Raw genomic sequence first — 57671 nt, 5'->3', positions numbered from 1 at the left:
TGTTCTTCAACGAGAGGTCCTGCGTCTCGGACGCGACGCAGGACGAGGCCCGGCAGGCCATGCTCGACTTCATCAAGGTCTGCCAGGCGGTATGGCGGATCCATCGCGGGACGACGCTGGTGAGCGAGGTCCGGCTGGAGGACGTGGAGATCGCTCCTGGCTACTACCTCCAGCAGTGGCGCAACGAGCCCGCGAACCACGACGCCTGGCAGTTCATGCGGAAGACACTGCTGAGGAAGGCGCCTCTCTCAGGTGTGCTTCCCAAGCCGCCGGAGGACCAGGAGAGCGAGTACCGGCACGACGGCGAACCGGTCCTCGGCCTGGCCGCCGCCCACCTGATGAAGATGCTGGCCGTCAGCCTGCCCACGGGTCCCCGCTGGGCGGCCCCCTGGCTCAGGGTCGACTACGAGGTCCTCGACGACGACGGCCTCACCACGGACAGCGCGCATGTCCGTCACGCCTCCGAGGACGAACACGTCCGTGAGCACGAGGACTGGATACGCACCACCGCCGCCTCCGCCACCACCAGCGGCGCGCAGCTGTGGGAGGAACGCGACACCTTGTTTCCCTACCTCCAGTTCGTTCCGGGGGTGGAGCAGAACCTGCGGGAGCTGCCGGGCGTGGCCGTGGCGAACGTACGGGCCGAGCTCGTGCGGCTCAACACCGCGGCGGAGAACTGGAAGCCCGGAGAGTCGGAGCCCTCGTGGGCGGTCAAGGTCGTTCCCGAGAGCGACACCCGCATCAATATGGGGCTGTGCGACTTCACCGATCTCGACGGCGTGAAGCGGCTGTTCAGTCCCCATGTCCGGTACCAGCCGCACCAGGGCCGTATCCACTTCCGGCTGATCACGGAGGGGGGCAGGATCCGTGTGGGGTACGTCGGCCGCAAGCGCCTGACGGCCGGGGTACCGCGCAGCGCCCGGTAGCAGCGACTACGGCAGCCAGCGCGCCGCCTGTTCCCGGGTGATCCGGTCCGCGTCGACCCACCAGTGCCGGGCCTTCTTGTCCCACTGGGCCCGGAGCAGGCGCTTGGCCTCGTTCCTCTCCTCGTACGAGACCTTGAGGTACAGCCGGCCGTCCCGTACCAGCCCCGGGTACACCTTGTCTGCCGGCGCCTCGGCTCGCTGGGCAGGCGCCTCGGACACCGGAGCGGTCTCTCCGGTGGGGCGCCACGGTGCGCGCGCAGGGCGTTCCATGCGAGTGCGCTCCATCAGCCGCCGTACGCGGTCGCAGGAGGCGGGGTCGGTGTAGCGCATCATCAGGTCCGTCGGCCCGATGTTCGCGAGCAGGTTCTTCGAGCCGTGCCACAGGACCGCACCGTCCAGGATGAGGACCTTCTCGTGCATGCGGTCGCGGTACTCGACCCGACAGCCGACGGCCTCCAGCTGTCCGACGAGCTCCCGGCACCGCGCCACGCGGGAGGGTTCCTGCTGCTCCTCCGGCGGGCGGGTGAAGACCGTGACCTGGAGCCCGGCAGCCACCTTCGGCCCGAGCATCCGGGCCCACCGTCGGACCGGAGGCGCGTCCATGAACGCCGAATACAGCTCGATGCTGCGCTGCGCTCGCTCCACGTCCCACGCCACCGCCTCTAGGACCTCGCTGTGCTCGAAGAAGGCCGGGCGGGCCAGTTCCTCCGCCGACATGGCGGCCAACTGGTCCGCGTCGAGGATCGGGATCAGCTGGTCGGCGGAGATGGTCTGCGCGTGCGCCTCCAGATGGGCGACCATCGCCAGTGCCTCGCTGTGCGGGGCCAGGTGCTTGCGCAGGAAGGCGACGTCCGCCACGACGACCAGGTGGTCCTGGGCCCGGCTGAGAGCGACGTTGAGGAGGCGGCAGGTCTGCGAGGACAGCCCCGTTCCGCCGTAGAAGAAGCCGGGATCCTTGCCGGCGCCCGCCACCGTGTCGAGGAGCACGACGGGGCGCTGGCTGCCCTGGAACCGGTGGACGGTGTCGACCAGGCCGTCGTAGTCCTCCCCGAAACGGTGGGCCAGGCTGCTCTTGAGGGCCTTGACCTGCTCCCGGTACGGGGAGATGACGGCGAGCCGGTCGGTCGCCCGCTCCCCTTCGGGGACCTCCTGCCACTTGCGGCCGGGCAGGATTCCCTCGTACTGGAGCCCTCGGACCAGTTCGTGGATGACCGCGGCGTGGACGGCGTTCGACTTGTGGGGTGTGCGGCCGCCGCCGGGGATCCGGCGGCCGGACGTGTCGACCAGGATCACTGGGGAGTCGATGAGCGGGGCGAACGGCAGACGGCTGGTGTTTCCGCGCCCGGTCCTGAGCGGGGCGTCCGGATACGCCACCTCGTTGACGACCGCGCAGATCGGCTCCCGCATCCGGTACTGGGTGTCGAGCGCCACCAGGCGAGGGTCCTGGCGTACCCGGCCGGAAGGATCGACCAGGCCTGCGGCGTGGAAGGCGTCCCGCGCCGTCCACTCGCGGGAGTGGGCGCGCTCCTCCTCGCTGGCCTCCCGGTCGCCGTCGCCCTTGGTCACGGCGGGCAGCTGTCGGAAGTCGCCCGCCACGATCACCCTCTTGCGGGCGAGTCCGGCGGCGAACCAGGCAGAGGGCAGGTTGACCATCCCGGCCTCGTCGATCACCACGACATCGACCTCGTCGAGCAGCTTCCTCGACTGGACGGCCTTGGCCACGGTCGCTCCGAGCACTCGGCAATGGGAGCGAACCTCGTCCTGGATGCGCTTGCGTTTCCGCCCGAGTTCGTCAAGTCGCTCCTGGAGAGAGGCAGCGGACTCGACGACGTTCTGCCTGGGCGGGATCCCCACGACGGCAGCGCAGGCCGCGGGGAGGGCGCGTCGGGCTTCGGCCGCCTGCTTCTCGCCCGCCGTGTGGCGACGGGCCGCGCGCGCGACGTCCTCCCTGGCCCGCGTCGCCTCGTCCTCCTCGTGCGCCAGGGCGGACCGGAGGTCGCGCAGCTTCGCCACTCTGCGCTCCGCGAGGAATCCGGTCGGTGGCCCCACTTTCTCCATCTTCAGCCGCAGCTGCGCGGCCAGGGTGTCCGCGGCCGCCACCGTCCTCGCCGCTGCGGCGTGGTCGCGGCCGGCCTCAGCCATCTCCTCTGTGCTGGTGGCCAGGTCCGACTCCAGGTCCCGGACACGGTCGTGCAGGGCCAGCGCCGCCCTCGCGCCCTTGAGCTGGTCGGCCGCCGTGCTGATCTGCCGGTCGATGCTCTCCACGAGCAGGGCGGCGATCCGGGCCGGGTCGACCTGGTCTCCGTAGCGGCTGCGCAGCGACGGCAGGACGATACTCCCGGCCCGCTGGACGATCCCCTCGGCGAAGCCCTCCTCGTGCTCCAGCAGGGAGCACATCCGCTCAAGGGCCTGGTCCACCGCAACGTTCGTGGGGGCCAGGAAGAGGACCTTGAGTCCTTGGCGGAAACTGCCCTCGACGATGTGGCCGACGACATCCGTCTTCCCGGTGCCGGGCGGCCCCCACAGGAACAGCACCTCACTGGCGAGGGCCTGTGCGACGGCGTCGCGCTGACGCGGGTTCAGCTGGAGCCCCGCCCAGTTCGCCACCCACTGTCCCGGGTTCTCGGCACGGCCGGTGCGCGGGGTGCCCCGGCCGACCAGCCAGCCCGCGTGGTCCGCGTCGACGGGGCTGTCCTGGCTGCCGGCCGTCTCCAGGCGCTCGGCCAGCGCGGCCCAGTTCGCGGAGTCGTCCTTGCGGATCTGGATGTTCGCGGGCGCCGCCCCGAGATCGGCTTTCGTCACGAGCCGTACGGTCCCGTCAGGAGCACGCGAGGCCTCGGCCGGATCCCAGGCCTTCCGGGAACGTGACGGTCGGGCGAGGACGGGAACACCGTCCAGGCCGTCCTGCCAGGTGCGGCACTCGAAGAGATACTCGCGCGTCCCTCCTGATTGCGAGAGGAGCCGCCCCTTGGACAGGGCGACTTTCACAGCGCCGTCGGCGTCGCTCCGCCGTTCGGTGAGGATCTCGGCGCGCACCGCCGTCAGAAGCTCCTCGACGGGATAAGGACGCCCCGCACCGGTCATGTTCACCGCTCCCCCAACATCGCCCCACAGGTCCGGAGACTGTACGTGAGTCCGCCGCCGCCGAACGGTGCATTCGACGGCCACTGGCCAGTCACTGGCCGGAATCATTCGCGATCAGTCATTGCCCGGAGCGATGTCGGCGGCTCCGTATACCGTTGACGCAGCTCACCGACCTGGCACGAAGCGAAGGAGAACGTCGTGAGGCCCACGCTGGCCGCCGCGCAGCTGCGGGGCAGTCTCACCCAGTACCTCACGACGACGTACGCGCTCACCGACGAGGACACGCGGCGGGCGCTGGAGCGGTTCCTCGAGCATCCCGAGACCGGGATGTTCCGCGGTCCCTATCTGCGGATCAGGACTCCCTTCCACAAGGCCGATACCGGCTGGGAGAAGCACCTGGAGTGGAACCCGGGATTCACACCGTACCGGCATCAGGCGAAAGCGTACGAGCGGCTGAGCACGCTCCACGGGCCTGCCCTGCCGACGCTGGTCACGACGGGGACGGGTTCCGGGAAGACCGAGTCGTTCCTCGTCTCCGTCCTCGACCACTGCCGCCGTGAGAAGGCCCTCGGCCGACGCGGAGTCAAGGCCGTGCTGCTCTATCCGATGAACGCGCTCGCCACCGATCAGGCAAGCCGCATCGGCGACTATCTCGCGCAGCCGGACCTGGCCCAGGTGACGGCGGGGCTCTACATCGGCGACCGGCCGGACACGGACTTCCGCCGGGTGATGACGCGGCGCGAGGAGATGCGGCAGGCGCCGCCCGACCTGCTCATCACGAACTACAAGATGCTCGATCTGCTGCTCCAGCGGACCGAGGACCGCGCACTGTGGCAGGACTCCCGAATCCAGTACGTGGTGCTGGACGAGTTCCACACCTACGACGGGGCGCAGGGCACGGACGTCGCCATGCTGCTGCGCCGCCTGGCGACGACCACGGGCCAGAGCGAGCCCGGACGTCCGCTCGGTTCGATCTGCCCGGTGGCGACCTCGGCGACCCTCGGTGAGGCCGGTCCCGGGGCCGGCCCCGGCTCCATCCTGGAGGTGGCGGCGCAGGTCTTCGGGATGCCGTTCTCCCCGGACGCGCTGGTGGGCGAGGAACGGATGACGCCCGAGCAGTTCACCGGACCGGTGAACTACGGGCTGCCCGAACCGCCTTCGCCCGAGGAGGTCATCGCCTGCTCGGGCGGCCCCGATGTGGTGTCCCGTCCGGACAAGCTCGATCTCAACGCCCTGGCTGCACGGATGCTGGGACAGCAGGGCCTGTCCGCCTTCGAGATCGGACGGCTGCTCAAGCAGCACGACTTCACTCAGGGGGTGCTGTCCCTTCTCGACGGGGACCCGCTGAGCGAATGGGAACTCCGCGACCGCCTCGGCCGGTTCGGGTACACCTGGGGCCGGACCGCCCGGGAGAACCCCCGCCTCGCTCTCGCCGCGCTCGCGCGCTTCGTCGCCCTGCTGTCGGCCGCCCACGATCCGGAGTCGGACGAGCGCCGCCCTCGGCCCTTGCTTCACGTGGAGACCCACCTGTGGGTCCGGCCGGTCGGCCGGATCGTGCGTGGAGTCGGCCCCGGCAAGCCAGAGTTCCACTGGTACGAGGACGATCGCGCTCGGCGCTCCGTCCTGCCCGCGACGCCCCCTGATGGCGACGAGGAGCCCGAAGCCGGTCAGATCGGGCACGTGGCGCGCTCGCATCGCGCGCAGTCGGCGATCGGCGCGGACACCGCCGTACGGCAGGCGAGCATAAGGCTGCCCGCCGTGTACTGCCGCAACTGCGGCCGCTCCGGCTGGGCGGCCATCTCCCCGGAGGCTGATCCCCAGCAGCTGGTGATGGCCCACGACAAGATCTGGCGCGCCAGTGTGGGGCGGGAGAAGCGGCGGGTCCGCTATTTCATCGCCGCCACGGCCGCGGAACAGGAGGACACGCTGGCGGCGGTCACCCAGTCCCGGCCCGCGACGGGAGGCGGACAGTCGCCGACGCTGATCCTGGACGGTGCTCAGGGTACGTACCGGCTGCCGGTCGCCCAGGACGCCGGGAATCTACAGGACGCCAGTTTCGTCCTGGCGATCACCGAGAAGAAGACCGCCGACCGAGCCGCTGTCGATCAGCGCTGCCCCGCCTGCGACACCGACAACGCGATGCGCTTCCTCGGCACTCGGCCGGCCGCCCTGGCGGCCGCGACGGTGACCCAGCTGTTCACCGGTCAGGAAGTCGCGCTCGAAGCCGAGGAGCGCAAGACCCTCCTGTTCAACGACTCGACCCAGGACGCCGCCCACCGCGCGGGTTATGTGGCGAACCGGTCGTTCACGTTCTCGTTGCGCTCGCTCCTCGCCCGCAACCTGGACGAGTCCGGCAAGCCGTCGGCTCTCAACGACCTGATCGGGAACGTGCTCGACTCCGTCGAGGATCCGCAGGCCCTCGCGGCCGTCGTCCCGCCCGATCTGTACGACGAGCCGGGCGTGGACCGCCTGCTCTCCGGGCGGGGCACGGGCGACCTGCGGACCTGGAAGCTCATCGGAGAGCGGCTCGCCTTCGCCACCGTCATGGAGTTCGGGCTCCGTTCCCGGCAGGGCCGCACCCTGGAGCTGACACGGACGGCGGCCGCCGAGGTCGTCATCGAGGACCAGCACCGGATCACCATGCTCGCCCGCGACATACACATGGCCCTGCCCGGTCAGCTGCTCGGCACCGGGCTGCCGACGGCCGAGCGCTATCTGGCCTTCGTCCGCGGGCTGCTGGAGCGGGTCCGACTGCGCGGCGGGGTCCGGCACCGTTGGCTGGAGCCGTGGATGAAGGACTCCGGGGTGACCCGGTTCAAGATCTGGGGCGGCCGGCCCGACGGCATGCCGGCGTTCCCCGACAGTGTGGCCGCGCCGCGCTTCCTGCTCGACGGTGACAAGGGCAGGTCCGACTTCGACTCGACGACAGCCCGCGCCGGCTGGTACCAGGACTGGGCGCGCCGGTGCCTGGGCCTCGACGCCCCCGGGGCGGCCGAGTATCTCCGCAGGCTGCTGCCCATCCTCGTCGACGAGGGGCTCCTCGCGGTGCGGACGGCACAGGACCGGACGACGAAGGTCTACGGCCTGCAGCCCGGCCATGTCGAGGTGCGGCTGCTAGAGGACGACATCGTCAACAAGGCCTTCGTCACCTGTGAGGCGTGCGGCTGGCAGCAGGTGGTCCATCCCTCCCGGCGGACCCGCTGGTACGGCCATCCCTGTCCTCGGTACCGGTGCCGTGGGCAGATCACCGCGCCACAACCGGGTCAGGCCACGGTGCTGTCCTCCGGTTCCACCAGCTTCGGCGGCCCCCGGCCGCGCGACTACCGCGATGACTACTACCGGCACCTGTACCGGACGGGTGGCACCTTCCGGGTCGTCACGGCCGAACACACCGGCATGCTCACCCGGCCCCAGCGGGAGCGCGTGGAGCGGGCCTTCCGCGACGGCACCCACTACACCGACCCGAACGTGCTGTCCTGCACTCCGACTCTGGAACTCGGCATCGACATCGGAGACCTGTCCGCCGTCCTGCTGGGATCACTTCCAAAGGGTCCCGCCAACTACGTGCAGCGAGCGGGCCGCGCGGGCCGAAAGACGGGCAACGCCCTGGTGGTGGCCTTCGGCGGCCGCCGGGCCCGCGATCTGTACTACCTCGACGAGCCGCGGGAGATGATCGCCGGGGACATCGTGCCGCCCGGCTGCTACCTCTCCGCGGTGGAGATCCTGCGCCGCCAGTACACGGCACACCTTCTCGACCTCGCGGCCCGGGGCCGGCTCACGACGAGCGACGATGAGCCGCTGCAGCCCGCGCCGCGGCTGGTGTCGGCGCTGTTCGGCAGCACGGCCTGGTGCCAGGAGCTCGCGGACGCGGCCCTCGCCCATGGCGCCGTGCTCGTCGAATCGTTCCTGGGCCTCTTTCCCTCCCTCCCGGGCCGGCCGGACACCGGGGTCTCCGACCAGGCCGCCGGGGAGTTGCGTGCGTACGCGCGCGGTGGCATCGTGCGTGCACTCCAGGAGGCCGAGGAGGAATGGACCGGCCGCGGTGAGGAACTCCGGCGCCGTATCCACGCCATCGACGCGGCGATGGACCAGCTCGTGCGCAGCGATCCCGAGCAGGAACGCGAATGGCGCGAGTTGCGCGCCGAGCGCTACGCGACGGGCAACCTGCTGCGCGACCTGAACCAGACGAGTGCCCACGGGGCTCTCGTCGAGCTCGGTCTCCTGCCCAACTACACCCTCTCGGACACCACCACGCAGCTGGAGGCCACCCTCTACTGGACCGAGCAACCCGAGACCGAAGGGGCCAAGAAGAGCTACCACAGCGAGGTCCGGGACTACGAGCGCTCACGCCGGTCCGCGCTGTCCGAGCTTGCGCCCGGAAACAGCTTCTACGTCAACGGCTACAAGCACGTCGTCCGGGCCCTGGACATCGGTAGTCCGGAGCGTCGTGCCTGGTCGGTGTGGCGGCTGTGCCCCGCCTGCGGCTACGTCCGTACGGAGAACGCCCAGGCCGATGCCTCGCCCTGCCGCCGGTGCGGCGGCCGGGAGATCGCCGACGCCGGCTGTGTCCAGCGCATTCTCGAACCGAAGCGGGTCATGTCGCGCGACAAGCGGGACGACGCCCGGGTCCGCGACGACAAGGACGAGCGCGACAGCAAGAGGTACGCCGTCCTCACGACCGTGGACATCGACCCCGTGCACCTGGCCACGGGCTCCTGGCGCCACGACACCGCCGTCTTCGGCGTCGACTTCACCCGCCAGGCTGTGGTGCGCACGCTGAACCTGGGCCTCGACCGCCAAGACGGCAGCAGCACCGTGCCCCTCGCCGGGGCCGACATACGGATCAACCCGTTCTACGTCTGCACGAGCTGCGGCGGCGCCACCTCCGAGGGGCGTCCGGTCGTGGACCACCAGCAGGACGCGCTCACCGAATCCCTTGCCGCGGCGACCAGAGCCAGCGCTCACCACCAGCTGTGGTGCCCGCGCCGCAAGGTCCGTACGAGCACCCCGGAAGGCCAGGGGAAGGGGGAGGACGTCCCTCTGCTCCTGGCCCACGAGTTGACCACCGAGGCCGTCCGTATCCTGCTTCCCGCATCGGTCGCCCGAGTCAAGGAACGCCTCGCGTCCTTCACCGCCGCCCTGTTCGTGGGCATCGCCGCACGCTACGGCGGCGACCCGGACCACATCGACATCACCGCCGCCACCATGCCCGACGGCAACGACCCGGAATGGCCTCGTCGCTTCCTCGTCGTCTACGACCGTCTGCCGGGCGGCACCGGCTACCTGCACCGGCTCGCCACCTCCGACGGCTTCCGCGAAGTGCTGTTGAGGGCCCGCGAGGTGATCGACAGCTGCCCGTGCATCGAGAAGGGCCTCGACGGCTGCCACCGCTGTCTGCTGCGCCGCGTACCGGCCGGCGACTACGACAAGGTCAGCCGCAACGAAGTCCGGCAGATGTTCGACGAGCTGCTGGGAGCCGACGGCGGCGACTGGGCCACCTCACCGGTCGCGGCCACCCACCAGATCCCGCTGGAGCGGCAGGCCGAGAGCGATCTGGAGGTCATGTTCCTGGAGACCCTGGGCGAATGGGCGAAGCAGCCCTCGGCCAAGGCCAGCGCGGACGCCTACACGACCACGGCCGGAACGTACTCGCTGGACCTGCGACTGACCGGCGTCGACGGGGCCACCGTCAGCTGGCGGGTCTCCCAGCAGCGAGTCCTCGACGGCACCCGCCCCGACGTCCTTTTCGAACGTACGGACGCACCCGGTCCGCGGATCGCGCTCTACCTCGACGGATACGAGTTCCATGCCGGGCCGAAGCACAAGGACAGGCTGGCCGACGACGCCGTCAAGCGCACCCGGCTGCGCGCCGACGGAGTGCGGGTCTTCCAGCTCACCTACTACGACGTGAAGGACTGGCGGACCCGGGTCCGTGACACGGGCTACGCGAGCACGGGGCCTGAGCACCCGGTCTGGGTGCCGTACGGTGAGCAGGGTCAGAAGCGTGCTCGTGACTACTACGCGGGCGTGCACGGCGGTCTGCCGGGCGAGCTGTCCGCGAACCTCTGGGTGAATCCGGCGGACCTTCTGATCTCTCATCTGCGTGCCCCGGACGCTTCCTTGTGGCAGCAGCGCGCCGAGGCCGCCGTCGCGGGGCTGCTGGGCGCCGGGGCCCGCATCGCCGCACTGCATCCTCAAGCGGTCGGCGAACAACTCCTCACCGCGCTGCGGGGAGGCGTCCCTCAGGGGCCCAAGGGGCCGGTGCAGCTGCTCTCCGCGGTCGACGCGACAGGATGCGTGGTCACGGCTGCTGCGGACGGTCGGCACCGGCCGCCGGTGTGGACCGCGCTGGCCCTGCTCGACGACAGCGACCGGGCCCTCTCGGACGAGGCCGGGCACAAGCGACGCTGGCAGGGCTGGCTCTACTGGAGCAATGTGCTGCAGTTCCTGGAGCACGGAGGCGGTGACAGTGTCCAGTTGACGACCAGCCTGCTGGAAGGCTTCACCGTCGACGGCCTCGCCGTCGCCGGAGGCTCGGGCTGGCTCGAATCCCAGCGGGCCGAGCGGCCGGCCGCGGTGACGGCGAGCCCCGCCGGAGATCTCGCGGAAGAGCCTGACCCGCTCATCCCCACGGCTCGGCCGGCCCAGCCCTCCGACACCGCTCATGACACCGGCTGGGAGCAGGTACTGGAGTTCCTCGACCCCGATGAACCCGGTCTGCTCCCCCTCAGCCAGGGGCTCCGCGCTCTGGGCGTGGTGCCGCCGGAAGCCGGCTACGAGCTGGACGAGCACGGTTGGATGGCCGAACTCGCCTGGCCCTCCGCCCGGATCGCCGTGGTGACGGCCCACCGTCCGGCCGACGGGGAACGGGATCACGATGCAGAGGACCGGGACAGGGCCTTCGCCTCGGCAGGCTGGCTGATCCGCACAGCCGCCTCCTGCACCGCTCTGGACATCAAGAACCTCCTCGCCGCGGCGGAGGGCAAAGATACGAACACGAACGACGGAGACCAGCAGCGATGACGACCACGAGCGTGACCCTGCGTCTGCTCGACAAGGCGGACAAGGAGATCCTGAGGCTGCCGCGTGCGGTCAAGGGCGCGATCTACGACTTCCAGCACAAGTTCAAGGAGAACCCGCAGCTCCGGGGCCTGCGGCTGAAGCAGCTGGAAGGCCACGACCGGCTCTGGTCAGCCCGCATCAACGACGAGTACAGGGTCCTGCTGCTGCGTCTGGCGGATACCGACTGGCTCATCGTCTCCGTCAAGCACCGCAAGGAGGCGTACGAGAAGCTCGACCGGCTCTCGTACGGCATCAACCGGATCACCGGCGGTATCGAGTACGTCGACCTCCAGATCGTCGAGGAGAGCGTCCTCCGCCGAGCGACGACGCCCAGGGCCGCCACCGCCCCCACCGAGCCTGTCCCGGCGCCCGCACCCGCCCCCGTCCCGCTGTTCGCCGCGTTCTCCGACGAGCAGCTCACCGACCTCGGCGTCGCGGGACCACTCGTACCGGTTGTCCGGACCCTGACCACCGAGGATCAACTCCTCGGTCTGGCGGAGTACGCCCCTCAGCTCACCTCGGAAGTCCTGCTCGCACTCCACGACGGTGCGTCGTACGACGCGGTGCTGGAGCAGATCACCAGTCCCGTCTCCGTACCGGACCCCGTCGACACCGACGACTTCCGGGCCGCCGCCGAGCGGCCGGCCACCGTGGTCACGACGACGGACGAGGCCCTGCGCGAAGCCCTGGAGGGCGGCGACTTCGGTCGGTGGAAGGTATTCCTCCACCCGACCCAGTCCCGGCTCGTCGAACGCGACTACTCGGGTCCTGCCCGGGTGGGGGGCGGGCCGGGCACCGGCAAGACCATCGTGGCCCTGCACCGGGTCAAGCACCTGGTGGACCGACTGTCTCCCGGCCGTAACAAGCCCGTCCTCCTCACCACGTACAACAAGAACCTTGCCGCCGACCTGAGGTCCCGGCTGCTCCAGCTGGGCGGCGAGGAGCTGCTGGCGCGCGTGGAGATCAGCCACGTCGACCAGCTCGCGCTGCGCGTCGTACGCGAGGCCGAGCCCGGAAGCGCCAAGCAGACGCTGGACGAGAGCCAGGCTCTCCGTGAGTGGCGTGCCATGCTCGACGAGCTGGGCGAAACCGGGTGGGACGCCCAGTTCCTGCACGACGAGTGGTCGCAGGTCATCCTGGGCCAGGCCGTCGTCTCCCGGACCGAATACTTCCGTGCCCGGCGAGCCGGCCGGGGCAAGAACATCGCGCGGGCCGAGCGCGCCGAGATCTGGCAGCTCGCAGAGCGGTTCACCCAACGACTCGACCGCCTCGGGCGGCAGACCTGGGAACAGGTCGCCGAGCGTGCGGCCCGACTGGAGATGGACCGCGAGCGGCGGATCCAGAACGTCGATCGTCAGCGGGAGGAGGCCGGCGGTCTTGACAACATCCACCTTCAGGCCGGCTCCGCGGGCTGGTTGCGGCACCGCTTCCAGCACATCGTCGTCGACGAGGCACAGGACCTGAGGGCCGCACACTGGAAGCTGCTGCGGGCGATGGCGCCGCGTGCCGCCAACGACATCTTCCTCGTGGGCGATACGCACCAGCGCATCTACGGCAACCAGGTCACGCTGGGAAGCCTCGGGGTCCACATCCGTGGACGATCGGCCAAGCTGACGTTGAGCTACCGAACGACTCGCCAGATCCTCGGCTCCGCACTCGGTGTGCTCAGCGGCGAAAGCTTCGACGACCTGGACGGCAGCACCGAGGACCTTGCCGGTTACAGGTCCGTCCTGACCGGAAGCCTTCCGCAGTTGCACGGTTGCGACGACTGGGAGTCCGAGCAGGAGTCGATCGCCTCGCTCCTCGCCGAGTGGATCGCCCTGCCGACACCGCCCGAGCAGATCGCCGTCTGCGTTCCGACCAACGCCATGGCGAGCGAGCTGGCATACACCCTGCTGGCCCACAAGGGGATCAAGGCCGTCGAGATCGGTCCCGAAGGCCCCCGTGGAGACGAAGGCATCCACATCGGCACGATGTTCCGCTTCAAGGGGCTCGAGTACCAGCGCATGGTCATCGCGGGGGTTCGGGACGGGCTCGTACCCAGGGAGGCAGTCACCCGCCTGCAGAGCACCGATGTCGTCCGCTACCGGCGTGAGCTCCAGCGGGCCCGTTCTCTGCTCTTCGTCGCGGCCACCCGGTCCCGGGACAGCCTCGCCATCTTCTGGCACGGCCGTCCGAGCCCGTTCCTCGAACCCCTCATGCGTTTGCCCGCTTCATGAACACACCAGGCGGCTGAGCCTCCCTGGAGTAGGAGAGCCTCGGGGGTGACTCAGCCGCCCAGTTCTGCGGGGCGTACGAGTGCCGGCCCGGTTGCCACCACCACGATGAATCATCGCCATTCGCATGGCTGGTTGCGAGCTACTACACCCCGGAGACGGGGACCTTCCCAACGACACGAGCCTAAAGGCCCACAAGATCCAGGAGAGCTCGAATGGTAGCTGTCGCTCTAGTGCACAGTACTGCGCTGATGCTGGAACGACTCCCCGAAAACCCCCCAGCGTGGCTGCATCGCGGCGAGCGAACCTTTGCATACCCCCACAATGACTGGAGAAAGCCGCGCGTATGGTGCCTTGCCTTCTTCACAGACCGCCATACTCACCACGAACGGCGCAGGATCATCGGGGTGGGCAGCGTCTTCCCCGGCAGACGGTCCGGCACGTACGAACGATCATTGATCGCACGTGACTTCACGCCACTCCAGTTACCTCTGCCTCTCGCCGATCTTGAGGGCGCCATGGGTGCCAGCCGTCGCTATCTCCGCGACGACGGCCGCATGCCTCCTGTAGCCGGCGACAAGTTGCTGGATGCCGTCCGGCGTCAACGGCCGGAACTGAATGAGAAACTCGCAGACCTGGAGAGCAGTCTGGGAGCAAATCCTCCGACTGGACAGGTGGGAGAACGGCTGAGTCTCGAGAAGGACGCTGTAGGCACCCTGCTCGAGGCTTTCGGCACCGACCGTGATCCACTCGAAGCATGGCAGCCGCCGCTCGGCGAGAACGATCCCCGTTCACGATCCGTGCCCTTCCTCGAAGGGCTGCCCACTCTGCGGCAGATCGAGGACCAGCAGATCGTCCATGACTACATGCGCTTTCCCGGCATGGCAGGCGAGGATGCCGTGCAGGTCGGCTGGCGGATCTATCGCCGGAACTCTGACTCCCCCCATCGGTTGTTCGTGTACAACGCCAATCGGACACACACCGAGACCGCCATGGGTGTCGACATGATCTACGTCAACGAGCACGCGCGCAGCGTGGCGACGGTCCAGTACAAGCGCATGCGCCAGAGCGGACGCCGCTGGGTCTACTGGCACGACGGCACCGGTGAGCGGGAGCTGGAACGGATGAAAGTCGTGGACGATCAGTGTAGGGCTGAGGACGAATCGGCCCGGACGAGCGAACAGAACTCCGGATTGCTGGGTGACCCGCGCCTGATCACCACGCCGAGCATGGTCAAGCTGTGCCGAACCATTCCATTCATGATGAACTCGGCCGCGCTCATACCCGGCATGTATCTCACACGACAGCACTTCCGGGAGCTGCTTCAACGCCCAGAGTCCGAAGGGCCGTCCGGCGGGAAACGCATAGTCGAAGACTCGGTTCCCCGGTATCTGAACAACACCACTTTCACCACCTTGCTCAGGGACGGTTGGATCGGCACGCGCGACACCAGCTGGGACTACATCATCGACCTGGTACGCGAAAGTCTGTCCCCCTGGGGGCCGGGCTCCGTCGTCGTCGGAATGCACCGAAGCGAAGTCGCTCCCGGAAATCGTCGGATCAACTGACAGACATTGCGGCCCGCCGGCTGCCCTTCGCCGTTCTTCTGAGGTTCGCGGCTGCACCTTTCCTGTACCCCTGCGGGCTGCCGATCGTCAGGGCTCTGCCCCCCAAAGGGGGTGAACGTCAGGTGGCGGCCAGCCAGAATCTGTCGACCACACACCCGGGCAGACGAACATCGGCGACGAGGGCTACGTTACCCAAGCGCCTCGACACCTACATGACTGAGCACAGCCTGACCCCACTGCGGCCGAGCTACCGCACTCTCTCCCCCTGCTGCCCGACAAGCACTTACTCAAAGCTCATCGAGTCGACAAAGGACACCCTCAAAGGCCAGCTCGACCTCGAGCGTCACGGAGCCAGGACCCCTGCCGGGGTTCTCATCCGTGCCAGAAAGCGGATCCTGGCCCTGACAGTTACATCTGGCACAGATGCAACACGGGCCGGTCCGCCCCCGGACACTGATCACCTATGACCACTAACCGCACCTTCGACTTACTCGCCTAAGCTGGCGTCAGGTGGTTCAACGCACTCTGAAGGACCGCCCCGGACGTTGGTGCCGCCACAGCAACCTTCCGGAGATCTTCGCCGGTCAAGTATCGGTAACTCTGGGGCGGATGGAACGATCCCGCGGCTCGCAGCGCGGCCAGCGGTACCGGGTCCTCGAAGGTAATCGGTTCTTCGAGCGACAGACCGCTGGCCTGGGTCGCTCCACTCATGTACTCGTCGTACTCACGCCGACTGATCCCTGCACTCGTGCAACTGGCCGACCAAACCTCCCGCGGGGAGGCCACATGCACGGAAGCGATCCGCGCCATGCCCACGATGGCCATCGTGGGCGCGGTCGCGTAGAGCAGTACGGGAGTCCCGGGTGGGGCGGCGACGCGCTGACGGCGGACCTCGACCGTCTTGGTCCCGGCAAGGATCGCCGTGGCGAACCGAGGGTGGACGGACAGCAGCATCGCGCGCTCCGGATCACTCACGTCTTTCGGTGCCCCTCTTCGTACACGGCCTGGAACAGCACGTTGCTGATCTTCGACAGCTGCATCGGCGGTACCCACCGTAGCCCCAGCCCCTTGGCCAACGCGGTCACTCGTGCATGCGTCACCTGTACGGGAAAGATCTCCGTGTCCGAAAACCTCAACGCCATGGCCTTGCCCGATCCATCGGCTGCGTCACGCACTTCGACATGACCATATACGCCCAGGTGTTCGAATCGCGAGAAGAGGGTATCGGGGTCATCGATGACCACCTCGTCGAGGCGCGAGCAGCCGATGACCATCTTGCCCTGCTGCCCGGAAGTCCCCTCACTGACGTACCACATGATCCGGGCGGGAATGCTCTCTCCCCGGTGTCCGGACGAGCGGTAGTAGACGTGCTCGCGACTGATGCCCAGTACGTCGTCCCGGGGAACGAGCATGGCAGGAACGTCGAAGAGCTCCGTGGACCAGCGTGGTTTGATGGGCGCGATGAAGGAGGGCAGGGCCGTGTCGGTCAATTTGGCCGGCCACCACACCCGCTCGGCCATGCTCGCGATCTGGGGCGAAACGCATTCATCCAGCCGAGGCGCCGACCGCCTCATGCGCCCTGCGATCTCCGCAGCCTTCTGCGAGACGGCCTCGGCAGGTCCGCAGACGTCGACCAGCAGTGCGGTGAAGCCGCTCTCGTCCTCGGTGAAGCCGTCGGCGCCAGCCGCCGTCATCGCTGTCGGCGACAGAAACGGATCGGTGATACGGACCGCCTGCGCCCCTCGCTCTCGGCCAAGCCGCTTGAGCATGAACAGCAGTTGCCGTGCGAGTGTCTCCTCCAGCCGGTGCGATGCCGTCCGAAGGAACGCGACGTTCAGCGTGCGGCCGTCCATGGCCCAGACGTAGAGGGCTACCGGATGCCCCTCTCCGTCCCGGAGCAGCTCCCTGCGCCACAGCACCCCGTCATTGGCGAGATTTTTCAGCCGCTCTGCGAAGGCCGTTCCACGGTCACCCTCGGCCTGGTCGAAGAAGGCGACCAGCTCTCCTTCACCGCCTGGCGCGATCTCCTCGGCGGAGAAGGTAGTGCCCATGAGATCTGCTGGACGGTACACCTGGGCCTGGCGCAGTTCGTCCACATGAAGCGTGACCACCGCCGACGAGACCACCTTGACCCGTGCGACGTCCCAGGCGATGTCGGCAAGAGCCGCCAGTGCGGGATCGCGCGTCACCAGCACCTGGAGCCCGGCACACGACGTCTCGGCAACGTAGCGCAAGCGAGCGCGTTGTCGATCACCGAGGGGGACATCAGGTAGCTCCTTCCTCGCTGCAGCGGCCAGCTCCTCCACACGGACGGCAACGGCAGCGCTGTCTGGAGACACTGACCGCAGTTTGGCGAGCCCCGCACGCTGATGGTTGCGTGCCTCATGCTCCTCGACATCCCGCACGTCGTGCAGAAGCTGCGGAGTGAACGCGAGCTCGATCAGGTCGGCGAGCCACCCTGCCGTGAGAGCACGCGACTCCTCAACGGCTCGTTCTGCTTCCGTACCGCGCAGCCCGGCGAACACTCCGTGGTCGACCGTCACCACCAGCAGCGCATCGCTCTGGGCCTCGGCGAACAGATCCTCGTGCCCCAGGTCAAACCACCAGGTGTCCAGCGTCTCCTTGTCCTTACCCCGCCCCAGGCTCTCACCCTTGGGAACAAAGCCCAGCGCTGTCCACATGCCGCTGAGCCCGTAGTCGCGCCGGCACTTGGCACGAATGCCGAGCCGATGAGCGTGCCGCGCGCGGATCGCCTCGATCAGCTCACGAGCGACGCCCTTACCTCGGTGTTCCTCAGCTACGCACAAGTGAGCCAGCCGCACATGCAGACTCCGCTTGGGCAGCCCGAAGAGCGCGTAGCCGACCACCTCATCGCCATCCAGGGCCACCAGCAGGCCGTCGTCCTCAGCATGCTTACGGTAGGCAGGCGGCGTCAGCAGCCCCAGATACTTCGTGTACCGGTTACCCAAAGCGATGATCGCGTCCAGCAGCTCCGACTGCTCCGCAGACACCGGCAACACTCTGATCGCCATGTTCCCCCTCCGGTTCCTTCAACCGACAATGCCCCAGGACGGCATACTGCCCAACAGCGTCAGTGGCGAGCCACTAATTGATCAAAACCGGCTAACTGGCGGGAATCCGTCTTCTCTTGTTTCGTTCGAGTGGATGGGCGGCGGTGTTGGGTTTGCGCCTGGCGGCTTGACCGGGACCATCGGTTGCTCGTCGGCGGTAGCCCATGGCTTGCTTCAGAGCGGCCATCGCCGCCGCACCACGCGAGCCCACGCGGCTGGCCTCGGAGCGTACGCGACACGCACCCCGGCGGTCACTCATGGGCAGAATCGGCAAGCTGGTTGACCAAGACTGTTCTTCCCCACGGCTGCGTAGGCGCCGCTTCTACGCTGACCGTCATGCGCGAAGTCGAATACCGGAGCAGCGGGGTTCCGTTGGAGGAGTACGAACTCACCCGCAGGGACCACCGCCGTCAGAAGCAGAGCGAGGAGAGCAGCGTATCGATTCGACGACAGGTCGAAGAGGACAATGCCAAATGCCTGGCAGACCCGGCGATGGCAGAGCGCCGCCGCCAGGCGTTCGAGAACGTCGCGAAGCTGATCCAGTCCTTCAAGAAGGCCGACCACGAGATCATGCGGTGGCGTGTCCGGCTGTACTGCGGCCACATCATCGAGACGGAGGCGCATTACACGTACACCGACCCCATCGATGCTGGAGGGTCCAGGAAGCAATGCCCTGAGTGCGGAGGTGCCTGGCAAACGCTCGTGGCCTTCGAACCCATCGGACTGCGTGGCGAGCCACCGGAACCCACGGTTCCCACGCCTCCGCCGCCCCCGAAGAAGCCGACACGAGCCGAACTCGAACGACGCGTTAAGACGCTGGAGAAGGAGAACGAACGCTTGCGCGCGAAGTTCAGTGGCTGAAGGTCCCGACCGAAGTCATTGGGCTGACTCGCCAGCAGGTCACGGAGGCCGAGTTGACGGCAACGGTGAAGACGCCGCCCGCGCGGACATAGACATGGTCCACGTCACCCCGCTCGTTCGAGCAAATTTTTTCGAACCACCTATCGCTGACAAACGGAACTGACAACATGCCGCCGTCGTACGTCAACCTAGAGTCGAAGGCGGACCATTGGAACGGCAGGTCAATGAGCGGCAACTCTCGGTGCTGCAGTGGGTGCAAGACGGGTGCCCTGCCAGCGTTTGGGAGACCAGCTCCTACAAGAGCACCTGTCAGGCACTGCAGAACCGGGGCCTGGTCATGGTTTCCCGGAAGGCCGGGCAGTGGAGCGTCATCCTGACGAGTGCTGGCCAGCACTACCTGGCGCACGGCGCGTACCCTCCCCGCGGGTCACGCCCGCCGAAGACCCAGGCCGCCGCTCCACGACCCCCGTCCACCCGAGCACAGGAAACTCCGGCCGCCGGGTGGAGGCCAAGCCCTCCATCACAGCCTCGGGTGACGTTCACGGAGCAGCTGCTGCAAGAGCTCGCGGAGGCCGGCGGCAGCATCGTCAAGAGCGGCAGCGGTCCGGACTTGGAGAAGTGGCCATCCCGCATCGCCGCGGCACGCAGGTCCGGAAAGGTCCCGGAGAAGAAGGAGCTGTACGGGGCTTGGTGTCAGGGCGGGTACGAGATCAAGCTCGTCGACATCCCCGCCTGGCGCCTCGCCGTCCTCGAACCCGTCCCCGTTCCCTCCCGGCTCACGCGGCCGCACACCGTGGTCCGGGCCATGCAGAACGAACAACAGCCACTGGGCCTCACGAAGCCCGTCCAAGGACGTGCCCTCCGGCTCGTCCAGGCGCTGATCATCGCTGCCGAGGCCGAAGGACATTCCAGCTCGGCAGGACAGACCGGCTTCGCGCCCCCGTCTCATCGCCGTCGTAGGGCATCTCCCCACTTCACCATCACCGCACAGGGCCAGACTGTGGGGTTCCTTGTCCTCCAGGAGCAAGACCGGACCGAGCACGTCGCCACCGAGAAGGAACTCACCGCGGCCAAGAAGGACTCCTGGGTCAGGATCCCCCGCTTCGACTACACCCCGTCCGAACGGCTCCGTTTCGTCCTCAGCGGCGGCCAGCCGCACCGGGCCAGCGAATGGTCCGACACCCCCGGCCGTCCCCTGGAAGACCAGCTCGCCGAGATCGCCCAGGAGGTCACCCTCCGCGGCGAAGCTGCTGAACGCAGACGCCTGGACGAGATCGAAGTGGCACGCCAGAAGCGCATCCGGTGGGAAGCCACCATGGAAGAAGCCCGAATCCGGTACGCCGAGGCGTACCGCGTCAGGCACTTCGAGGCGCAGGAAGCGACATGGCGCCACGCCACCCGACTGACGGAGTATGTGAACGCTGTACGCACCCGGGTCGAGGCCATGCCCCCAGGCCAGACCCGGACCGAAGCCGAAGCCTGGGTCGACTGGGCAGCAGCCCGCGTGGAGCGCCTCGACCCGCTGAACACATCGCCCCGGCTGCCCGACATTCCCGAGCCGCGCCCCGAGGACCTGAAGCCCTTCCTCGGGCACTGGAGTCCCTACGGCCCCACCTACTGACGCCCGCTCCGCCACACGTCCGGCCCGCCGAAGTACGGCAGCAGCGCGCCTGCCACCGCAACCAGCGGCGGGCGCTGCAACCCGGCGGAATCTTCTTCAAGTTCCCGCAAAGCCAGCCCACGGGAGCGCGCCTCCCAGCCAACGTGACCTGCACGATCAGTCATGTGACGTCCCGTCAGAGCAAGCGTCATTTGAGCGTCACGAGCGTCATTTCAGCGTCAAGATATCGCTCGTAACGCCCACACCGCACATAATGCGCACGGGAGAAATCGCAGGTCAGGAGCCCTTCGCGGCCGGTTCAAGGATGGCGACACACTCCACGTGGTGGGTCATCGGAAACAGATCGAACGCCCGCAGCGTCCGCACCCGGTACCCGCCCTCCCGGAAGTACGCCAGGTCGCGCGCCAAGGCCGCCGGGTCGCATGCCACATACGCGATGCGGCGGGCGCCGAGGCCGGTCAGGTGCTTGACGGTCTGCTTGCCGGCGCCTGCGCGCGGGGGGTCGAGGACGATCAGGTCGGTCTCGGTGATGCCGGTGCGCGGCAGGACCTGGTCGACCTTGCCGTGCTCGATGCGGACCCGCTCCAGGTCCTTCAGGTTGTGCCGGGCGTCCTCCACGGCGCGCTTGCCGGACTCGATGCCGAGGACGGCGCCCTTATCGCCGATGCGCTGGCCGATGGCGCCCGCGAACAGGCCGACGCCGCAGTAGAGGTCGAGGGCGGTGTCGCCCTTGCGGGGCAGCAGGCCCTGCATGACGGCGCGGACGAGGGTGTTGGCGGCTTGCGGGTGGACCTGCCAGAAACCGCCCGAGCCGACCCGGTAGGTGCGGTCGTCGGCGCGCTCGCGGACGAAGGCGCGGCCGTGCACGCGGTGGACGCCGCCGTCGCGCTCGTCGACGCGCATCACCGAGACGGGCTTGTCGAGTTCCACGAGGGGCAGCCGGCCGCCGGGCCTCGGGGTGAGGATCACCTGGCGGTCGTGGGAGCCGGTGGCCGCGATGGCTTCCACCGAGGCCATGCCGGGCCATTCCCGCTTCTCGATGCCGAGCTCGGTGACGCCGGGGGCCGCGATCAGGCAGCGCTCGATCGGCTCCACGTCATGCGAACGGTGCTTGCGCAGGCCGACACGGCCGTCCTCGTCGATGGCGTACTGGACCCGGGTGCGCCAGGCCGGCACCTCGCCCGCCGGAAGCTTGTCGCCCTCGGCCGGCATGACGGTGCCGTCCCAGCCCGCCTCCTCGGGGGTGAGGCCCGCGAGGCGCTGAAGCTGTTCGGTAATCACTTCGCCCTTGAGCCTGCGCTGGGCGCCGGGCTTGGCGTGCTGCCAGTCGCAGCCGCCGCACTTGCCGGGACCGGCGTACGGGCAGGGCGCCTCGACGCGGTCCTTGGACGCCTCGATGATCCGTACCGCGTCGGCGCGCAGGAAGCGGGAGTCGCTCTCGCCCTCGGTGACCTTGGCGATGACCTTCTCGCCGGGAAGCGTGTGCCGTACGAAGAGGACCTGGCCCTCCGAAGTGCGGGCGATGCAGTGGCCGCCGTGTGCGACGGGCCCGACCTCGACCTCGTACTCCTCCCCGACCAGCGACGACGTGGGTTCGTTCTGCATGAGGGGGTGGCTCCAGAGATCAAGGGAAAAACGGCCGGACAACAACCCACGAGTCTACGTGGGTGTCGTCCGGCCGTTTACCACGAACGGAAGCGGGCAGGGGCGGTCAGCTCTTGCCGCTGGGTTCCTTGGGCCTGCGCTCCACGGGTCCGCGGCGCACCGAGCCCGGTGCGTTCCACTCGGCGCGCTTCCTGGCGCGCTTCTTCGCCGCCTCGGAGGACTCCAGCTGGTACGGCACGGAGGTCACCATCACGCCCGGGGTGAACAGCAGCCGCCCCTTGAGGCGCAGGGCGCTCTGGTTGTGGAGGAGGTGCTCGTACCAGTGGCCGACCACGTACTCCGGGATGTACACGCTCACGACGTCGCGCGGGCTGTCGCGGCGCAGGCCCTTCACGTATTCGATGACCGGCCGGGTGACTTCGCGGTACGGGGAGTCGAGGATCTTCAGCGGGATGTCGATACCCCGCCGCTCCCAGTCCTCCCTGAGCGCCTTGGTCTCGACCGGGTCGACGCTGATGGAGAGCGCCTCCAGACGGTCGGAGCGGATCAGCTTGGCGTAGGCGAGGGCGCGCAGCGTGGGCCGGTGGAGCTTGGAGACCAGGACGATCGAGTGGACCCTGGAGGGCCGCATCGTCTCGTCGACCGGGGTCTCCTCCGCGGCGATCTCCTCGGCGACCCGGTCGTAGTGCTTCCGGATCGCGGTCATCGTCGCGAAGAAGATGCACATGCCGAGCAGGGCGACCCAGGCACCGTGGGTGAATTTGGTGACCAGGACGACCACGAGGACGAGGCCGGTCAGGAAGGCGCCGAAGGCGTTGATCGCGCGGGAGCGGATCATGTGGCGGCGCTTGTCTGCGTCCTTCTCGGCGCGCAGGTGGCGGTTCCAGTGGCGGACCATGCCGGTCTGGCTGAGCGTGAAGGACACGAACACGCCGACGATGTAGAGCTGGATCAGCCGGGTCGAGTCGGCGCCGTAGACGACGACGAGCAGGGCGGCCGCGCCGGCGAGCAGCACGATGCCGTTGGAGAAGGCGAGGCGGTCGCCGCGGGTGTGCAGCTGGCGCGGCAGGTAGCGGTCCTGGGCGAGGATCGAGCCGAGCACCGGGAAGCCGTTGTACGCCGTGTTCGCCGCGAGGAACAGCACCAGGGCGGTGGCCGCGGCGAGCACGATGAACAGGAAACTGCCGTTGCCGAAGACGGCCTCGGCGACCTGCGTGATCACCGGGTCCTGCACATAACCGGGGCCGACCGGCACACCGCCTCTCAGCAGGTCTTCCCCCGGGTTCTCGGACATCCGGACGTTGGTGACCAGGGCGAGGGCGATGATGCCGACGAGCATGGTGATGGCGAGCATGCCCATCATCGTCAGCGTCGTCGCCGCGTTCTTGGACTTGGGCTTACGGAAGGCCGGGACGCCGTTGGAGACCGCCTCGACGCCGGTGAGCGCGGCACAGCCGGAAGAAAAAGCACGCAGCAGCAGGAAGACAAGGGCGAAGCCCGCGAGGCCCTCCTGCTCTGCCTTGATGTGGAAGCCGGCGGTGGGCGCGCGCATGGTGTCGCCGAGCACGAGAGCGCGGTAGGCGCCCCACGCGATCATGATGAAGACGCCCACGACGAACACGTACGTCGGAATCGCGAAGAGCGACCCGGACTCCTTGACGCCGCGCAGGTTCATCAGCGTCAGCAGCAGGATCACCGCGACGGCGCACAGCACCTTGTGCTCGACCACGAACGGGATCGCCGAGCCCAGGTTCTCGATTCCGGAAGTGATGGAGACGGCGACGGTGAGGACGTAGTCCACGAGCAGCGCGCTGGCGACGGTCAGGCCGGCCTTGGGGCCGAGGTTGGTGGTGGCAACCTCGTAGTCGCCGCCACCGCTCGGGTACGCGTGCACGTTCTGCCGGTACGACGCCACCACGGTGAACATCACCACCACGACCGCCAGGGCGATCCACGGGCTGAAGTGGTACGCCGAAATGCCCGCGACAGACAGGACGAGCAGGACCTCCCCAGGCGCATAGGCAACGGAGGACAGGGCGTCGGAGGCGAAGACGGGGAGGGCGATGCGCTTCGGCAGGAGCGTTTCTCCGAGCCGGTCACTGCGCAATGCGCGCCCGATCAGGATCCGTTTGGGCACGTCGGTCAGTTTGGACACGCAGAGGATCGTAAGCGTTCCGTATGGAAGCCGCAGACCCACCACCCCCGTGGCCCCGCAATCTCCTGCGCTCGGACGAAAAAGCCACGAAATCCTTAACGAAATCCTTGCACTAGGCGTCCGCGAAAAGGGCGCTGTAACCATTCAATGCGGGCTGACCGCCGAGATGTGCGTAAAGGACGGTGGAATCCCGGGTGATCTCGCCGCGCCCCACGAGGTCGACCGTTCCCGCCATCGACTTCCCCTCGTACACGGGGTCGGTGACCATGCCCTCGGTACGGGCGGCGAGCCGCATCGCGTCGAGGGTGGTGGCGTCGGGGATGCCGTATGTGCCCGCGTGGTAGCGCTCGTCCAGCTCGATGTCGTCCACGGTGAGCTCGCGTCGCACCCCGATGAGCCGTGCGGTCCCGGCCGCGATCCGGGCGATCTGCTCGCGGGTGCGAGCGGGTTCCGCGGAGGCGTCGATGCCCAGCACGCGCCGCGGACGGCCACCCTCCTCTTCGAGCGCGGCGAACCCCGCGACCATGCCGGCCTGGGTGGATCCGGTCACCGAGCAGACGACCACGGTGTCGAAGAACACTCCGAGTGCGTGCTCCTGCTCGGCGACCTCGTACGCCCAGTTGGCGAAGCCGAGCCCGCCGAGAGGATGGTCGGACGCACCGGCTGGGATGGCGTACGGCCGGCCGCCGCCCTCCTCGACCTCGCGCAGCGCCTGCTCCCAGCTCTCCTTGACGCCGATGCCGAAACCGGCGCGCACCAGGCGGACATCGGCACCGGCCAGGCGGCTGATCAGGATGTTGCCGACCTTGTCGTACACGGCGTCGGGCCACTCGACCCAGCTCTCCTGGATGAGTACGCACTTGAGGCCGGTACGGGCGGCGACCGCCGCGACCTGGCGGGTGTGGTTGGACTGGACGCCGCCGATGGAGACGAGCGTGTCGCAGCCCTTCGCCAGGGCGTCGGCGACGAGGTATTCGAGCTTGCGCGTCTTGTTGCCGCCGTAGGCGATGCCGGAGTTGCAGTCCTCCCGCTTGGCCCAGACCGCGGCGCCGCCGAGGTGGTCGGTGAGCCGGTCGAGGCGGTGCACGGGAGAGGGGCCGAAGAGGAGGGGGTAGCGGTCGTAGGAGGTGAGGGAGGGGGAGGACGGGGCTGCGGGCGATGCGGGCGTCACGGGGGCTCCCTTGGCCGGGGGTGGTTGGGCGATGGTGGGTGGGGTCGGTGTGGTGATGGTGGTCGGCTCGTCCGCGGCCTGGCGGCTCGTCCGGACGGTGCCCGGGCCGGCGGCCTAGTCGGACGGTTCGTCGGCGAGTTCTTCGAGCGCCCGCCAGATCTCCGCGGTGACCCGGGACGCGGCTTCGGCATCGCGCCCCGCGCACGCCTCGATCAGCCGGTCGTGCAGCTCCGCCGAGCCGTGTGCCGCGCCGGGCGTGCCGAACTGCCGCCACTCCAGGCGCCGGATCAGGGGCGTGTAGCGCCGGACGGTGTCGGCCACGGCGCGGTTGCCGCAGGCGTTGACGAGGACGTCGTGGAGCCGGTCGTCGGCGCGCAGTGCGTCCGCCACGTCGCCGCGGCGGGTCGCGTCCCGGAAGCGGTCGTTCGCCTCGCGCATGGCGGTGATGTCCGCATCCGTAAGGAGGGGGACGGCTGTCCTGGCGGCGAGTTCCTGCATGGCTCGTACGACCGCCGCCGCGTCCCGGACGTCGCGCGGCACCAGCCGGGTCACCCGGGTGTAGCTCTGCGGCTTGGATTCGACGAGTCCCTCGCCGGAGAGCCGGGACAGTGCGTCGCGGACCGGGGCCCGGGACAGTCCGAGGCGTTCGGCGAGGTCGGCGTCGCGGACGGGGGCACCGGGCGGGATGTCGCCGCGGACGATGGCGTCACGGATCGCCTCGTACGCGGTGTCCCGCAACAGGGTTCGTCGGACGGGGCGCAGGGTCTCCATGAACTGACATGTTAGATGTCTGTAGTCGCCGTACTCAAGGGTCCGTCCCGCAGTGGCTGCATCCGGCGGTCCTCCCTGTCCGCATCACGGGGCGCGGCGAAAGCGCACGCGGATGAGGCTTCGCACTCCCGGCCGCATAAGCTCATCCTGGGCAACGGGGCAGACCGTTGCCCCGTTGTTTGCCCGGCAAGCTGAGGAAGAAGTGTGAGCACGGTGTTTTCGCAGGTCAGCCGGACGACCAGGAGTGCGAGGTAAGCGCAAGGTGCACATCGTCATCATGGGCTGCGGGCGAGTAGGGGCCGCTCTCGCGCAGACCCTGGAGCAGCAGGGGCACACGGTCGCCGTCATCGACCAGGACCCCACGGCGTTCCGACGCCTCGGGTCCGGATTCGGTGGGCGGCGCGTCACCGGTGTCGGCTTCGACCAGGACACCCTGCGTGAGGCGGGGATCGAGGAGGCAGGTGCGTTCGCCGCGGTGAGCAGCGGCGACAACTCGAACATCATCGCCGCCCGGGTGGCCCGCGAGATGTTCGGCATCGAGAATGTCGCGGCGCGGATCTACGACCCCCGGCGCGCCGAGGTCTACCAGCGCCTCGGTATCCCCACGGTCGCCACCGTGCGCTGGACCGCGGACCAGATGCTGCGGCGGCTGCTGCCCTCGGGCGCCGAGCCGCTGTGGCGCGATCCGAGCGGCGGTGTGCAGCTCGCGGAGGTGCACACCACACCGTCCTGGATCGGCCACAAGATCAGCACGCTGCAGGAGGAGACGGGCGTCCGCGTGGCGTTCCTCACCCGGTTGGGCGAAGCCATTCTGCCCACCTCGCAGACGGTGCTGCAGGAGGGCGACCTGGTCCACGTGATGATGCGTACGGACGAGATCGCAAAGGTCGAGGCGGCATTCGCCGAGGGTCCTGAGGAGGGCGGTCACTGATGCGTGTCGCGATTGCCGGGGCCGGTGCGGTGGGCCGTTCCATCGCGGGCGAGCTGCTGGAGAACGGGCACGAGGTGCTGCTCGTCGACAAGGCGCCGACGGCCATTTCGGTGGAGCGGGTGCCGATGGCCGAGTGGCTGCTTGCGGACGCCTGCGAGATCACCTCGCTCGACGAGGCGGCGCTTCAACGCTGCAACGTCGTGATCGCCGCGACCGGCGACGACAAGGTGAATCTGGTCGTCTCGCTGCTCGCCAAGACCGAGTACGGCGTGCCGAGGGTCGTCGCCCGGGTCAACAACCCGAAGAACGAGTGGCTGTTCAACGAGGCCTGGGGCGTCGATGTGGCGGTCTCCACGCCGCGTCTGATGTCGGCCCTGGTCGAGGAGGCGGTGAGCGTCGGCGATCTGGTCCGGCTGCTGCGCTTCAGCCATGGCGACGCCAACCTGGTCGAGCTGACGCTGCCCCCGGAGTCGGCGCTGGCCGGCACCCAGGTCGGCGATGTGGCCTGGCCCGAGGACACCTCGCTGGTCACCATCATCCGCGGGCAGCGCGTTCTGACGCCGAGCACCGAGGAGACGCTGGAGGCCGGTGACGAGCTGCTGTTCGTGGCCGCACAGGCACGCGAGGAGCAGTTGGAGGACCTGCTGTCGGTGCGCCGGGGCGACTCGGAGGACTGACCGACGCGGGGCAGGCAGACGGAAGGGGCCCGGAACCGTTCTCACACGGTGCCGGGCCCCTCCGTCCGTCGTGGGCGGATCAGAACTCCTGGTGGCGCGTCGCGGCGGCGGCCGCCTCCGCCTTGCGGGCCTTCTCGGCCTGCTCCTGCGCCTCCATCTCGGCGAAGACATCGATGGGCGGCGGCGCCTTGGCGAGGAAGACCCAGGTCAGATAGACCGCGAGCAGGAACGGTGGGATCTTCAGGGCAACCAGGACCCAGCCGAACTGGGTGGTGTCGGCCCACCAGTACAGCGGGAAGAGGATCGCGCACTTGGCGAGCAGGATGAGCCCCCAGGCGTAGCTGGCCTTGGCGTACGCCTTCTTGCGGCCGGGGTTCCTGGTGCGCCAGGAGAGATTCTCCTTGAACACCGGGCCCAGGATCAGGCCGATCAGCGGCACCCCGGCGAGGGTGGTGATCAGGTAGGCGAGCGCCAGGCCGAGCGTGTACAGCATGCCCGGCAGATAGAAGTCCTTGGCATTGCCGGTCATCATCGCGAAGACCACACCGAAGGCCACGCCGAAGACACCGCTGAAGGCGTGCTTGACGGTGTCCCTGCGGATCAGCCGTACGGCGACGAGGACCAGGGACACGACCAGGGCCGCGATGGCCGAGAGGTGCAGGTCCTTGTTGATCGTGAAGATCGTGACGAAGAGCAGTCCGGGAAGGACTGTCTCCACCATCCCCCGGACACCGCCGAACGCCTCGAAGAGCGCGGCCTCGGTGACCGCTTTCGCGTCGGCCTCCTGCTGGTCGGTGCGGGTGGTGCGGTCCGTATCGGACGTCGGCTTGTCGTCAGACGTCACCGGCTACTCCTTGCCGAGCGGTCGGAGTTCGTATTTGGGGTTGAACAGCACCCGGCGTCCATGACTCATGGCGATCCGGCCCGAGGCGATGAGCTTGCGGCCCGGTTCTATGCCCGCGATGGAGCGCCGGCCCAGCCAGACCACGTCCAGCGGTGCGGTGCCGTCGAAGAGCTCCGCCTCCAGGGCGGGCACTCCGGCGCGCGGCCGCAGGGTGACGGTCCGCAACGTACCAGTCACCTTGACGATCTGGCGGTCGGTGCATTCGGAGATCCGCGTGCACCCCGATGCCTGCGAGTCCTCCTGCAGTTCCTCGGACTCCAGGTCCTCCTGGGAGCTGGACAGCCGGTCGAGCATCCGCCGGAAGCGACCGGACGGCTTCACAGCCTTGCCGGGCTTCTCGAATCGAGGAACAGCACTCATACCCGAAGGGTACCGGTCCCCCGTACTGCGAGCGGGTGTCCCGGGTCTCACTCGAACGGGTCACTCGTACGGGTTACGGGACAGGACCCGGTGCCCCGTTCAGCCGCGCTCGAAGCGGTAGCCCATCCCCGGCTCGGTGACGAAGTGCCGGGGGTGCGAGGGGTCGGCCTCCAGCTTGCGTCTGAGCTGCGCCATGTAGACCCGCAGATAGTTGGTCTCGGTGCCGTACGAGGGCCCCCAGACCTCCTGGAGCAGCTGCTTCTGGCTGACCAGCCGGCCGCTGTTGCGGACCAGGACCTCCAGCAGGTGCCATTCGGTGGGGGTGAGCCGTACGTCGCGTCCCTCGCGGTGGACCTTCTTCGCCGCCAGGTCGACGGTGAACCCCTCGGTCTCGACGACCACGACATCGTCGGAGCCGTGCTGGCCGACGGGTTCGGCGCGGCGGACGGAGGCGCGCAGCCGGGCCAGCAGCTCGTCCATGCCGAACGGCTTGGTGACGTAGTCGTCGGCTCCGGCGTCCAGGGCCTCGACCTTCTCGTCGGAGGTGTGGCGGGCGGAGAGCACCAGGATCGGCACCCGGGTCCAGCCGCGCAGCCCCTTGATCACCTCGACGCCGTCCATGTCCGGCAGTCCGAGGTCGAGGACGACGACATCGGGGTGGCGGGCGGCGGCGAGCTGGAGGGCGGTCGCGCCGTCGGGCGCGGCGTCCACCTCGTACTTGCGCGCCTTCAGGTTGATCACGAGGGCGCGTACGATCTGCGGCTCGTCGTCGACCACAAGCACCCGGGTCATGGGGGCCCTGCCTTTCTGCTGTACGGCGATCTCCTGGGACATTGCGGAGATCATGAGGTGACCTGCGGGGTCATGAGGTGACCCGCGCGGGCAGGTCGGGGCTGACGGGAACGTATCCCGATGCCGCCTTGAGGGTCAGCACCATGGTGAGGCCGCCGCCGGGGGTGTCCTCGGCGTCCAGCGTGCCGCCCATGGACTCCACGAAGCCGCGGGCGACGGCGAGGCCCAGTCCGACGCCTGCGCCGCGCGGGGCGTCGCCGTAGCGCTGGAAGGGCTCGAAGATGCGCTCCTTGGCGTCGTCGGGGACGCCGGGGCCGCGGTCGGCCACCCGTAGCTCGACGCGTCCGCCGAGCGCGCTGGCGGCCACCGTGACGCGTTCTGCGTAGGGGCTGTACTTGACGGCGTTCTCGACGATGTTGGCGACGGCTCTCTCCAGCAGCCCGGGGTCGACGTCGACCATCGGCAGGGTCTCGGGGATGTCCAGGTCCACGCTGCCCTCGGGGACGCCGCCCAGCGCCATCGGGACCACCTCGTCGAGGTCGATCTCGCGGATCAGCGGGGTGACGGTGCCGGTCTGCAGCCTGGACATGTCGAGGAGGTTGCCCACGAGGTGGTCGAGGCGGTCGGCGCCGTTCTCGATGCCCTCCAGGAGTTCGGCCTGGTCCTCCTCGGACCAGGCGACGTCGTCGGAGCGCAGGGAGCTGACGGCGGCCTTGATGGCGGCGAGCGGGGTGCGCAGATCGTGGCTGACGGCGGCGAGGAGGGCCGTCCTGATCCGGTTTCCCTCGGCGAGCCGCCGGGCCTCCTCCGCCTCGTCGACCAGGCGCTGGCGGTCCAGTACGACGGCGGCCTGGGCGGCGAACGCGCCGAGCACCCGGCGGTCCTCGGCGGGCAGCACCCGGCCGGAGAGCGCGAGCGCCATATGGTCGCCGACGGGCATGTCCACATCCGCGTCCTCCGGCCGGGCCACCGGGCTCGGCCCGACGCTCCCGGCGCACGTCCACGGATCGACGTCGCTCTGCCGCTCCAGCAGGGCGACGGACTCCATCCCGAAGGTCTCGCGGACCCGGTCCAGGAGTGCGTCCAGGGTGGTCTCGCCGCGCAGCACACTGCCGGCGAGGAAGGAGAGGATCTCCGACTCGGCGCGCAGCCTGGCCGCCTGATGGGTGCGGCGGGCCGCCAGATCGACGACCGAGGCGACCGAGACCGCCACCGCGAAGAAGATCACGATGGCGACGAAGTTCTCCGGGTCCTGCACGGTCAGGGTGTGGGTGGGCGGGGTGAACCAGTAGTTCAGCAGCAGGGAGCCGACGGCGGCCGAGGCGAGGGCGGGCAGGAGCCCGCCGATCAGGGCCGCCGCGACGGTCAGGAAGAGGAAGAGCAGGACGTCGTTGGCAAGCCCGGGGCCGCTGTCCAGGCGGATCAGGAGCAGCGTGAGAAGGGCCGGGCCGCCCACGCCGACCAGCCAGCCCCAGATGATCCGGACCCGGCCCAGCCGGGCGCCGCGGGCGATGGGCAGCCCCCGGCCCTTGGCCACCTCTTCGTGGGTGACGATGTGGACGTCGAGGTCGGGACCGGAGTCACGGGCGACGGTGGCTCCCACGCCCGGTCCGTAGATGTACTGCCAGGCCTTGCGGCGGCTGGAGCCGAGGACGATCTGCGTGGCGTTCACCCCACGGGCGAATTCGAGGAGGGCCGACGGTATGTCGTCGCCGATGACGTGGTGGAACGTACCGCCGAGGTCCTCCACGAGGGTGCGCTGGACGGCGAGTTCCTTGGGCGATGCGGAGGTCAGTCCGTCGCTGCGGGCGATGTAGACGGCGAGGATCTCGCTGCCGGAGCCCTTGGCCGCCATCCGGGACGCACGGCGGATGAGCGTACGGCCCTCGGGGCCGCCGGTGAGTCCGACCACGATCCGTTCGCGGGCCTGCCAGGTGGTGCGGATGTTGTGCTCGCCGCGGTACTGCTGAAGGTACTCGTCGACCCGGTCGGCGACCCAGAGGAGGGCCAGCTCGCGCAGGGCGGTCAGGTTGCCGGGGCGGAAGTAGTTCGACAGGGACGCGTCGATCCGGTCCGGCTTGTAGATGTTGCCGTGGGCCATCCGGCGGCGTAGCGCCTGGGGCGACATGTCGACGAGTTCGAGCTGGTCGGCCCTGCGGACGACCTCGTCGGGGACCGTCTCGCGCTGCCGTACGCCGGTTATGGCCTCGACGACGTCGCCGAGTGATTCCAGGTGCTGGATGTTGACGGTGGAGATCACGTCTATGCCGGCCTGGAGGAGCTCTTCGACATCCTGCCAGCGCTTGGCGTTGCGGGAGCCCGGCACATTGGTGTGCGCCAGTTCGTCCACCAGGGCGACGGCCGGGGCGCGCTCCAGGACCGCGTCGACGTCCATCTCGGTGAAGACGGCGGAGCGGTACTCGATCTCACGGCGCCGGATCTGCTCCAGGCCGTGCAGCATGACCTCGGTGCGCGGGCGGTCGTGGTGCTCCACGAAGGCGACGACGCAGTCGGTGCCCCGTTCCACACGGCGGTGGGCCTCGGAGAGCATCGCGTACGTCTTGCCGACGCCGGGTGCCGCACCCAGGTAGATCCGAAGTTTGCCGCGTGCCATGGCCCCATTGTCTTCTCTGAACCGGCTGCCGCCGATGCGGCAGCCGGTTCGAAGCTACCCCGAGGATTCTCGACAAATGGGACGGGGGTGGGGCGAGGAACCGAATTGACAGGATTCTGACGCCTCGGACGGACCCGGCCCCCGCCCCGCCCCCTACTCGTATTCGACGAGGTGCCCGTCGCTCAGCTCCAGCACCCGGTCCGCCAGCCCCAGCAGCTGCGCGTCATGCGTCGCCACCAGCGCTGTGACGCCTTCACTCCGCACCACCGCCCTCAGCAGCTCCATCACCGCGAGTCCGGTCTCCGCGTCGAGCTGCCCCGTCGGCTCGTCCGCGATCAGCAGCGCGGGGCGGTTGGCCAGTGCGCGGGCGATCGCGACGCGCTGCTGCTGGCCGCCGGAGAGTTCACCGGGGCGCTGAGCGGCGTGGTCGGCGAGGCCGACCATGGAGAGCAGCAGCGCCACCCGGTCCTCGCGCTCGCGCGGGTCCGCCTTGCGCAGCCGCATGGGTACGCCGACGTTCTCCGCGGCGGTCAGGATCGGGATCAGGCCGAACGACTGGAAGATGAAACCGATCCTGTCCCGGCGCAGCTCCAGGAGCCCGTTCTCGCCGAGTTCGGCGAGGTCCGTGCCGCCGACGGTGATCCGGCCGCCGTCGGGGCTGTCGAGGCCACCGACGAGGTTGAGGAGCGTCGTCTTGCCTGAGCCCGAGCGTCCCTTGAGTGCGACGAGCTCACCGCGCGGCACCTCGAAGGACACCCCGCGCAGCGCGTGCACGGCCGCGGCGCCGGTGCCGTACGAGCGGTGCAGGTCCTCGACCCGGACCATGGGCCCGCGGGCCAGGTCCTCGGCGACCGCCACGCCGCTCTGCCCGCCGGTGCTCGTCCGGCCGATGTTGTCGCTCATGCTTCTCCCCGTACATGCTCGGTCCCGTCGGCCGCCAGTATGTGCATCGGGCACAGGGCGGGGCAATGGCCGAAGGGCGGTGGTCAGGCATCCGGCCGGACGCCGATGTGGTCGTTCTCGGCGGTGAGGCGCACCCGGTGACCGAGTCCCAGTGCAGGCGTCCGTCGTCCCCGATTCCCCACCGGCCCCCCTGGCCCCTCTCATCCCCCCGGATGATCAAGTCAGTATGGGTGGACACCACACGTGCCGCAATGGTCCGGACAAGCTGGACACCATCACCGCGCACGCACTTGACGGACAGTCACTTCACAGCGCCGAACGGCGCGGACGTCTTCCTCATCGGAGCACAACCGCTTCCCGACAACTTCCTGACACCGACTGACCAGCCTTGCCAGGGTCCACCGGGGCGAGTGCCCCGTCCTTGAAAGGGTGCGCATGACGTTACGAAGGAGCCTTCCCGGGCTGGCAGCCGGAGCCCTCGGGATATCCCTGTCCCTGTCCGCGGTCCCCGCCGCAGCCGCAACCGCCCCCGCGAAAGCGCAGGCCCCCACCGCCCCCACCGTCTCCGAGCAGCAGGTGATGCCCCACCTGCGCGCCCTGCAGCACATCGCCGACCGCAACGGCGGCAACCGCGCGCACGGCACGCAGGGATACGCGGACTCGGTGGCGTATGTGAAGAACGCCCTGGACCGGGCCGGCTTCCGCACGAAACTGGTCCCCTTCACCCACAACGGCGCCACCGGCAACAACCTGATCGCCGACTGGCCGGGCGGCGACCCGGATCACGTGCTGCTGACCGGCGCCCACCTCGACAGCGTCGAGGAGGGCCCGGGGATCAACGACAACGGCTCGGGCTCGGCCGCCGTCCTGGCCACCGCCCTTCAGGTGGCCAAGTCCCGTCCGGGGCCCGAGCGGCACCTTCGGTTCGCATGGTGGGGCGCGGAGGAGCCGGGACTGATCGGCTCGGCGGACTACGTCGGGAAGCTCTCCGGGGCCGAGCGCCGCAAGATCGACGTCTACCTCAACTTCGACCAGGCGGGCAGCAGGAACACCCGGCAGTGGCTCGTGGTCCACGACGACGAGCACGGCGAGACCGAAGCCCAGCAGGCGTTCGAGGCATGGTTCGCCGAACGGAACATCCCCACGTTCGACATCGGCGTCGGCGGTTCGGACCACGAGTCGTTCGGAAACGCGGGCATCCCGTCGTCCGGCTTCAGCACCGGTATCTCGGACTGCATCCACGAGGCATGCGACAACCTCGCCAACGTGGACCCGAAGACGGAGAAGACCAGCACCGATGCCCTCATCGGCGTGCTGTGGAAACTCGCCGCCACCACTCCCCGACGCTGACCCCCATCCCCAGGAGCGAGACATGCACAGACTGCTGAATCGACGTCGCAGAACCGCTGCCGCCCTCGTGGCCGCGGTCGTCAGCGGCACTGTACTGACCATTCTCCCCGCCTCGGCCGCCATCGGCGGTCCGGGCGTCGGTGATCCGTACTTCCCCGACGACGGCAACTCCGGCTACGACGTCTCCCGCTACGACGTCCGTATCGCCTACGATCCGGCGCGCACCGACCACCTGGACGGCGACACCACCGTCACCGCCCGCGCCCTGACCGGCCTTGACCGCTTCAGCCTGGACCTCAAGGGCTTCACCGTGGCTTCGGTCACGGTGGACGGCACCCCGGTGAAGGCGTTCTCCCGGTCCGGCGCCCATGAGCTGGTCATCACCCCGGCCCGCCCGGTCGTGCAGGGCACGACGTTCGCGGTCCGGGTGAAGTACGCGGGCGAGCCCGACGCCGAGGGCTGGCACACGCTGAAGAGCGGCGGCGCGTACGTGGCGGGCGAACCGCATGCCGCGACCTCCTGGTATCCCGCCAACGACCACCCGTCCGACAAGGCGACCTTCGCCCTCACCGCGACGGTGCCCGACGGCTGGACGGTCATCGGCAACGGCCTGCCCGGCCCGGCCACCGTCAAGGACGGCAGAAAGACCTTCCGCTGGTTCGAGGACAAGCCGCTGGCGACGTACCTCAGCACCGTCGCCATCGACAGGTTCACCGTCCACCGGGGAAAGACGGCCGCCGGAACACCGGTCATCACGGCATACAGCCCCGACGCCGTCATCGACCCGGAAGCGGAGGCCGAGCAGACGGAGATTCTGGACTTCCTGGCCGCGAAGTTCGGCCCGTACCCCTTCTCCTCGGCGGGCGCCATCGTCGTCGGCGCCACGGAGGAGCCCACCGGTGGCCCCATCGCCCTGGAGACGCAGAGCCGACCCACGTACGACGCGATGCTCTTCGACGCCTCGATGGTCCACGAGAACACCCACCAGTGGTTCGGCGACAGCGTGTCGTTCGCGGACTGGCGGGACGGCTGCATCGCGGAGTGCTTCGCCCAGTACGCCGGGCAGTTGTGGGAGGAGCACAAGGGCGCCGATCTCGACAAGGACTACTACCGATCCGAGGTCGAGGACAGCAGGGACGACCCGTCGTTCTGGTCCACCAAGCTCTACGACCCGGGCCAGGGCAGGGAGTTGGCTTCCGCGCTGTACTTCAAGGGTTCCCTGATGCTGCACGCCCTGCGGCGCACGGTCGGTGACGACGCGTTCTTCCGGACGCTCAGGTCCTGGACCCGCGACCACGCGTACGGCAACGCCTCGTTCCGGCAGTTCGAGGCGCTGGCGGCGAGGGTCTCGGGCAAGGACCTCAAGGGGTTCTTCGGGGCGTGGGTCGACGGCACGGTGATCCCGCCGGAGAAGTACCTCTATCCGGGCAGCCTGGGCACGCCGACCCGCTAGACCGGCGTGCATTGGCGGCCCGACGGCCTGAGGCCGGCCACCACGGCCGGCCTCAGTGCCCTCAATTCCTCAGGACCCGTTCACCAGCTGCTTGAGTGCGATGTTGAGCTGGAGGACGTTGACCCGGGGCTCTCCGACGAAGCCGAGGATCCGGCCGTCGGTGTGCCGCTCGACGAGCTTCTCGACCTGGGCGACGTCGAGGTGGTTGCGCTCGGCGACGCGGCGTACCTGGAGCTGTGCGTATGCCGGGGAGATGGCGGGGTCGAGGCCGGAGCCCGATGAGGTGACGGCGTCGGCGGGCACATCGGCGGGGTTGACGGGGTGGCCGGGGACGGAGTTGTCCTTGACGACGGCTGCCTTGGCGGCGGTGACCCAGTCGATGAGTTCCTTGTTGTCGCCGGAGCGGTTGGTCGCGCCGGAGAGGATCAGTTTGTACTGGGTGTTGACGCTGTTGGTGCCGAGTCCGTTGGAGGGGCGCGGCTGGAACCACTTGAGGTCCGGGGCCGCGGTTTCCTCTCCCTTCTTCAGCGGCAGGTCGTAGCGCTGGCCGATGAGTTCGGAGCCGACGACCTTGCCGTTGGAGCTGATCTCGGAGCCGTTGGCCTTGTCGGGGAAGATGCCCTGGGCGACAGCGGTGACGGCGAGCGGGTAGATGACGCCGCACACGACGGTGAGGACGAGCAGGGCACGCAGTCCGGCCCAGAGCAGCCGGGCGGTGTTTCCTACGGAGTTGTTCATGGCAGGTCAGCCGATTCCGGGGATGAGGGAGATGATCAGGTCGATGATCTTGATGCCGATGAACGGGGCGATCAGGCCGCCCAGTCCGTAGATCCCGAGGTTGCGGCGGAGCATCGAGTCGGCGCTGCTGGGCCGGTAGCGCACGCCCTTCAGGGCGAGCGGTACGAGCGCGATGATGATCAGCGCGTTGAAGACGACCGCGGACAGGATCGCGGACTGGGGCGAGGACAGCTGCATGATGTTGAGCTTGTCCAGGCCGGGGTAGGCCACCGCGAACATTGCCGGGATGATCGCGAAGTACTTCGCGACGTCGTTGGCTATCGAGAAGGTGGTCAGGGCTCCGCGGGTGATGAGGAGCTGCTTGCCGATCTCGACGATCTCGATCAGCTTTGTGGGGTTGGAGTCCAGGTCCACCATGTTCCCGGCCTCTTTCGCGGCCGAGGTACCGGTGTTCATGGCCACGCCGACATCCGCCTGAGCCAGCGCCGGTGCGTCGTTGGTGCCGTCACCGGTCATCGCGACGAGTTTGCCGCCGGCCTGTTCCCGCTTGATGAGGGCCATCTTGTCCTCGGGGGTGGCCTCGGCGAGGAAGTCGTCGACGCCGGCCTCCTCGGCGATTGCCTTCGCGGTCAGCGGGTTGTCCCCGGTGATCATGACCGTCTTGATGCCCATGCGGCGCAGCTCGTCGAACCGCTCCCGCATGCCCTCCTTGACGACGTCCTTGAGGTGGATGACACCCAGGACCCGGGCGCCGTGCTCGTCCTCCAGGGCGACCAGCAGCGGTGTGCCGCCGGCCTGGGAGATCTGGTCGGTGAGCACCTGCGCGTCCTGCGAGACGCTGCCGCCGCGCTCCTTCACCCAGGCGACGACCGAACCGGTCGCGCCCTTGCGGACCTTGCGTCCGTCGACGTCCACACCCGACATGCGGGTCTGGGCGGTGAACGCGACCCACTCGGCGTGCCGCAGTTCGCCCTGATGACGCTCGCGCAGTGCGTACTTCTCCTTGGCGAGCACGACGACGGAACGGCCCTCGGGGGTCTCGTCGGCGAGTGAGGAGAGCTGGGCGGCGTCCGCCAGTTCGGCCTCGGTCGTGCCCTTGACCGGGAGGAATTCGGCGGCCTGACGGTTGCCGAGCGTGATGGTGCCGGTCTTGTCGAGGAGCAGGGTCGAGACATCCCCCGCGGCCTCGACGGCACGCCCCGACATGGCAAGGACGTTGCGCTGCACCAGCCGGTCCATGCCGGCGATACCGATCGCCGAGAGCAGCGCGCCGATGGTCGTCGGGATCAGGCAGACCAGCAGTGCGGTCAGCACGATCAACGACTGCTTCTGGCCCGCGTAGATCGCGAAGGGCTGCAGAGTGACGACGGCGAGCAGGAAGACGACGGTGAGGGACGCCAGGAGGATGTTCAGGGCGATCTCGTTGGGGGTCTTCTGCCGGGCTGCGCCTTCGACCAGGGCGATCATCCGGTCGATGAACGTCTCACCCGGCTTCGTGGTGATCTTGATGACGACCCGGTCGGAGAGCACCTTCGTGCCCCCGGTCACCGCCGAGCGGTCACCGCCCGACTCCCGGATGACCGGCGCGGACTCGCCCGTGATCGCGGACTCGTCCACACTCGCGACACCCTCGACGACATCCCCGTCACCGGGAATGATGTCACCGGCCTCGCAGACGACCAGATCACCGATGCGCAGTTCGGTACCCGGCACCCGCTCCTCGTTCGTGCCGGTCAGCCGCCGGGCGACGGTGTCGGTCTTGGCCTTGCGCAGCGTGTCGGCCTGCGCCTTGCCACGGCCCTCGGCGACCGCCTCCGCCAGGTTGGCGAAGATCGTCGTCAGCCACAGCCAGGCCGCGATCGCCCAGCCGAACCAGTCGCCCGGATCCAGTACCGCGAGCACGGTGGTGAGCACCGAGCCGATCAGCACCACGAACATCACAGGTGACTTGACCATCACCCGGGGGTCCAGTTTGCGTACCGCGTCCGGGAAGGACTTGAGCAGCTGCTTGGGGTCGAACAGGCCCCCGCCGACGCGTCCTTCGCTCTGGTGGCCCGTGGGCGCGTCCTGGTGCGGTGTCCGGGTGGGCGTGACAGTGGACATCGAGTCCTCTTGCTTCAGGCGAGTGGTCATGACGCCAGCCCTTCGGCCAGCGGTCCCAGCGCGAGTGCCGGGAAGTAGGTCAGCCCGGTGATGATCAGGATCGTGCCGACCAGCAGCCCGCTGAACAGCGGCTTGTGCGTGCCCAGGGTTCCCACGGTCGCCGGTACGGGCTTCTGCTCGGCGAGCGAGCCGGCCAGCGCCAGCACGAACACCATCGGCAGGAACCGGCCCAGCAGCATCGCCAGCCCGATCGTCGTGTTGAACCACTGCGTGTCCGCGTTGAGTCCGGCGAACGCCGAGCCGTTGTTGTTGGCGCCGGAGGTGTAGGCGTACAGGATCTCGGAGAAGCCGTGAGCCCCTGTATTCGTCATCGAGTGGGGCGGGGTGGGCAGGGCCATCGCCGCAGCGGTGAAGCACAGCACCAGAGCCGGCGTGATCAGGATGTAGCAGGCCGCGAACTTGATCTCCCGGGTGCCGATCTTCTTCCCCAGATATTCCGGCGTACGGCCGACCATCAGACCGGCGATGAACACCGCGATGATCGCCATGATCAGCATTCCGTAGAGCCCCGAACCCGTACCACCGGGAGCGATCTCACCGAGCTGCATGCCCAGCATCGTGATCCCGCCGCCGAAGCCCGTGAACGAGGAATGGAACGAGTTCACCGCACCCGTCGATGTCAGCGTCGTGGCCACCGCGAAGATCGAGGAGCCGCCGATCCCGAACCGAGTCTCCTTGCCCTCCATCGCCCCGCCCGCGATATCGAAAGCGGGCCCGTGGTGGGCGAATTCCGTCCACATCATCAGCGCGCTGAATCCGAGCCAGATGACGCCCATCGTCGCCAGGATCGCGTAGCCCTGCTTCAGCGAACCGACCATCCGGCCGAACGTGCGGGTCAGCGCGAACGGAATCACCAGAATCAGGAAGATCTCGAAGAGGTTCGACAGCCCGTTGGGGTTCTCGAACGGGTGGGACGCATTGGCGTTGAAGTAGCCGCCGCCATTCGTGCCCAGCTCCTTGATGACCTCCTGCGAGGCCACCGCGCCACCGTTCCACTGCTGCGAGCCGCCCATGAACTGCCCGACCTCATGGATGCCGGAGAAGTTCTGGATCGCACCACAGGCGACGAGCACCAGCGCGCCGATCACGGAGATGGGGAGCAGGATGCGTACGGTGCCGCGCACCAGGTCGGACCAGAAGTTGCCCAGCTCACCCGTGCGGGAGCGGGCGAAGCCCCGTACCAGCGCCACCGCGACGGCGATTCCGACGGCCGCCGAGACGAAGTTCTGCACCGCCAGGCCGCCGGTCTGGACGACATGGCCCATGGCCTGCTCGCCGTAGTACGACTGCCAGTTGGTGTTCGCGACGAACGACGCCGCCGTGTTGAACGCCTGGTCGGGGTCGATCGAGGAGAAGCCGAGCGAGCCGGGCAGACTGCCCTGCGCCCGCTGCAGCAGGTAGAGGAAGAGGACGCTCACCGCGGAAAACGCGAGCACCCCACGCAGATACGCGGGCCAGCGCATCTCCGTGTTCGGATCGGCGCCGATGGCCTTGTACATCCACTTCTCCACCCGGAGGTGCTTCTTCGAGGAGTAGACGCCGGCCATGTAGTCACCGAGCGGGCGGTACGCCAGACCCAGCGCCACAACGAGCGCGAGCAGCTGGAGCACGCCGGCGAGGACGGGGCTCATATCGGGCTCAGAACCTCTCCGGGTACAGAAGGGCGAGGACGAGATAGCCCAACAGGGCGACGGCCACGATCAGACCGACAATGTTCTCGGCAGTCACAGCTTCGCCACCCCCTTGGCGACGAGAGCCACCAACGCGAACACCGCGATCGTGGTGACGACGAAGGCCACATCGGCCATCGTGTGCTCCTAGATGAGGTACGGATTCTCGGACCTCATGAGCAAACCTCGCGTCACAGCCGTCCTGGCCTGCGTTGATGGCTTCCTTACGGGGAAGTGCGGGCCCTTGACGATGCGCATACGTGCCCTATACGCGCTCCATACGCGCCTCTGTCGTGCGCCCCGGGCGCAGAAAGGCCGGTGGGCCGTACCCCCTTTCCTGGGGGGTACGGCCCACCGGCCTTCAGCTGTGCCGGGCGGCAGCCCGTATCGGCTCAGCGCACCTCGGTGATCTCGGGTCCGCGCTGGAGCTGGCCCATGCCACCGGAGAACTTCGAGCCTTCCTGGTTCTCCTGCTGGACGCCCTCGGGCACCATCTGGGCGTCGTCGGGGAGCTTGAGGACGATCGGGTCGCGCGGCGCCATCGGGCCCTCACCACGGACGACCACGGTGTCCCGGAAGATCGTCTCCAGCAGTCCCGCGGCCTCCGGCTGCACGGCACCCTGGCCGGAGATCACTCCGCGCAGGAACCAGCGCGGCCCGTCGACGCCGACGAAGCGCACCAGCTGCACGCCGTTCGTCCCGTCCGGGAGCTGTACGGGGACCTGGGCACGCAGCTCCCAGCCCAGCGGACCCTCGACCTCGTCGATGATTCCGCCCTGCTGGGTGATGCCGGAGGCGATCTCCTCGCGGACCTCGCCCCAGATGCCCTCTTTCTTGGGGGCGGCGAAGGCCTGCAGCTGGATGGCGCTGTCGCGCAGCACCACGGTCGCCGCGACGATCGCGTCACCGGCCACTTCGACGCGCAGCTCCATGCCCTCGACGCCGGGCACGAAGATGCCGCCCAGGTCGACCCGGCCCTCGCCGGGCTGGGAGACCTCGGTGATGTCCCACGGTCCGTCCGGCCGCGGCGCCGGCGGGAGATTCACCCGACGCGAGCCGCTGTCGGCTCCATCGGCGTCATCGAGCTCGTCGACGACCTGCTCGGCCTCGCGCGCTTCGTCCGCCACGTCCTCGGCGGAACCACTCTTCTTGCGACGTCCGAACACGTCACTGTCCTTCCCGGTCGGGTACGACCGAAGCGTAGCTGTTCCCGCCCTGGGTAATCCCGCCCCTGACGCCATCAACATCACCGGAAGCATGCCCTCCGGTAGATCCGAAGCCTCCCTCGCCGCGGGCCGAGCCGGGTAGCTCCGCCACCTCGTGGAAGCGCACCTTCTCGACCTGCTGGACGACCAGTTGGGCAATCCGGTCGAACCGCTCGAACCGCACGGGCTCACGCGGGTCGAGATTGATGACGATCACCTTGATCTCTCCACGGTACCCGGCATCAACCGTCCCCGGGGCATTCACAAGAGCGACTCCGCAGCGCGCGGCGAGGCCGGACCGTGGGTGCACGAACGCCGCATATCCATCGGGCAGCGCGATCGACACCCCGGTGGGCAGCACAGCCCGCTCGCCCGGAGCGAGTTCGGCGGCCTCCGTGGTCACCAGATCGACCCCGGCGTCGCCCGGGTGTCCGTAGGCCGGAATCGGCACGTCCGGGTCGACACGGCGGATAAGTACGTCTACGGGGTGACGCATCAGGGATTCACCTCGAACGCACGGACGCGCTTGGTCTGGTCCGGGTCGGCCAGCGCTGCCTGGATCTCGGCCGGGCGGCCGTTCTCGATGAAGTGGTCGACCTTGACCTCGATGAAGAGGGCCTCGGCGTGGACCGCCACCGGTCCGTCCGGGCCACCGATCCGGCCGGTCGCCCGCGAGTAGATCTTCCGGCCGTGCACCGCGGTGACCTCGGCGTCAAGGTGCAGCACGGTGTCCACGGGCACCGGGCGTACGAAGTCGGTCTCCAGCCGCCCGGTCACCGCGATCACCCGCAGCAGCCAGTTCAGCGAGCCGAGCGTCTCGTCCAGCGCGGTGGCCAGGACGCCACCGTGGGCGAGGCCCGGGGCGCCCTGGTGGGCGGCCTTCACGGTGAACTCGGCGGTGACTCTGACACCCTCGTCGGCCCGCGCCTGGAGGTGCAGCCCGTGCGGCTGTCCTTCGCCGCACCCGAAACAGTGTTCGTAGTGCGCGCCGAGGAGTTCGCCGGGGGCCGGGGCTTCGGGGTGCCGGACCGGTTTCACCGCGTCGGCCGGGGGCTTCAGAGCCACAGATGTTCCACTCACAGGCGCAGACCTTACCCGCGCGGCCACCCGCAGGTCGCGCCGTGCCAAGCTTGGGTTCATGCAGCCTTCCACCCCGCCTTTCGACGAACGACTGACCGCGCCCCGTTCGTGGTGGCTCATCGCCTTCCTGGTCGGCATCGCCTGTGCCCTGATGCTGCTGCCGCTCGGCACCCTGCCCCTGCTGGCCGGCCTGGCGGGCGGAACGGCCCTGTCGGCGGTCGCGGTGAGCTCGTACGGTTCGGCCAGGATCCGGGTGGTCGCAGGCGCCCTGGTGGCCGGTGACGCACGGATTCCGGTGACGGCGCTCGGCGAGGCCGAGGTGCTGGAGGCGGAGGAGGCGCGCGCGTGGCGCTCGTACAAGGCGGACACCCGCGCGTTCATGCTGCTGCGCAGCTACATCCCGACGGCGGTCCGCGTGGAGGTCACCGACCCGCAGGACCCGACTCCGTACGTCTATCTGTCGACCCGCGAGCCGCAGGCCCTGGTCGCAGCGCTCAGCGCGGTACGGGCCTAGCTCCGGGGTTTCTCTCCTTCAGGGGGACTCCTCGCGGGCCCTCTCGGACCCCACAGGCCCTGTCGGGCGCCTGGATGCCCTAGCTCTCCAGCTCGCCCGGGAGACCCTCGCGCAGGGCCCTCGGCCGCTCCAGCGGAGGCAGCTCCGGAAGCCGGTCCCAGGGGATCTGGCGCTTGCGCAGGTCCTTCCTGACCCGTTCGGCAAGCTTTCTGGTGTCGCGCCGGTTCATCATCGCGCCGACGGCGGCACCGACCATGAACGGGAAGAGGTTCGGCAGATCGCGCACCATGCGCTTCGTGATCTGCTGGCGCAGTTCACGCCTCATCTGGCCGCCCAGCGCCGCATTGATCGTCGCGGGGTGGGTGACGTCGATACCGCGCTCCTCCGTCCAGGACGTGAGGTAGGCGCTGGAACGGTGGGCGAGCCCGCCCGGCGGGCGCAGCCCGTAGACCTCGTGCAGCTCGGCGACGAGCTTCATCTCGATCGTGGCCACACCGGTGATCTCCGCCGCCAGTTCGGCGAGCATGGCGGGCGGTACGGGCATCATGGCCGCCGCGCCGATACCGGCGCCGACGGTTGCTGTGGCCTTGCTCGCGCCTGCGATGAGCTTGTCGGCGAGCTCCTCGGGCCCGAGGCCCGGGAACTGCTTGCGCAGGGTTGCGAGATCGCGCACAGGGATGCGGGGAGCGGTCTCGATGATCAGGTCGGCGATATGACCGATCGCTGCCTTGGCGCTCTCCCCACCCTTGTGTACTCCCCGTTTCACTGAGCTCAGACGGCCTGTCCCGGTCACGGACTCCGTCCTGTCGACCTGTCCGGCCCCATCGGCCGTGTCGACTCCTTCAACTCCTTCGACCGCCGCGACTGCCGCGGCTGCTTCGAGCGAGGCCGGTCGGCCCCGCTCGTCGTCCCGCTCACCCGGGGAGGGTGGCAGGGCGGACCGCTCAGCAGGCGCTGCTACGCCTTCTGCCAGGCCTGTGCCGCCCTGATTCGCCTCCGACGACCTCTTGCGCCGCAAGCGTCGCTTCCGGAACGGTGTGTCGCCTGCCACGGTCGGTTCGACCTAGTCGCAGTCGCGGCAGATCGGCTGGCCGTTCTTCTCGCGCGCCAACTGGCTCCTGTGGTGCACGAGGAAGCAGCTCATGCACGTGAACTCGTCGGCTTGCTTGGGCAGGACCCTCACGGCCAGCTCTTCGTTGGACAGGTCTGCTCCGGGCAGCTCCAGTCCCTCGGCCGCGTCGAACTCGTCGACGTCGACGGCGGACGCCGTCTTGTCGCTCCGGCGAGCCTTGAGTTCTTCAAGGCTGTCCTGGTCGACGTCGTCATCGGTCTTGCGTGGGGTGTCGTAATCCGTTGCCATGTCGCTCTCCCCCTCTGGGTGTCTGCGGTGTCTCAGCGCACGTAACGCGTGAGAGGCCGGACTTGTGCCCGACCTGAGGCGGAGATTTTGCCTCACATCAAGGTCTGTTACTCAATCGACACCCAAAAGGACCGCTCGGGAGCGGCCGCCTTGGGTGGCGATGGGGACCGTACACGGTCCCGGTCTCGCGCTTCACGGGCGCCACCCCGTGTACTTCCCGTGATATCGAACCCCGAAAACCCCGACTTTTGCGGGTTTTCGGGTGCCGACCCTGATCACGGAGCGTTGACATCGAGAAATTCGCTCCTGTGATCGATCACACACGGCAACTTCGGGCGCAGGTCCCGAAAATTCCGCTCAAAGCGAACAAAATAATTTGAGCACGAATCGCCGCGCCCGGCCTCTCAGGTCGGCAGTGAGACGCGCATCACAAGGCCACCGCCCTCGCGGGGCTCCGCGACGATACGGCCGCCGTGAGCGCGCGCCACGGACCGTGCGATCGACAGGCCGAGCCCCACCCCCTTGTCGCTGCCTGTTCGCTCCGTACGCAGCCGTCTGAAGGGCTCGAAGATGTTGTCGATCTCATACGCAGGCACCACTGGGCCGGTGTTCGAGACGACCAGCATGGCCTGGCCGGACCGGAGCTCCGTGGTGACCTCCACCCAGCCCCCCTCCGGAACGTTGTAGCGCACAGCGTTCTGTACGAGGTTCAGCGCGATCCGCTCCAGCAGGACGCCGTTGCCCTGGACGACGGCCGGGGCCCGCTCGCCACGGATCTCCACGCCCCGCTCCTCGGCCTCGCCGCGCGTCTGGTCGATCGCGCGCGAAGCCACCTCGGCGAGGTCGACCGGTTTACGCTCGACGATCTGGTTGTCGCTGCGCGCGAGCAGCAGCAGGCCCTCGACGAGCTGCTCACTGCGCTCATTGGTGGCCAGCAGGGTCTTGCCGAGCTGTTTCAGTTCCGGTGGAGCCTGCGGGTCGGAGAGATGAACCTCGAGCAGCGTGCGGTTGATCGCGAGCGGGGTGCGCAGTTCGTGCGACGCGTTCCCGACGAACCGCTGCTGGGCGGTGAAGGCCCGCTCCAGGCGATCGAGCATCTCGTCGAAGGTGTCGGCGAGCTCCTTCAGCTCGTCGTCCGGGCCGTCCAGCTCGATCCGGCGGGACAGATCCGTTCCGGCCACCCGGCGTGCGGTGCGGGTGATCCGGCCCAGCGGGGAGAGCACCCGGCCCGCCATGGCATAGCCGAAGGCGAAGGCGATGACGCTGAGGCCGACCAGGGCCAGCAGCGACCGGTTCAGCAGCGTGTCCAGCGCCTGCTGGCGCTGATGGTTGACGCAGGTGTTCATGGCCGCGTTGAAGGCGTCCGGTGTGGACTTTTCGTTGAAGTTGCACACGTCGCTGGTGACCTGGCCGCTCACGATCTTGAACGGCAGCTCGCTGCCCACATGGAGGGCCTGGGCGGCCAGCATGTAGATGATCGCCAGCAGCAGGATGCCGGCGATCAGGAACATGCCGCCGTACAGCAGCGTGAGCCGTATCCGGATGGTCGGGCGCAGCCAGTACGGCGGCTCCTGCTGTTTGGGCTCCCAGGTGGGCTTCGGGGGCGCCGTCGGCGGCGCCGGGACGTTGGGCATCGGCTATCAGATCCGGTAGCCGGAGCCGGGCACGGTGACGATCACCGGCGGTTCGCCGAGTTTGCGGCGCAGCGTCATGACGGTCACCCGGACAACATTGGTGAACGGGTCGGTGTTCTCGTCCCAGGCCTTCTCCAGCAGCTGCTCGGCCGAGACGACCGCCCCTTCGCTGCGCATCAGGACCTCCAGCACGGCAAACTCCTTCGGCGCGAGCTGGATCTCCGCCTCACCCCGGAAGACCTCGCGGCGGTTGGGGTCGAGCTTGATTCCGGCGCGCTCCAGGACGGGCGGCAGGGCCACCGTCGTACGCCGGCCCAGCGCACGTACCCGCGCGGTGAGCTCGCTGAAGGCGAACGGCTTGGGCAGATAGTCGTCGGCGCCCAGCTCCAACCCCTCCACCCGGTCGCTGACGTCCCCGGACGCGGTGAGCATGAGCACCCGCGTGGGCATGCCCAGTTCGACGATCCGCCGGCAGACGTCGTCGCCGTGCACCAGGGGGAGGTCCCGGTCCAGCACCACGACGTCGTAGTCATTGACCTCGATGCGCTCCACGGCCGCCGCACCGTCGTACACGACATCGACGGCCATGGCCTCACGGCGCAATCCGGTGGCCACCGCATCGGCGAGCAGCTGCTCGTCCTCCACGACGAGTACGCGCACGGCGCTGTCCTTCCTTAGAAACTTCAGTAGGTGACTTCACAACGTCCCGATGTGCCCACGGTCCGTGATCCGGACCGTTCGTCGGCACTGGTCTGTGCGGCTCCATCCTGCCCGCAACGCGTATAAACCGGCGGTAAGACGACGCTGGCCGACCTGGACCTCCGGGGAAATCACCGGATTTCCGGGCCAGTTGAGGTTTCTCTGAGCTTTGGGTTGGGGAGGACGAATTCACACCCGCGATCGCGCCTTGAATGTGGCGTGCCACAGGCCGCTCCGTCCCCGGAGAGCGCGTGATCACCCGCCCTACCGCCTCCGCGCGGAGGGAAACCCGGGCACACCCCCGTGCCACCGACCCACGACGAGGGGGCGCATTATGGACGCTTTCACCGCAGGTCTGCTGCAACGAATCAAGACCACCGAGTCCGACCTCACGAAAGCTCGGGAGACGGGCGACGACTTCCTCGCGGATGTCGAGCAGGGCGAGCTGGACGACCTGCACCGCCTCGCCGCCGAGCACGGCGTTGAAATCGGCGCCACCAGCGTCTGAGCCACGCGAGAAGGGCCCCCGATGCCGCAACCGGCGTCAGGGGCCCTTCTCGCGTGCCGGAAGAACCCGGTCGACCGGGTTCTAGTCGTGCCAGGCTCCGAACTCCTCCAGGAGGCCCTGCAGCGGCTCGAAGACACCCGGCGTCGCGGCGACGGTCAGATCACCGTCGGCGGGCAGCCCGGGACGGCCGCCGGTGCGGGCGCCCGCCTCTCGGGCGATGAGGTCGCCGGCCGCCAGGTCCCACGGGTGGAGCCCACGCTCGTAGTAGCCGTCGAGGCGGCCGGACGCCACATCGCAGAGATCCACGGCGGCGGAGCCGCTGCGCCTGATGTCACGCAGCCGCGGGATCAGCTTCTGGGCCACATCCGCCTGGTGCGCACGGACGTGGCCGACGTAGTTGAAGCCGGTCGAGACGAGCGCCTGGTCGAGCGGCGGCGCGGGCCGGCAGCGAAGAGCGGTGCCCTCGCCGAAGGCACCGCCCTTCGCGTATGCACCGCCGCCGAGCACCGCCTGATACGTCTCACGGCGCATCGGTGCCTCCACCACGCCCACGACCCGCTCACCGTCCCGTTCAGCGGCGATGGAGACGGCCCAGGTCGGCAGCCCGTACAGGTAGTTCACGGTGCCGTCGAGCGGGTCGATGACCCAGCGGATACCGCTGCTGCCCTCCGCGCTCGCTCCTTCCTCCCCGAGGAAGCCGTCCCGGGGGCGGCGCTCGGTGAGGAAGCCGGTGATCAGCTTCTCGGCGGCGATGTCCATCTCGGTGACGACGTCGATCGGGCTGGACTTGGTCGCGGCCACCCCCAGATCGGCCGGGCGGCCGTCGCGCAGCAGCGCACCGGCACGGCGGGCGGCCTCCAGGGCGAGGTCGAGCAGTTCGGGCAGGTTCGGGTCGGTCACAGCGCTCCAGGGGTCTCTAGACGTACGGCAGGGGCTCTCACACGTACGGGCTGTCGGCGCCCGCGGCGGCAGGCTTGAGGGCCCGGGCCGGGCAGCAGCCGACCGGGCAGAGGTCGTGGCTCGGGCCGAGCGCGCCCAGCACACACCGCTGCGCGACGCGCCCCTGCTCGGTGGCGGCGCGCTCCAGCACCAGTTCTCGCACGGCCGCGGCGAACCGCGGGTCGGCGCCCACGGTCGCGGACCTGCGCACCGGAAGTCCGAGTTCGGCGGCCTTCGCGGTGGCTTCCGTATCGAGGTCGTACAGCACTTCCATGTGGTCCGAGACGAAACCGATGGGGGCCATCACCACGGCGGGGATGCCTTCGCCGTGCAACGTCTCCAGGTGGTCGCAGATGTCGGGCTCCAGCCACGGAATGTGCGGGGCGCCGCTGCGCGACTGGTAGACGAGCTGCCAGGGATACTCGACGCCGGTCTCCTCGCGCACCGCGTCGACGATCAGACGGGCGACGTCAAGGTGTTGGGCGACATAGGCGCCGCCGCCGCCGTGCTCCTCCACGGGGCCGGAGGTGTCGGCGGCGGAGATGGGGATGGAGTGCGTGGTGAAGGCGAGATGTGCCCCCGCCCGCACGTCCTCGGGAAGGTCGGCCAGGGAAGCGAGGACGCCGTCCACCATGGGCTGTACGAACCCGGGATGGTTGAAGTAGTGCCGGAGCTTGTCGACCCGGGGCACCGGCAGCCCCTCGGCCTCCAGGGCGGCCAGCGACTCGGCGAGGTTCTCGCGGTACTGCCGGCAGCCGGAGTAGGAGGCGTATGCGCTGGTGGCGAGGACTGCGATGCGGCGGTGCCCGTCCGCGGTCATCTCGCGCAGGGTGTCGGTGAGGTACGGTGCCCAGTTGCGGTTGCCCCAGTACACCGGCAGATCGAGTCCGTGTTCCGCGAAGTCCTTGCGCAGGGCGTCCATCAGGGCCCTGTTCTGTGCGTTGATCGGACTGACACCGCCGAACAGGAAGTAGTGCTTGCCGACTTCCTTCAGCCGCTCCTCGGGGATGCCACGGCCACGGGTCACGTTCGCCAGGAACGGGACCACGTCGTCCGGGCCTTCGGGGCCGCCGAAGGAGAGCAGCAGCAGGGCGTCATAGGGAGCGGGATCGCGCAGATCGGACATGGCATCGATCCTGCCACCCGCCTAGGACAGCGCTCCCACCGACATCGGCTCCGGGGCCGACCCCGGTGTCGGACGGACCACCCGAACCGTAAGCTGTACCGGCCATATTCACGCATTACTGGCGCGTGCGATCACGCTGTTCCGGAGCCCTCCTTGACCAGTCCCTACCGCGCGATATTCGCCGCCCCCGGCACCAAGGGGTTCTCGGCGGCCGGATTCCTCGGCCGGATGCCGCTGTCCATGATGGGCATCGGTGTGGTGACCATGATTTCCCAGCTCACGGGCCGGTACGGGCTCGCGGGCGCGCTCTCCGCGACGCTGGCGATGTCGGCGGCGGTGATCGGGCCGCAGATCTCCCGGCTCGTCGACCGGCACGGGCAGCGCCGCGTCCTGCGTCCCGCCACCCTGGTCGCGCTGGCCGCGGTGGCCGGTCTCCTGATCTGCGCGCAGCAGCGGCTGGCGGACTGGACGCTCTTCGTCTTCGCGGCGGGCGCCGGCTGCGTCCCCAGCGTGGGTTCGATGATCCGGGCCCGCTGGGCGGAGATCTACCGCGGTTCGCCGCGGCAGCTGCACACCGCGTACTCGTGGGAGTCGATCGTCGACGAGGTGTGCTTCATCTTCGGGCCGATCATCTCGATCGGTCTGTCCACCGCCTGGTTCCCCGAGGCGGGGCCGCTTCTCGCCGCAGGGTTCCTGCTGGTCGGTGTCCTCTGGCTGACCGCTCAGCGCGCCACCGAGCCGGTGCCGCATCCGCGCGAGCAGCACACCGGCGGTTCCGCGCTGCGCTCGCGGGGCCTCCAGGTGCTCGTGGTCACGTTCGTGGCGACCGGTGCGATCTTCGGGGCGGTCGACGTGGTGACGGTGGCCTTCGCCGAGGAGCAGGGTCACAAGGCCGCCGCGAGCCTCGTGCTGGCCGTGTACGCGCTGGGCTCCTGCCTGGCCGGAGCGGTCTTCGGCCTGCTGCACCTCAAGGGGAAGCCGTCCATCCGGTGGCTGGTGGGTGTGTGTGCGATGGCCGTGAGTATGATCCCCCTCCAACTGGCCGGGAACCTCCCGTTTCTGGCCGTGGCGCTCTTTGTCGCGGGCCTCGCCATCGCACCCACGATGGTCACCACCATGGCCCTCGTCGAGCAACACGTACCGCACACCGAGCTGACCGAGGGCATGACCTGGACCAGCACCGGGCTCGCCGTCGGTGTGGCGCTCGGCTCCTCGGCCGCAGGCTGGGTGGTCGACGCGTCCGGAGCCGAGGCGGCGTACGTGGTGCCCGCCGTGGCGGGAGCGCTCGCGGCCGCGGTGGCGTTCCTGGGGTATCGCCGGCTCAGCGGGCCGGTTCCTACGGAAGGGCGCGGGGAAGATGACCGACACCGACGCACGGACGACGACGAGCGCGTGGCGTAACTGGGCGGGGAACGTCAGCGCCCGTCCGGTACGGGCTGTGTCCCCCGCCTCCGTGGCGGAGCTCGCCGAGGTGCTGCGCCGCGCGTCCGAGGACGGTCTGAGGGTGAAGCCGGTCGGTACCGGGCACTCCTTCACCGCGACGGCGGCCACCGACGGTGTGCTGATCCGTCCGGATCTGCTCACCGGCATCCGGGAGATCGACCGCGAGGCGATGACGGTGACCGTCGAGGCAGGCACCCCGTTGAAGCGGCTGAACACCGCCCTGGCGCGGGAGGGCCTGTCGCTGACCAACATGGGCGACATCATGGAGCAGACGGTCGCCGGCGCCACCTCGACCGGCACCCATGGCACCGGCCGCGACTCGGCGTCCATATCCGCGCAGATCCATGCCCTCGAACTGGTCACGGCCGACGGCACGGTGCTGACCTGTTCGGAGAAGCAGAACGCCGACATCTTCGCCGTCGCCCGGATCGGGCTCGGCGCCCTGGGTGTCGTCACGGCGATCACCTTCGCCGTGGAGCCGGTCTTCCTGCTGACGGCCCGTGAGGAGCCGATGAGCTTCGACCGGGTCACGAACGACTTCGACGAGCTGGTCGCCGAGAACGAGCACTTCGAGTTCTACTGGTTCCCGCACACCGGCAACTGCAACACCAAGCGCAACAACCGCAGCGCGGGCCCCGCCGCCCCGCCCGGAAAGGTCAGCGGCTGGATCGAGGACGAGCTCCTCTCCAACGGGATCTTCCAGGTGGCCTGCTCGCTCGGCAGGGCGGTTCCCGCCGCCATTCCGTCGATCGCCAAGCTCTCCAGCCGCGCCCTGTCGGCCCGTACGTACACCGACATCCCGTACAAGGTCTTCACCAGCCCGCGCCGGGTCCGCTTCGTGGAGATGGAGTACGCGCTGCCGCGCGAGGCCGTCGTCAAGGCGCTGCGCGAGGTCAAGGCAATGGTCGAGCGGTCGCCGCTGCGGATCAGCTTCCCGGTGGAGGTCCGTACCGCCCCCGCGGACGACATCGCGCTCTCCACGGCCTCGGGCCGGGAGAGCGCGTACATCGCCGTACATCTGTACAAGGGAACGCCCTACCAGGCGTACTTCACCGCCGTCGAACGGATCATGACCGCCCACGCCGGCCGCCCGCACTGGGGCAAGGTCAACACCCGCGACGCCGAGTACCTCGCCGGGGTGTACCCGCGGTTCGGCGAGTTCACCGCCGTACGCGACCGGCTGGACCCGGACCGCCTCTTCGGCAACGACTATCTGCGCCGGGTGCTGGGCGACTGAGCGTCGCGGCCGTTCACTGTGCGGTATCCGTGCCGCTGGTGGCGCGGTCGCCCTTCACCGGGGCGTCGCCCGCACCCGTCGGGTCCGGGCCGACCGTGCTGCCGTCGCCGGGCACTGCCGGGGAGGGCGTGGTCGCCGGGGACGGATTCGTCTGGCCACCCGTGTTGCCGGACGGCGTGGGGCTGGGCGTCTGATCGGCCGAGGAGCCGTCGCCCCGACCGGAGTCCGGGTTGCGGCTCTGTCCGCCCTGCGAATCCGTACCGGGCGTCGCGCCGTTCTCCTGGCCCGGGGTCCGCCCCTGGCCGGGGTCGGTGCTGGTCGCCGGTGCCGGGTCGTCCGACCCGGAGCTCCGCTCCCCGCGTACGACGGAGCCGACGGTCGTCCCCTTGCCACCGCTCAAGCCGTTACCGGAGACCAGTTCGAACGTGGTGATGCCGGCCATCGTCACGGCGAAGACCACGACCGCCCCGAGCGCCGACCGCTTCCAGCCGCGGATGCGGGTGCCGTGAGTGGTGGCCTCGGAGAACTCCTCGTCCGGGACCGGGCGCCCCGCGGTGAGCAACCGGGTCTCGTCGAGCGGCCTCAGCAGCCGCGTACGGTCCGGATCATCTGCCACGTTGCGCAGGACGGTCGTGGCGTCCGTCTCACGCCGCACGGTCGTGGCGGCGCGCGCACCACCCGTCTCACGCGTATGAACGGTCACCTCGCGGCCCGGGTGCTTCACCTGGACCGTGACCTCACGGATCTGCTCCCCCGTGCGGCGGAAGAAGTGCTGGAAGACCGAACCGCCGCAGGTGGCGACGACGCTCATCACTCCGGCACCGAGGATCGTTCCGTACACGCCCAATTGGGAGGCCGCCACCGCTGCCGCGACTGCTGCCACGGCGCTGCCCGCCACCTGCGGCAGGCTCAGATCTATACGCTTTTCTTTGGGTTCTATGTCACTTTCTGGCTTCTGCACCATTTCCAGCCCTTGATTGACATCTCTCCCACCATGCAACAGGAAGGGACATTTGAGCGAAGTGAATGGTTCCGCTTCGGGAGATTCTGTGAAGCAGGACACGTACGGAGGTCGCCCCGCACCCGGCTGGGTAGCTCAACTCCCGCACCTCACGAGAACTTCGGCGGCGCGGCGGGCCACCCACATGGCCCGAATGGAGTACTGTGGCGAGCCCTGGGGCCGGACTCCCACGTGGGTGTCCGGGATCTTCGGGAGGGGGCCGAAGGAGGCACTCGATCCGGCGGCGCCACGGCATCGCACGGGGGCTTGCTACATGGAGTGACCGCCAGTCACTTTTTGTTGCACAATAGGTCACCGTGTCATATCGGCGATCAAGGGCTCACGCCCGACACGCCGGGCAACACGGCAATGTTGTGGCAGGCTGCACCCGGGCAGGCCACACTCGACTAGCGGAAGCAGCGACGCACGTGACGTCGGCAGGCACCACCCGGGAGGTCCCCATGCCCGAACTGCGTGTCGTGGCCGTCTCCAACGACGGCACACGACTGGTGCTCAAGGCTGCGGACAGCACGGAGTACACGCTTCCGATCGACGAACGGCTGCGAGCCGCCGTGCGCAACGACCGCGCGCGGCTCGGCCAGATCGAGATCGAGGTGGAGAGCCACCTCCGCCCCCGCGACATCCAGGCCCGGATACGAGCCGGTGCCTCCGCGGAGGAGGTTGCTCAGTTCGCCGGGATTCCGGTCGACCGTGTCCGCCGCTTCGAGGGCCCTGTGCTCGCGGAGCGTGCCTTCATGGCCGAGCGGGCCCGGAAGACTCCTGTGCGCCGTCCCGGCGAGAACACCGGCCCCCAGCTCGGCGAGGCGGTGCAGGAGCGGCTGCTGCTGCGTGGCGCCGACAAGGAGACCGTCCAGTGGGACTCCTGGCGCCGTGACGACGGCACCTGGGAAGTCCTGCTGGTCTACCGGGTCGCGGGCGAGCCGCACTCGGCGAGCTGGACGTACGACCCGCCGCGTCGGCTGGTCCAGGCCGTGGACGACGAGGCGCGTTCGCTGATCGGCGAGACCGACGACGTCGCCGCGCCCGAGCCGAGCTTCCCGTTCGTGCCGCGGATCGCCCGGCTGCCTCGCGACCGGCCGCTGGACCGTGCCCTGGACCGCCAGATGGAGCGCCCCACGGCGCCGGCTCCCGTGCCCGAGCCGGAGGAGCACATCAGCGGCATCTCGGCCGGCGAGCGCGATTCGCTGACCAGCCTGCTGGAGGCGGTGCCGAGCTTCCGCGGCGACATGGTGGTGCCGGAGCGGCCCGCACCACCCGAGCCTCCGGCCATCGAGCCCGCCGTGCAGGAGCCGGAGGCCGATGAGCCGCCGGCCGCGGCGGCCTCCGCAGGCGCCGGTTCCGCCTACGCGGATGTGCTCATGCCGCGAGCGGTGGCCGGCCACCGCGACCGGCTGACCGGGACGACGGACCGCCAGGCCGAGGCGGACGGCGTCCGGCCGGGCCGCCGGGCCGCCGTGCCGAGCTGGGACGAGATCGTCTTCGGTACGCGCCGGAAGAAGCAGGACTGAGGCGGGGTGACCGCACTATGACGAGGGCCCGTACGCCGCTGCGTACGGGCCCTCGTGCGGCATGCGGGCCTCATGCCGTGCCCGCCGCCCGTGTCGTATGCGGCCCTCGTACCGCGCGCGCCGCTCATGCCGTGCGCGTACGGAACCTGTTACGGCGGTTCCTTTCCCTCGAGCCGGTGCGCGCTGCGTTACTGGGGGTCGGGGCCCTTTGCGACCGGGCGGGACCCGTCGCCGGACCACTCGGACCAGGAGCCCGCGTACAGCGCCGCCGGGATCCCGGCAACGGCCAGGGCCAGCACCTCATGGGCGGCGGAAACACCCGAGCCGCAGTAGACGCCCACCTCCGGCGCCCGGCCGGCCCCGAGCTTCTCGAAGCGGGCCGCCAGCGATTCGGCGGGCAGGAATCGGCCGTCGTCCCCCGCGTTCTCGGAGGTCGGGGCCGAGACGGCGCCCGGGATGTGGCCACCCACCCGGTCGATCGGCTCCACATCGCCCCGGTAGCGCTCGGCGGCTCGCGCGTCGAGCAGCAGACCCGAGCGGGCCAGCACCGCCGCCCCGTCCGCGTCCAGCAGCGGCAGAGAGCCGGGGACGGGCCGGAAGTCACCCTCGGCCGGGGTCGGGGTCTCCGTCTGGAGCGCCCCCTTCCAGGCCGCGAGGCCGCCGTCCAGGACTCGGACGTCTTCGTGCCCCGTCCAGCGCAGCAGCCACCAGGCGCGCGCCGCCGCCCAGCCCTGACCGCCGTCGTACACGACCACGGGAGTGTCCCGGGAAACACCGGCTCGGCGCATCACCGCGCCGAACACCTCCGGATCGGGCAGCGGATGACGGCCGCCGCTGCCTGCCGGACCGGCAAGTTCCGCATCAAGATCGACGAATACCGCACCGGGGATGTGCCCGGCCTCGTAGCCGGGACGGCCGTGCGGGCCCCCCAGCTGCCAACGTACGTCCAGGAGCACCGGCGGACGTGGCCCCGCCGACTCGCTCGCGCATTCGGATGCGGTGATGATGGGCTTCATGGGTGCCATCCTCGCGCAGGAGCCGCCCCGCCCGTAACACCTTCGAAACGGACGTATCGCATTAAATCGGTCTCTCTCTGTCGAGATCCCGGAAAGTGCGGCGCGGCCGGGGCACATCGTGCGCCGGGTGGTGCAAGCATCTGCACGGGGCGTACACATCCTGTACCGCACGGCGGCACACCGGCCCCGTTCCCCCCGTACGGCCACCACGATGGTCCGAGGAGAGAGTGACGATGACCGAGGCTGCCGCCCGGCGCACGCCCGGAACACCATGCTGGGTGAGTCTGATCGTGCACGACCTGAGCGCGACCCAGGCCTTCTACGCCGATCTGTTCGGCTGGGAGTTCGTGCCCGGCCCGGACCAGCTGGGTCCGTACGTCCGCGCGCTGATCGACGGGAAAGTGGTCGCGGGCCTCGGACAGCTGCCGCCCGACCGCCATCTGCCGGTCGCCTGGACCACCTATCTGGCCACCGACGACGCCGATGTCACGGCGGAGATGATCCGCTCCTGCGGCGGCACGGTCGCCGTCGGACCGCTGGACGCGGGCGAGGCGGGCCGGCTCGCCATCGCTTCCGACCCCAGCGGCGCGGTCTTCGGGATCTGGCAGGCGGCCGCGCACGTCGGTACGGCGCTCGCGGGAGCCCACGGCACACCGGTCTGGAACGAGCTGGTGACCAGCGAGACCTCGACGGTCTGCAAGTTCTACCAGACGGTTTTCGGCTATGAGGCGGAGGCGGTCGTCTCGGCCGACTTCGACTACCAGACCCTGCATCTGAACAGCCGTCCCGTGGCCTCGCTGCACGGCGTGGGCCACGCCCTGCCGCGCGACCGGGGCCCGCACTGGATGACGTACTTCGAGGTCACCGACACCGACGCGGCCGCGCACCGCGTGGTGGAGCTCGGCGGATACATCCTGCAGCCGGTCCGGGATGGGTCGAGCGGCCGGGTGGCGACCGTGGCGGACCCTGAGGGCGCGGTGTTCACGATCGTATGCACGGCCGCTCGCTGAGCCGCCGGGGCTGCGGGGGCGGGTCAGCCGGCCCGGACCCGTTCGACATGCCGATGGGCGGGGCCGGCGAGCCGGGCGTGCAATTCGTCGAAGAGCTCGGACGCCTCGGTTCCGCTCCACTCGGCCGGCAGCAGCTCACGCGCAACACCGGGGTCGAGGTAGACGAGCCGGCGCCAGTCGGTGAGGACCCTGATGTACGTCGTGAACGCCTCGCGGTCCGTCACGGAACTTCCGCTCGCGATCCGTTCGGCCACCGGACGGTGCACCGCGAGGAATTCGACGTACAGCTGCTGCAGCCGGACGGTGTCCCACCAGGAGCGCACCTTCGCCGCAAGGTCCCCGCTCCCGTCCGTGCCCCCGCCCACCGACAGATAGTCGGCCCGGAAGAGGTCGGCGTACGAGCGCAGCCCGTGCCGGGCCAGCATGTCCTCCGCCTCGTCGTGCGCATGTCCCGGGGCGATCCACACCCCGGCGGACACGGAACCGAAGCCGAGCCGGGTGAGCTGGGTGCGCAGGGTGTGCCGCTTGGCGCGTTCCGACTCGGGCACCGAGAAGACGACCAGCACCCAGCCCTCGTCCACAGTGGCCCGCCGCGCCGCGAAGATCCGCGGATCGCCGTCGCGCAGAATCCGCTCGGTCTCAGGTGAGATCCGGTATCCGGCGGCTCCGGAGACCGATTCGGCTTCGAGCAGTCCGGCGCGCTTC

The 57671-nt window shown here is 69.1% G+C and carries 44 protein-coding genes (2 of these 44 cut by a window edge); 16 read left to right on the top strand and 28 right to left on the bottom strand.

Features of this window, described 5'->3' with window-relative positions:
* Nucleotides 1-926, top strand: the 3' portion of a protein-coding gene (locus GA0115254_RS33255; protein WP_141720957.1) for a hypothetical protein. It extends 1 nt beyond the left edge of the window; 926 of the gene's 927 nt are visible here — the last part of the coding sequence; only part of the start codon is in view: it crosses the left edge, with 2 bases visible at nucleotides 1-2; it ends in the stop codon at nucleotides 924-926.
* 6 nt (nucleotides 927-932) lie between these two features.
* On the opposite strand, the gene GA0115254_RS33250 is transcribed toward GA0115254_RS33255, so the two are convergent.
* Nucleotides 933-4010, bottom strand: a complete 3078-nt coding sequence (locus GA0115254_RS33250; RefSeq protein ID WP_093898983.1) for an AAA domain-containing protein — start codon at nucleotides 4008-4010, stop codon at nucleotides 933-935.
* 198 nt (nucleotides 4011-4208) lie between these two features.
* On the opposite strand from GA0115254_RS33250, the gene GA0115254_RS33245 reads away from it, so the two are divergent.
* From GA0115254_RS33245 to GA0115254_RS33235, 3 genes are all read left to right on the top strand, one after another.
* Nucleotides 4209-11033: a DEAD/DEAH box helicase gene (locus GA0115254_RS33245; RefSeq protein WP_093898982.1), complete on the top strand. Its 6825-nt coding sequence runs from the start codon at nucleotides 4209-4211 to the stop codon at nucleotides 11031-11033.
* Nucleotides 11030-13291 (top strand): UvrD-helicase domain-containing protein, encoded by a 2262-nt coding sequence (locus tag GA0115254_RS33240; protein WP_093898981.1) that lies wholly within the window; start codon nucleotides 11030-11032, stop codon nucleotides 13289-13291. The genes GA0115254_RS33245 and GA0115254_RS33240 overlap by 4 nt, the downstream gene beginning before the upstream one ends.
* 404 nt (nucleotides 13292-13695) lie before the next feature.
* A complete protein-coding gene (locus GA0115254_RS33235; RefSeq protein ID WP_141720956.1) occupies nucleotides 13696-14856 on the top strand; it encodes a hypothetical protein in 1161 nt (386 codons plus the stop codon).
* A 495-nt stretch (nucleotides 14857-15351) separates the two neighbouring features.
* Here GA0115254_RS33235 and GA0115254_RS33230 read toward each other — a convergent pair whose 3' ends face one another.
* Together GA0115254_RS33230 and GA0115254_RS33225 are read right to left on the bottom strand one after the other, a co-directional pair.
* Nucleotides 15352-15831 (bottom strand): ASCH domain-containing protein, encoded by a 480-nt coding sequence (locus GA0115254_RS33230; protein WP_256102898.1) that lies wholly within the window; start codon nucleotides 15829-15831, stop codon nucleotides 15352-15354.
* Nucleotides 15828-17888 (bottom strand): GNAT family N-acetyltransferase, encoded by a 2061-nt coding sequence (locus GA0115254_RS33225; protein ID WP_093898978.1) that lies wholly within the window; start codon nucleotides 17886-17888, stop codon nucleotides 15828-15830. Before GA0115254_RS33225 ends, GA0115254_RS33230 begins: the two co-directional genes overlap by 4 nt.
* 375 nt (nucleotides 17889-18263) lie before the next feature.
* Between GA0115254_RS33225 and GA0115254_RS33220 the strand changes: the two genes are divergently transcribed.
* Together GA0115254_RS33220 and GA0115254_RS46810 are read left to right on the top strand one after the other, a co-directional pair.
* Entirely contained in the window at nucleotides 18264-18788 is a 525-nt protein-coding gene (locus GA0115254_RS33220) for a hypothetical protein (protein WP_141720955.1), read from the top strand.
* A gap of 532 nt (nucleotides 18789-19320) precedes the next feature.
* Nucleotides 19321-20409 carry a hypothetical protein gene (locus GA0115254_RS46810; RefSeq protein WP_256102897.1) on the top strand — a complete coding sequence of 363 codons (1089 nt, stop codon included), beginning with the start codon at nucleotides 19321-19323 and terminating at the stop codon, nucleotides 20407-20409.
* A 276-nt stretch (nucleotides 20410-20685) separates the two neighbouring features.
* Here GA0115254_RS46810 and GA0115254_RS33205 read toward each other — a convergent pair whose 3' ends face one another.
* From GA0115254_RS33205 to GA0115254_RS33190, 4 genes are all read right to left on the bottom strand, one after another.
* The gene (locus GA0115254_RS33205; protein ID WP_093898975.1) at nucleotides 20686-22014 is read right to left on the bottom strand and encodes a class I SAM-dependent RNA methyltransferase; all 1329 of its coding nucleotides are present in this window, start codon (nucleotides 22012-22014) and stop codon (nucleotides 20686-20688) included.
* A 106-nt stretch (nucleotides 22015-22120) separates the two neighbouring features.
* Nucleotides 22121-24169, bottom strand: a complete 2049-nt coding sequence (locus GA0115254_RS33200) for an APC family permease (RefSeq protein WP_093898974.1) — start codon at nucleotides 24167-24169, stop codon at nucleotides 22121-22123.
* Nucleotides 24170-24281: 112 nt separating this feature from the next.
* Complete coding sequence (locus tag GA0115254_RS33195; protein WP_093898973.1) at nucleotides 24282-25340, bottom strand: 1-aminocyclopropane-1-carboxylate deaminase; 1059 nt, start codon at nucleotides 25338-25340, stop codon at nucleotides 24282-24284.
* A gap of 114 nt (nucleotides 25341-25454) precedes the next feature.
* Nucleotides 25455-26111 (bottom strand): GntR family transcriptional regulator, encoded by a 657-nt coding sequence (locus tag GA0115254_RS33190; RefSeq protein WP_093898972.1) that lies wholly within the window; start codon nucleotides 26109-26111, stop codon nucleotides 25455-25457.
* Nucleotides 26112-26373: 262 nt separating this feature from the next.
* On the opposite strand from GA0115254_RS33190, the gene GA0115254_RS33185 reads away from it, so the two are divergent.
* Both GA0115254_RS33185 and GA0115254_RS33180 read left to right on the top strand, forming a co-directional pair.
* Entirely contained in the window at nucleotides 26374-27042 is a 669-nt protein-coding gene (locus GA0115254_RS33185; protein ID WP_072485889.1) for a potassium channel family protein, read from the top strand.
* Nucleotides 27042-27719: a potassium channel family protein gene (locus tag GA0115254_RS33180; protein WP_093898971.1), complete on the top strand. Its 678-nt coding sequence runs from the start codon at nucleotides 27042-27044 to the stop codon at nucleotides 27717-27719. The genes GA0115254_RS33185 and GA0115254_RS33180 overlap by 1 nt, the downstream gene beginning before the upstream one ends.
* Nucleotides 27720-27798: 79 nt before the next feature.
* Here GA0115254_RS33180 and GA0115254_RS33175 read toward each other — a convergent pair whose 3' ends face one another.
* The 5 genes from GA0115254_RS33175 to GA0115254_RS33155 form a co-directional block, all read right to left on the bottom strand.
* On the bottom strand, nucleotides 27799-28563 hold the full coding sequence (locus tag GA0115254_RS33175) for a DUF3159 domain-containing protein (protein ID WP_093898970.1): 765 nt from the start codon (nucleotides 28561-28563) through the stop codon (nucleotides 27799-27801).
* A gap of 3 nt (nucleotides 28564-28566) precedes the next feature.
* The gene (locus GA0115254_RS33170) at nucleotides 28567-28983 is read right to left on the bottom strand and encodes an OB-fold nucleic acid binding domain-containing protein (RefSeq protein ID WP_093898969.1); all 417 of its coding nucleotides are present in this window, start codon (nucleotides 28981-28983) and stop codon (nucleotides 28567-28569) included.
* Nucleotides 28984-29082: 99 nt separating this feature from the next.
* Entirely contained in the window at nucleotides 29083-29775 is a 693-nt protein-coding gene (locus GA0115254_RS33165) for a response regulator (protein ID WP_093899049.1), read from the bottom strand.
* 70 nt (nucleotides 29776-29845) lie between these two features.
* The gene (locus GA0115254_RS33160) at nucleotides 29846-32389 is read right to left on the bottom strand and encodes a sensor histidine kinase (RefSeq protein ID WP_093898968.1); all 2544 of its coding nucleotides are present in this window, start codon (nucleotides 32387-32389) and stop codon (nucleotides 29846-29848) included.
* A 153-nt stretch (nucleotides 32390-32542) separates the two neighbouring features.
* Nucleotides 32543-33292: an ABC transporter ATP-binding protein gene (locus GA0115254_RS33155; protein WP_093898967.1), complete on the bottom strand. Its 750-nt coding sequence runs from the start codon at nucleotides 33290-33292 to the stop codon at nucleotides 32543-32545.
* A gap of 435 nt (nucleotides 33293-33727) precedes the next feature.
* Here GA0115254_RS33155 and GA0115254_RS33150 point away from each other — a divergent pair, with 435 nt between their 5' ends.
* Together GA0115254_RS33150 and GA0115254_RS33145 are read left to right on the top strand one after the other, a co-directional pair.
* Entirely contained in the window at nucleotides 33728-34642 is a 915-nt protein-coding gene (locus GA0115254_RS33150) for a M28 family peptidase (protein ID WP_093898966.1), read from the top strand.
* Between the two features lie 22 nt (nucleotides 34643-34664).
* Nucleotides 34665-36095 (top strand): M1 family metallopeptidase, encoded by a 1431-nt coding sequence (locus tag GA0115254_RS33145; RefSeq protein ID WP_093898965.1) that lies wholly within the window; start codon nucleotides 34665-34667, stop codon nucleotides 36093-36095.
* Between the two features lie 69 nt (nucleotides 36096-36164).
* On the opposite strand, the gene GA0115254_RS33140 is transcribed toward GA0115254_RS33145, so the two are convergent.
* The 7 genes from GA0115254_RS33140 to GA0115254_RS33110 form a co-directional block, all read right to left on the bottom strand.
* On the bottom strand, nucleotides 36165-36833 hold the full coding sequence (locus GA0115254_RS33140; protein ID WP_093898964.1) for a potassium-transporting ATPase subunit C: 669 nt from the start codon (nucleotides 36831-36833) through the stop codon (nucleotides 36165-36167).
* Nucleotides 36834-36839: 6 nt separating this feature from the next.
* Nucleotides 36840-38966: a potassium-transporting ATPase subunit KdpB gene (gene kdpB / locus GA0115254_RS33135; protein WP_093898963.1), complete on the bottom strand. Its 2127-nt coding sequence runs from the start codon at nucleotides 38964-38966 to the stop codon at nucleotides 36840-36842.
* A complete protein-coding gene (kdpA, locus tag GA0115254_RS33130; RefSeq protein WP_093898962.1) occupies nucleotides 38963-40627 on the bottom strand; it encodes a potassium-transporting ATPase subunit KdpA in 1665 nt (554 codons plus the stop codon). The genes kdpB and kdpA overlap by 4 nt, the downstream gene beginning before the upstream one ends.
* A 7-nt stretch (nucleotides 40628-40634) precedes the next feature.
* Nucleotides 40635-40724 carry a K(+)-transporting ATPase subunit F gene (gene kdpF, locus GA0115254_RS33125; RefSeq protein ID WP_037701211.1) on the bottom strand — a complete coding sequence of 30 codons (90 nt, stop codon included), beginning with the start codon at nucleotides 40722-40724 and terminating at the stop codon, nucleotides 40635-40637.
* A 334-nt stretch (nucleotides 40725-41058) separates the two neighbouring features.
* Nucleotides 41059-41832: a DUF3710 domain-containing protein gene (locus GA0115254_RS33120; protein ID WP_093898961.1), complete on the bottom strand. Its 774-nt coding sequence runs from the start codon at nucleotides 41830-41832 to the stop codon at nucleotides 41059-41061.
* Nucleotide 41833: 1 nt separating this feature from the next.
* Complete coding sequence (gene dut, locus GA0115254_RS33115) at nucleotides 41834-42367, bottom strand: dUTP diphosphatase (protein ID WP_093898960.1); 534 nt, start codon at nucleotides 42365-42367, stop codon at nucleotides 41834-41836.
* Nucleotides 42367-42951: a PaaI family thioesterase gene (locus tag GA0115254_RS33110; protein WP_093898959.1), complete on the bottom strand. Its 585-nt coding sequence runs from the start codon at nucleotides 42949-42951 to the stop codon at nucleotides 42367-42369. Before GA0115254_RS33110 ends, dut begins: the two co-directional genes overlap by 1 nt.
* 58 nt (nucleotides 42952-43009) lie before the next feature.
* Here GA0115254_RS33110 and GA0115254_RS33105 point away from each other — a divergent pair, with 58 nt between their 5' ends.
* Nucleotides 43010-43465, top strand: a complete 456-nt coding sequence (locus GA0115254_RS33105; RefSeq protein WP_093898958.1) for a DUF3093 domain-containing protein — start codon at nucleotides 43010-43012, stop codon at nucleotides 43463-43465.
* A 79-nt stretch (nucleotides 43466-43544) separates the two neighbouring features.
* Here GA0115254_RS33105 and GA0115254_RS33100 read toward each other — a convergent pair whose 3' ends face one another.
* The 4 genes from GA0115254_RS33100 to GA0115254_RS33085 all read right to left on the bottom strand — a co-directional run bounded on the left by GA0115254_RS33100 (nucleotide 43545) and on the right by GA0115254_RS33085 (nucleotide 47119).
* Nucleotides 43545-44516, bottom strand: coding sequence for a hypothetical protein (locus GA0115254_RS33100; protein ID WP_093898957.1), 972 nt, complete (start codon nucleotides 44514-44516; stop codon nucleotides 43545-43547).
* Between the two features lie 12 nt (nucleotides 44517-44528).
* A complete protein-coding gene (locus tag GA0115254_RS33095) occupies nucleotides 44529-44825 on the bottom strand; it encodes a DUF4193 domain-containing protein (RefSeq protein WP_003965732.1) in 297 nt (98 codons plus the stop codon).
* Nucleotides 44826-45229: 404 nt separating this feature from the next.
* The gene (locus GA0115254_RS33090; RefSeq protein WP_093898956.1) at nucleotides 45230-46459 is read right to left on the bottom strand and encodes a sensor histidine kinase; all 1230 of its coding nucleotides are present in this window, start codon (nucleotides 46457-46459) and stop codon (nucleotides 45230-45232) included.
* 6 nt (nucleotides 46460-46465) lie between these two features.
* Nucleotides 46466-47119, bottom strand: coding sequence for a response regulator transcription factor (locus tag GA0115254_RS33085; RefSeq protein ID WP_093898955.1), 654 nt, complete (start codon nucleotides 47117-47119; stop codon nucleotides 46466-46468).
* A gap of 373 nt (nucleotides 47120-47492) precedes the next feature.
* On the opposite strand from GA0115254_RS33085, the gene GA0115254_RS44860 reads away from it, so the two are divergent.
* Nucleotides 47493-47666 (top strand): flagellar hook-basal body complex protein FliE, encoded by a 174-nt coding sequence (locus tag GA0115254_RS44860; protein ID WP_176740391.1) that lies wholly within the window; start codon nucleotides 47493-47495, stop codon nucleotides 47664-47666.
* Between the two features lie 81 nt (nucleotides 47667-47747).
* Here GA0115254_RS44860 and GA0115254_RS33080 read toward each other — a convergent pair whose 3' ends face one another.
* Both GA0115254_RS33080 and GA0115254_RS33075 read right to left on the bottom strand, forming a co-directional pair.
* Nucleotides 47748-48566: an inositol monophosphatase family protein gene (locus GA0115254_RS33080; RefSeq protein ID WP_093898954.1), complete on the bottom strand. Its 819-nt coding sequence runs from the start codon at nucleotides 48564-48566 to the stop codon at nucleotides 47748-47750.
* Nucleotides 48567-48603: 37 nt separating this feature from the next.
* Nucleotides 48604-49731 (bottom strand): ferrochelatase, encoded by a 1128-nt coding sequence (locus GA0115254_RS33075; protein WP_093898953.1) that lies wholly within the window; start codon nucleotides 49729-49731, stop codon nucleotides 48604-48606.
* Between the two features lie 153 nt (nucleotides 49732-49884).
* Between GA0115254_RS33075 and GA0115254_RS33070 the strand changes: the two genes are divergently transcribed.
* Nucleotides 49885-51132 (top strand): MFS transporter, encoded by a 1248-nt coding sequence (locus GA0115254_RS33070; RefSeq protein ID WP_093898952.1) that lies wholly within the window; start codon nucleotides 49885-49887, stop codon nucleotides 51130-51132.
* Nucleotides 51089-52411, top strand: coding sequence for a D-arabinono-1,4-lactone oxidase (locus tag GA0115254_RS33065; protein ID WP_093898951.1), 1323 nt, complete (start codon nucleotides 51089-51091; stop codon nucleotides 52409-52411). The genes GA0115254_RS33070 and GA0115254_RS33065 overlap by 44 nt, the downstream gene beginning before the upstream one ends.
* A gap of 13 nt (nucleotides 52412-52424) precedes the next feature.
* On the opposite strand, the gene GA0115254_RS33060 is transcribed toward GA0115254_RS33065, so the two are convergent.
* Nucleotides 52425-53375 carry a hypothetical protein gene (locus GA0115254_RS33060; RefSeq protein WP_093898950.1) on the bottom strand — a complete coding sequence of 317 codons (951 nt, stop codon included), beginning with the start codon at nucleotides 53373-53375 and terminating at the stop codon, nucleotides 52425-52427.
* 497 nt (nucleotides 53376-53872) lie between these two features.
* Here GA0115254_RS33060 and sepH point away from each other — a divergent pair, with 497 nt between their 5' ends.
* Nucleotides 53873-54940 (top strand): septation protein SepH, encoded by a 1068-nt coding sequence (gene sepH, locus GA0115254_RS33055; RefSeq protein WP_093899048.1) that lies wholly within the window; start codon nucleotides 53873-53875, stop codon nucleotides 54938-54940.
* Nucleotides 54941-55128: 188 nt separating this feature from the next.
* On the opposite strand, the gene GA0115254_RS33050 is transcribed toward sepH, so the two are convergent.
* The gene (locus tag GA0115254_RS33050; RefSeq protein ID WP_093898949.1) at nucleotides 55129-55956 is read right to left on the bottom strand and encodes a sulfurtransferase; all 828 of its coding nucleotides are present in this window, start codon (nucleotides 55954-55956) and stop codon (nucleotides 55129-55131) included.
* Between the two features lie 233 nt (nucleotides 55957-56189).
* Between GA0115254_RS33050 and GA0115254_RS33045 the strand changes: the two genes are divergently transcribed.
* Nucleotides 56190-56966: a VOC family protein gene (locus GA0115254_RS33045; protein WP_093898948.1), complete on the top strand. Its 777-nt coding sequence runs from the start codon at nucleotides 56190-56192 to the stop codon at nucleotides 56964-56966.
* Between the two features lie 23 nt (nucleotides 56967-56989).
* On the opposite strand, the gene GA0115254_RS33040 is transcribed toward GA0115254_RS33045, so the two are convergent.
* On the bottom strand, nucleotides 56990-57671 hold the 3' portion of the coding sequence (locus GA0115254_RS33040) for a PaaX family transcriptional regulator (protein ID WP_256102896.1). 197 nt of this gene lie beyond the right edge of the window; the window shows 682 of its 879 coding nt (coding positions 198-879); the start codon falls outside the window, past its right edge; it ends in the stop codon at nucleotides 56990-56992.

Origin of the sequence: Streptomyces sp. Ncost-T10-10d, from assembly GCF_900091955.1 — a bacterium.
Classification (GTDB): Bacteria; Actinomycetota; Actinomycetes; order Streptomycetales; family Streptomycetaceae; genus Streptomyces.
Note: the sequence above shows the minus strand (reverse complement) of the source record. Positions and strands in the feature narration are given on the sequence as shown.

Bases quoted from the DNA above. Each gene is read 5' to 3' on its own strand.
- GA0115254_RS33250 (WP_093898983.1), bottom strand. From the start codon at position 4,010: ATGACCGGTGCGGGGCGTCCTTATCCCGTCGAGGAGCTTCTGACGGCG.
- GA0115254_RS33240 (WP_093898981.1), top strand. From the start codon at position 11,030: ATGACGACCACGAGCGTGACCCTGCGTCTGCTCGACAAGGCGGACAAG.
- GA0115254_RS33225 (WP_093898978.1), bottom strand. From the start codon at position 17,888: ATGGCGATCAGAGTGTTGCCGGTGTCTGCGGAGCAGTCGGAGCTGCTG.
- GA0115254_RS33220 (WP_141720955.1), top strand. From the start codon at position 18,264: ATGCGCGAAGTCGAATACCGGAGCAGCGGGGTTCCGTTGGAGGAGTAC.
- GA0115254_RS33205 (WP_093898975.1), bottom strand. From the start codon at position 22,014: ATGCAGAACGAACCCACGTCGTCGCTGGTCGGGGAGGAGTACGAGGTC.
- GA0115254_RS33190 (WP_093898972.1), bottom strand. From the start codon at position 26,111: ATGGAGACCCTGCGCCCCGTCCGACGAACCCTGTTGCGGGACACCGCG.
- GA0115254_RS33180 (WP_093898971.1), top strand. From the start codon at position 27,042: ATGCGTGTCGCGATTGCCGGGGCCGGTGCGGTGGGCCGTTCCATCGCG.
- GA0115254_RS33170 (WP_093898969.1), bottom strand. From the start codon at position 28,983: ATGAGTGCTGTTCCTCGATTCGAGAAGCCCGGCAAGGCTGTGAAGCCG.
- GA0115254_RS33165 (WP_093899049.1), bottom strand. From the start codon at position 29,775: ATGACCCGGGTGCTTGTGGTCGACGACGAGCCGCAGATCGTACGCGCC.
- GA0115254_RS33160 (WP_093898968.1), bottom strand. From the start codon at position 32,389: ATGGCACGCGGCAAACTTCGGATCTACCTGGGTGCGGCACCCGGCGTC.
- GA0115254_RS33155 (WP_093898967.1), bottom strand. From the start codon at position 33,292: ATGAGCGACAACATCGGCCGGACGAGCACCGGCGGGCAGAGCGGCGTG.
- GA0115254_RS33150 (WP_093898966.1), top strand. From the start codon at position 33,728: ATGACGTTACGAAGGAGCCTTCCCGGGCTGGCAGCCGGAGCCCTCGGG.
- GA0115254_RS33145 (WP_093898965.1), top strand. From the start codon at position 34,665: ATGCACAGACTGCTGAATCGACGTCGCAGAACCGCTGCCGCCCTCGTG.
- GA0115254_RS33140 (WP_093898964.1), bottom strand. From the start codon at position 36,833: ATGAACAACTCCGTAGGAAACACCGCCCGGCTGCTCTGGGCCGGACTG.
- kdpB (WP_093898963.1), bottom strand. From the start codon at position 38,966: ATGACCACTCGCCTGAAGCAAGAGGACTCGATGTCCACTGTCACGCCC.
- kdpA (WP_093898962.1), bottom strand. From the start codon at position 40,627: ATGAGCCCCGTCCTCGCCGGCGTGCTCCAGCTGCTCGCGCTCGTTGTG.
- dut (WP_093898960.1), bottom strand. From the start codon at position 42,367: ATGCGTCACCCCGTAGACGTACTTATCCGCCGTGTCGACCCGGACGTG.
- GA0115254_RS33105 (WP_093898958.1), top strand. From the start codon at position 43,010: ATGCAGCCTTCCACCCCGCCTTTCGACGAACGACTGACCGCGCCCCGT.
- GA0115254_RS33095 (WP_003965732.1), bottom strand. From the start codon at position 44,825: ATGGCAACGGATTACGACACCCCACGCAAGACCGATGACGACGTCGAC.
- GA0115254_RS33090 (WP_093898956.1), bottom strand. From the start codon at position 46,459: ATGCCCAACGTCCCGGCGCCGCCGACGGCGCCCCCGAAGCCCACCTGG.
- GA0115254_RS44860 (WP_176740391.1), top strand. From the start codon at position 47,493: ATGGACGCTTTCACCGCAGGTCTGCTGCAACGAATCAAGACCACCGAG.
- GA0115254_RS33075 (WP_093898953.1), bottom strand. From the start codon at position 49,731: ATGTCCGATCTGCGCGATCCCGCTCCCTATGACGCCCTGCTGCTGCTC.
- GA0115254_RS33065 (WP_093898951.1), top strand. From the start codon at position 51,089: ATGACCGACACCGACGCACGGACGACGACGAGCGCGTGGCGTAACTGG.
- GA0115254_RS33060 (WP_093898950.1), bottom strand. From the start codon at position 53,375: ATGGTGCAGAAGCCAGAAAGTGACATAGAACCCAAAGAAAAGCGTATA.
- sepH (WP_093899048.1), top strand. From the start codon at position 53,873: ATGCCCGAACTGCGTGTCGTGGCCGTCTCCAACGACGGCACACGACTG.
- GA0115254_RS33050 (WP_093898949.1), bottom strand. From the start codon at position 55,956: ATGAAGCCCATCATCACCGCATCCGAATGCGCGAGCGAGTCGGCGGGG.
- GA0115254_RS33045 (WP_093898948.1), top strand. From the start codon at position 56,190: ATGACCGAGGCTGCCGCCCGGCGCACGCCCGGAACACCATGCTGGGTG.